This is a genomic window from Flavobacterium sp. KACC 22763, assembly GCF_028736155.1.
In the GTDB taxonomy this organism is placed as follows: domain Bacteria; phylum Bacteroidota; class Bacteroidia; order Flavobacteriales; family Flavobacteriaceae; genus Flavobacterium.
In genome coordinates this window covers 57672-115342 of record NZ_CP117879.1, presented here as the reverse complement: position 1 = coordinate 115342, position 57671 = coordinate 57672, and the positions used below count along the sequence as shown (strand labels likewise).

Here is a 57671-nt window from a genome sequence, read left to right as displayed (position 1 = left end):
CAAAACAAATGTCAAATCGCCAGAAATGAGCGTGAATAAACTCTCTATTTCAACCATAAAAAAAATGCCAGTTGTTTTAGGAGAAGTTGATGTTTTAAAATCTATTTTATTGCTCCCTGGCGTTACTAATGCAGGCGAAGGTGCTTCAGGATTTAATGTCCGCGGAGGCGGTGCAGATCAAAATCTGATTCTTCTAGACGAAGCGACTATCTTTAATTCTTCTCACGTTTTCGGATTCTTTTCTGTTTTTAATCCTGATGCTATTAAAGATTTAAAACTGTATAAAGGTGGAATTCCAGCACGCTATGGCGGAAGAGCCTCTTCTGTTTTAGAAATTTATCAAAAAGACGGAAGCAGTAAAGACTTTCACATGAATGGCGGTATCGGATTAATTTCAAGCCGTTTATTGGCTGAAGGCCCAATTGTAAAAGACAAAGGGTCTTTTCTCATTGGAGGACGAGCTTCTTATGCACATCTTTTTCTAAAATTTTCTGAAGATGATAAAGATAATGCTGCCTATTTTTATGATTTAAATACCAAATTAAGCTATAAACTCAACGACAACAACAGTTTGTATTTATCTGGTTATTTTGGTCGAGACGTTTTTAGACTCAACAAAAGCTTTACCAATACGTACGGGAATTCAACTTTAAACCTGAGATGGAATCATTTGTACTCTAATAAATTATTCTCCAATCTCTCTTTAATTTACAGCGATTATTATTACGGATTAGATCTTGATTTTGCGGGATTCAACTGGGATTCTGGAATCAAAAACTACAACATTAAATACGATTTTAAACATTATCTTTCAGATAAACTAAAACTGAATTATGGCGTAAACGGAATCTACTATGATTTTAATCCTGGAACCATAAAACCAACTGGCGAAGATTCAGGAATAAACCCTGATCAATTAGACAAAAAATATGCTTTTGAGCCTTCTGTTTATTTGGATGCAGAAAGTCAGCTTTCTAAAAAAATTACTGTTGCTTACGGATTGCGATACAGCTTATTTTATAGATTAGGCGCTTCGACCATTAATTATTATGACAATAATGAAGCCGTGATATTTAATTCTGATATGCAGATTTACGAAAAAGGAACACCAACCTCAACTCAGTATTTCAGTAAAAATAAAGTCATTCAGAGTTATGATAATTTTGAACCGCGTTTTTCTCTTTCTTATCAATTAAATGAAGATCAATCTATAAAAGCGAGTTACAATAGAATGGCGCAATATCTTCAATTAATTTCAAACACCTCTTCTCCTACTCCGCTTGATGTCTGGATGCCGAGTGACAATTATATCAAACCTCAGCTTGCAGATCAGGTAGCGCTCGGGTATTTTAGAAATTTTTCTAATGACGCCTATTCCTTAGAAGTAGAAACGTACTATAAAAAAATACAAAACAGATTAGATTACATAGACGGAGCCGATTTAATTGCCAACAATGCTATCGAACAGGTTATTTTAAATGGCCACATGCGTTCGTATGGTTTAGAACTCATGGTTAAGAAAAACAAAGGTCGATTTAATGGCTGGATTTCCTATACATTATCAAGATCTGAACAGCAGACTCCTGGAAGAACGCCAGACGAAACCGGAATTAACAATGGCAAATGGTACGCATCGGCTTATGACAAAACACACAATTTAGCCGTTACATCTGCTTATAATTTAAATGATAAATGGTCTTTTGGTGCTAACTTTATATTGCAGTCAGGACAGCCTGTAACATATCCGAATGGACAATATGAATATTTAGGAATTGTAGTTCCAAATTATGGTTTGCGAAATGAAAATCGTCTTCCTTCTTACAATCATTTGGATATTTCTGCAACTTTAACGCCAAGAAAAAACAAAGAGAGAAACTGGAAAGGCGAATGGGTTTTCAGTATCTACAATCTTTATAATCGTATGAACGCCGCATCAATCAACTTCAGGCAAAATGTTGATACTGGGGTAAATGAAGCCGTGCAATTATCTATTTTCGGAATTGTTCCTGCAGTAAGTTATAATTTCAAATTCTAAAAAATTAGTTCAAAAACTAAAGATATAATTATGAGAAAATTAGTTTTTTTTATCGTATTTTTTACATCACTTTTTTTCACAAGCTGTGAAGAAGTAGTAGATGTTGATTTGGACACCGCTCCTCCAAGACTGGTTATTGAAGCATCAATAAACTGGGAAAAAGGGACGACAGGAAATGAACAGATCATAAAGCTGACTACAACAACTGGTTATTTTGAAAATTCAATTCCAACCGTTTCTGGTGCAATTGTTTATATAAAAGATAGTCACAATGAACAGTTTAATTTTATTGAAATCAAAAAAACTGGGCAATACTCATGCGTTAATTTCAAACCTGTTGTAGGCGAGCAATATACGCTAACGGTCATAAGCAGAGGAAGCAGATACATCGCAAATGAAACTTTAAAATCAGTTGCGCCAATTACAAGAATTGAGCAAAAAAATGATGGTGGTTTTACAGGAAAAGACATTGAAATCAAAAGTTATTTTACAGATCCTGGCGACGAAGAAAATTATTACTTATTTAAGTATGTTTATTCGAGTAAAGTGACTTCTAATTATTATGTTTCTGAGGATAAATTTTACCAAGGAAATGAAATTTATAGCGTAACCGACGATGAAGATTTGAAAGCTGGAGATGAAATTCTTGTAACACATTACGGAATTTCTAAACAATATTACAATTATATGAATATTCTAGTAAGTATTGCCGGAACAAATGTTGGCGGACCATTTCAGTCCCCTCCAGCAACTGTAAAAGGAAATATTGTCAATGTAACTAATAAAGACAATTATCCTCTTGGCTATTTTTCCTTAAGTGAAACCAGCACAAAAAAGTACAAAATTGAATAATTATGAAACCAATAATCAAAACCTTAAACGAAAAAAAACTCATTGGGCATTTTTTAGAAATGTCTTTTATTGAAAATAAAACTTTTCAATTATGGAATGGTTTTATGCCAAATCGAAAAGAAATTAGAAATACAGTTAATGCCAATTTATATTCTTTAGAGGTTTACAAAGAAAATCATTTTGATGATTTTGACCCTAATGACAGTTTTCAAAAATGGGCCGCAGTAGAAGTCTCAGATTATTCAACTATTCCAGAGGGAATGGAAACTCTTATTATACCTCATGGTTTGTATGCCGTTTTTCTTCATTTAGGCCCTGCTTCAGAAGGACATAAAACCTATCATTATATTTTTGCAGACTGGCTTCCAAATTCTGATTACACGGTTGATGACAGGCCTCATTTTGCTGTAATGAATGAAAAATACAAAAAAGATGATCCAAGTTCTGAAGAAGAAATCTGGATTCCGATAAAAAACAGATAATAATTATGATACTAGAAACGCTAAAAACACTTTTTAATCGAGATTTAAACAAACTAAAAAGCGAAATTGAGTCTTATCAAAATGAAAGTTCAATTTGGACAATTGATAAAAGTATTTCCAATTCTGCTGGAAACCTTTGCCTTCATTTAATTGGAAATATAAATGCCTTCATTGGCGCAGAAATTGGCAAAACTGGATATGTTAGAAATCGTCCTTTAGAATTTTCTTTAAAAGATATCCCAAAAGCAGAATTGATTCATAAAGTTGAAGACACAATTTCAGTTGTAAACAATGCTCTAGATAATCTAACAGAAGCCGATTTAGAAGCGATTTATCCGCAGATTGTTTTCGAAAAAGAAATGACAACCGGGTTTTTCTTAATTCATCTTTCAACTCATTTAGCTTACCATTTAGGACAGATAAATTACCACCGAAGACTACTAGATTTCTGATTCTAGATTGTAAACATTACCTTTGCAAAACATTCAAAAAAACATACATGTCATCACATCATATAGTCCGAGACGATCAGGAACCTGCTTTAATCATTGCAAATGGCGCTGCCTGCGATCCTGAATTATTAGGGCAATTGCTAGAATGGTCTCCATTGGTTATCGTTTTAGATTCGGCTATTGAAAGAGTGATTGAATTAGGTATAAAAGTTGACGTTTTATTGGGTGATTTTGACCGCGGATTTGATCCTGAAATTTATAAGACTTCACAATTTCCAATTGAAATCGTTCATACCCCAGATCAAGATAAAACCGATCTTGAAAAAGCTTTTGATTATCTTATCGAAAGAAAAATTCCTGCCGTAAACGTCGTTTGGGCAACTGGAAAACGTGCCGATCATACCATTACAAACCTTACACAAATTGTTCGCTATAGAGATTTACTCAAAATTGTAATTCTTGACGACCATTCAAAAATATTCCTGCTGCCAACAAAATTCGAAAAATGGTATACAGCAAAAACACCTATTTCGTTAATTCCGATTGGTGTTGTAAACGGAATTTCTTCAACAAATTTAAAATACGAATTAAACAACGATACACTCACGATCGGTTACAGAACCGGAAGCAGTAATTCTGTCGAAAAAGACGGAATCGTAACCATTACACATCTTGAAGGCGATTTGCTTTTAATGGAATGTTTTGATTAGAAGCTATTTCCTGCTGTCCGCTATATCTTTTGTGGTGAACCCCACCACAAAAGGATGTCGCTCCCATCAGGGCTAGGCACTCATTTTCAAAACTACTCTTTCTTCAAAAAAGGAATGCCTATCTTTGCACTCGAAATCAATGAAAATGAAAACAAACGACAATTCACAAAAAGACAATTTACACCCAAGTAATCTTCATCGAAACCGATATGATTTTGAAAAACTGATATCAAATTGTCCAGAATTAAAAGCTTTTGTTTCCATCAATAAACACGGAATCGAAACGATTGATTTCAGTAATCCGCTTGCGGTAAAAACATTAAACAAGGCTTTACTTCAAACTTATTACAACATTCAAAACTGGGATATTCCTAAAGATTATCTTTGCCCACCAATTCCAGGACGCGCCGATTATATTCATTACATAGCCGATTTATTGGCTGAAAGCAATAACAATCAAATTCCAGAAACCAGTACTGTTTTAGGATTAGATATCGGAACAGGTTCAAATTTAATCTATCCGATATTAGGAAATTCAATATACAATTGGAGTTTCGTAGGAACAGATATCGACCAAAAATCTATTGAAAATTGCGCTAAAATTATTGAAGCCAATCCAGAATTAATTGATTCAATTAGCTTGCAACAGCAAACCGAACCTCGATTTATCTTTAAAAATATTATTACGTCAGAAGATCGTTTTGCATTCACGATGTGTAATCCGCCCTTTCATGCATCTGCTGAAGAAGCGAATAAAAGCACTTCTAGAAAAGTTTCAAATTTAAATCCGAAAGAAAAAAGAAATGCAAATCCAGTTTTAAACTTTGGAGGACAAAATGCAGAATTATGGTGCAACGGCGGCGAAATCGGATTCATCACACAAATGATTTACGAAAGTGCTAAATATCCTTCACAGGTTTTATGGTTTACAACTTTAGTTTCTAAAAAAGAGAATCTTTCTTCGATTTATAAAACTTTGAAAAAAGTAAATGCCCTTTCGGTTAAAACAATTGAAATGTCTCAAGGACAAAAAACGAGTCGTATTGTGGCTTGGAGCTTTTTGAATTATAATGAACAAAAATCTTGGACTTTAAAAAACTCAAATAATTATAATAAAGATTTAAATTCTCCCGAAAAAGATATAAAAGAAGGAAAGTCTTATTCACATTCTGAAATCAAAGATAAAATTGAACAATTGAAGAAGAAATAATTTAGCAGACATTGCTAAAATCTCTAATCTCATTCATCCTCTAAAAAACATATTCTACTGATTTCCAATACCAAAATCTTGATTTTACAGTTTACTTTTGCTACATTTATTGTAAATTATTTAAAATCAAGATCATGGCTGAATACATTGGTTATCTCGCATCTGTTTTTATTGTCGGAGGATTTTTGCTGAAAAACCTTCGAGCAATACGTTTCATTAATATGTTTGGCTGCATCTGTTTTGTCATTTACGGTATCTTTTTAAACGATTACAGAGATTTCAATCAATGGCTTTGGCCGGTAATAATTCCGAATGCTATATTAGCATTTGTTCAGATTTATTATCTGACTTCCAAAAACGACAAATCTTAAAATTATGATATTTTAAAATAAAATTCTGATACACTTTTCGCCCACTCTACTCGTAACTTTAAGCTGAAAATTGAATTTTATTACGATGTTAAAAATATATTCCCGCTTAGCTATTGTACTTTTTTTAGTGACAAGTTGCGCTTCAAAAAAAGCAAAATTTGAAGATTACGTTTTTAAAACCAAAAGTGAAGAAGTAAATTATCAAACTGCTTATGATAAAGCTCTCAAACTTTGGAACATTCCGTACACCGAAGAAGATGTAAAAACTAGTTTTGGAACCGCACATATTGTAATGGCTGGGCCAAAAGGCGGAAAAGATCTGGTTTTACTTCACGGAATGGATGCCAGCTCGACCATGTGGTATCCCAACATTCAAGCTTTCGCTAAAAGTCATCGTATTTATGCCATCGATTTTATAATGGAACCCAATAAGTCCAACTTAACCGCAAAACCCCTTTCATCAGATGATATTGTTGCTTTTTATAATGAAGTTTTTACTTACTATAAATTAAAGAAATTTGATATAATTGGGGCTTCACGCGGTGGATGGATTGCGACCCTATTAGCTGTTCAAAAACCAAATTCAATTGATAAAATTGTTCTATTAAGTCCAGCACAGACTTTCAAATTTCTTGATAAACCAAGAAAAACAACTTCGGCATTAATGCTGAAACTTTTTCCAAGCGAAAAGAAATTCAGCAAAACATTAAACACTTTTTCAACTCATCCAGAAAACATAAGCCGTATTTACAAAAGGCAATTCTATTTGGCCAATAAATATGCAAAATCCAATTCCAGCATGTTAAAAATGCTCCCATTCTCAGATAAAGAATTAGAATCTATTCAAAATCCTGTTTTAGTTTTAATTGGCGACAGAGACATTATTAATTCCGAAGAAAGTTTAGAAAGAGCCCAGAAACATTTATCAAAAAGCGAAACAAAAATCATTAAAGATGCTGGTCATTTTTTAACTATAGATCAGCCAAAAATTGTAAATGATGCCGTTATTAATTTTTTAGAATAAGAGTTTTTTCCTCACATTTTACAAATGTGCTTTGCATTTACATTCATTCAAAAATAAAAACTTAATGCAAATTAGTACAATTCGGAACAGACTTTAAACTACTTACTTATTCAAACTTTGTATCTTTACAAAACCAAATTTTCAGTATACGCAAATGAAATTTCAAGTTTCCTCAGAATATAGTCCAAAAGGAGATCAGCCCCAAGCCATACAAAAATTGGCACAAGGTGTAGTCGACGGAGATAAATATCAAACTTTATTGGGAGTTACAGGCTCAGGAAAAACTTTTACCGTTGCCAATGTAATTCAAGAAGTGCAAAGACCTACTTTGGTTTTAGCTCACAACAAAACTTTGGCTGCTCAATTATACTCTGAATTCAAACAGTTTTTTCCAAACAATGCTGTTGAATATTTCGTTTCTTACTACGACTATTATCAGCCAGAAGCTTTTATGCCTGTTACGGGAGTTTTCATTGAAAAAGATTTATCTATCAATGAAGAACTGGAAAAAATGCGTTTAAGCACTACTTCTTCTCTACTTTCTGGTCGTCGCGACGTTTTGGTTGTGGCATCAGTTTCTTGTTTGTATGGTATTGGAAACCCTGTTGAATTTCAGAAGAACGTAATTGAAATTAAACGAGATCAAGTTATTTCGAGAACTAAACTATTACACAGTTTGGTCCAGAGTTTATATGCCAGAACTGAGGCAGATTTTAACCCAGGAACTTTTAGAATTAAAGGAGATACAGTTGAAGTGTATCCAAGTTATGCCGATGATGCGTATCGAATTCATTTCTTTGGAGACGAAATCGAAGAAATCGAATCCTTTGATGCCAAAACGTCTCATGTAATAGAGAAATTTCAAAGATTAACCATTTATCCAGCCAATATGTTTGTGACTTCTCCAGAAGTTTTACAAGGCGCAATTTGGCAAATTCAACAGGATTTGGTTAAACAAGTTGACTATTTTAAAGAAATAGGAAAACATCTAGAAGCCAAACGTCTGGAAGAAAGAACCAATTTCGACTTAGAAATGATCCGTGAATTGGGTTATTGTTCTGGAATTGAAAATTACTCGCGTTACCTTGACGGGCGTGAAGCCGGAACAAGGCCTTTCTGCCTATTAGATTATTTCCCGAGTGATTATTTGATGGTTGTAGACGAAAGCCACGTAACGGTTTCGCAGGTTCATGCTATGTATGGAGGTGACCGCAGCCGTAAAGAAAATTTAGTCGAATATGGTTTCCGTTTGCCAGCCGCAATGGACAACCGTCCGTTGAAATTTGAAGAATTTGAAGCTTTACAAAATCAAGTAATTTACGTTTCTGCAACTCCTGCCGATTACGAATTGCAAAAATCTGACGGAATTTATGTTGAGCAGATTATTCGTCCAACCGGATTATTAGATCCTGAAATTGAAGTTCGTCCGAGTTTAAATCAGATTGACGATTTGATTGAAGAAATTCAAGTTCGCTGCGAATTAGACGAAAGAGTTTTAGTGACTACTTTGACCAAAAGAATGGCCGAAGAATTAGCTAAATATTTAACCAAAGTAAGCATTCGATGCCGTTATATCCATTCTGAAGTAGATACTTTAGAACGTATCGAAATCATGCAGGATTTACGAAAAGGTATTTTTGATGTTCTTATTGGTGTAAACTTACTTCGTGAAGGTTTGGATTTACCAGAAGTTTCACTTGTTGCTATTTTAGATGCCGATAAAGAAGGTTTCTTGAGAAATCATAGATCTTTGACACAAACCATTGGTCGTGCGGCTAGAAACTTAAATGGTAAAGCCATTATGTATGCCGATAAAATTACGGCAAGTATGCAGCGAACAATTGACGAAACCAATTATAGAAGAACCAAACAGATTAATTTCAACGTCGAAAATAATATCGTTCCTCAAGCATTAAACAAAAAAATCGAAAGTGCATTCACCAAAAATCCATTGGTTGAGTACGAATTAGGACATCCGATTCCTGTTGCAGCTGAGCCAGAAACGGCTTATTTATCTAAAACAGAATTAGAGAAAATGATTCGTGAAAAGCGTAAAACGATGGAAAAAGCTGCTAAAGAATTGGATTTCTTGCAAGCAGCTAAACTTCGTGATGAAATTAAAAAATTGCAGGAACAATTACCGTAAAAAACTTATTTTAAAAAAGTTAAAAATCATTCATTTTTTTAAAAATTAACCAATCTAATCGTTTTAAAATTCATTAGATTTATCAAAATTTTTAAAATCTGAAATGAAATATCATTTACTCTTTTTTCTCTTTTTACTTGTCAATTGCTTTTCAACAGCACAATCTAATACAAATGATTTTTGGAATGAAGAATTAGAAAATTCATCTGATATTATAAAACCTAATACTCTTTCAACGCATCCTTTTGGAATCTACATTTCGAGATTAAATCATAATTTCAATGTTCGTAATACCGAAAAATACTCATTTTCATTTGAAGTTTCGAGCGGAAATGTAGTATTGCCTTATGTAAAATCATATGAATTAACAGATCCGGTTGATCGTGAAAATTCCAAAAATCAGCCGTGGCATACTCGCGAATATTCATTCGATTTAAACAAGGTGCCGTCTAAAATTAAAGAATTTGAGGCTGATGGTGTTATTAGATCTTATCGATTTAACTTTACATTACCGCTTACCATTAATCACGAGCTTAATTTCAGCCTCCGAGCCAACTCGCTTGATCGAGGCAAATATCCTTTTTCGGTTTTCACTTCAGATGAATCGATCGAATGGTTTCATCGTAATATCGCTGGCGGAAAAGATCCATTTTCAAGATATTACTACGGAATCAACAAAGCAGGAATATCATACAAAGATGAAAATGGAAAAATTCTAAAAATGGATAACAATAATTTTACAATTTCTGGAGTTGATATAAATTACACCTTTTATCCTAAATTAGAAATGAATGAAAAACATCATATTTATCTAAATTTTGGAGCACAATTAGGCATTAATACTTCAAAATATAATCCCGCTGCCGATTTTGGGATTTCCTCTTCGATCATAAAAAAAATGATCATCAAAGATAAAAACATTCTAAGTTTTGGTTTAAGCGCCGGAGTTTTACGTCAGCATATTTTTGAATATGGAGACGGGGTAAACCTCAGCAATCAGGATTTTTTATGCAGTTTTGAAGGTTTGATTAATTACAAAGTAAAACTTAGAAACAGCAATCACATGTCTTATGGCGTCAATTACAATTTTCAAAATTCATATAATAAGAAAAGTGACATGGATTATATTGTCCTAACCGGCCAAAGAATCAATACACATTGGCAGAAAACAATTTCTCATTTATATGAAGATGTAGAAGGATGGAGCGCAATTTGTACTTATTCTACGAAGCGATTTTCTTATTTTGTGTATCTTCGAGAAGATTTAAATTTAGATAATGCACCAGATTTACAAACAGGCATCGGAATAAAAATGTCTATTAAAAAGAGTTAGAATTCTATTTAAAAAAACAAAAAACAAGCTTATTACACCATGAAACTTATCTTAAGAGAATACAATCTCAAACTAAAACACACTTTTACCATTTCGAGAGAATCTATAGATTTTCAGCCTTCGTTAATTGTTGAGTTGCAAAGCGATGGTTTTTCTGGTTTTGGAGAAGCCACTTCAAATCCGTATTACAACACAACTGTGCCAATGATGATGCAGGATTTGGAAAAAATCAGAAACATTATTGAGAATACTGAAAATGAAACTCCAGAAGTGTTTTGGGCAAAAATTCATCCATATTTAAAAGATGATATGTTTGCTTTGTGTGCCTTAGATCTAGCTTATAATGATTTGTATGCTCGTAAAAAAGGCAAAAAGCTTTACGAATTATGGAATTACACGACAGAAAGAAATCCAATGACCGATTATACCATCGGAATTGCTTCTATCGAGAAAATGGTTTCTAAAATGCAGGAACTTCCATGGCCTATTTATAAAATTAAATTAGGAACCAAAGAAGATATCGAAATTGTGAAAGAGCTTCGCAAACACACCAATGCTGTTTTCAGAATTGATGCCAACTGCGGATGGACGGTTGAAGAAACCATCAACAATGCTGTTGAATTAAAAAAACTAGGTGTAGAATTCTTAGAACAGCCAATGAAAGCTGATAATTGGGAAGGTCACAAAGAAGTTTTTAAACATTCTGTTCTTCCTGTAATTGCCGACGAAAGCTGTATAATTGAAGAAGATGTAGCAAAATGCCACAATCATTTTCATGGTGTTAATGTAAAACTGGTAAAATGCGGTGGTTTAACTCCTGGAAAACGCATGATCGAAGAAGCTAAAAAACTAGGATTAAGAACAATGGTGGGCTGTATGACTGAATCTACTGTTGGAATTTCTGCAATTGCCCATTTATTGCCTCAACTAGATTATGTAGATATGGACGGCGCACTTCTTTTGGCAGAAGATATTGCAACTGGAGTAACCATAAAAGATGGTGTTGTAAGTTATCCCAATTTGAACGGAACTGGAGTTACATTGCTATAAAATGAAAGTCGAAAAGTTTCCAGATCGAGTTATCGAAATTGACCAAGAACAATATTTGTATTTTGGTGGAACTGCGTATTTGGGACTTCCAACAAATGTAGCATTTCAGGAATTAGTGGTTCAGAATATTTTAAAATGGGGAACGACTTACGGAAGCTCAAGAACTGCGAATATTCAACTAACAGCTTATGATGCAGGCGAAAGATTTTTAGCGTCTCATATTGGTTCAGAAAGCACTGTTACGGTTTCTTCGGGAATGCTGGCCGGAAAACTGGTTTTGGAAAAATTAAAAGAGCAAACGGACTTTTTTTATCATTTAAATGAAATACATTCAGCCATTCAGATTAAAAATAGTCTGCCTGTTTTTATAAATAAAAAATTGAATGAACGTTTATTGGATTCAAAACCAGAAAAAATTACAATTTTGACTGATGGCGTTCCGTCATTTGAAACAAAACCTGCCGACTTATCATTTTTAGAGAAAATTTCAAAAAACAAAGAAATTACTTTACTAATTGATGAATCGCATTCGCTAGGAATTATCAGCGAAAATGGTTCCGGAATTTATGCGTCAATTGAATTTCCAATTAAAAGAAAAATTTTGGTTTCGTCCCTAGGAAAAGCTTTCGGATTAACAGGCGGAGTAATTGCGAGTGATTTTGATTTTATCAAAGAAATAAAAGAACTTGAAACCTTTACAAGCGCGGCAGGAATGAACCCCGCTTTTGTGCAAACGCTTTCTGATGCTAAAGAAATTTATAAAAAGCAACATCAAAAACTGCTAGATAATTTAAATTATATTGATTCAATTTTAATTAAAAATGGCAATGTCAAATTTGACAAAAACTACCCTTTGATTTATTTATTATCAAACGAATTAGTAGAGAAACTAAAACAAGAAAAAATCATTATTGCTAGTTTCAGATATACTAAAGAAGCAGAACCATTAAATCGAATTGTAGTTACAGCAAATCATTTAAAAGAAGATTTGGATAAATTGGTTGCAACTTTAAATGATTTCAATTCTAGATTTTAATCATTTTAAAAACTACCTTTGTAAAATAAATTAGGAGTTTTAGTTTCAGATTGGAATCATGGAACTTGAAACAGAAAAAACCTGAAACAAAAATTATGACAAATAACGATATACTTAAAAAACTTCGCGTGGCTTTAATGCTCCGTGATGACCAAATAGTTGAAATTTTAGAATTGGTAGATTTTAGAATTTCAAAATCAGAATTGGGCGCTTTTTTTAGAGCTGAAGACCATCCAAATTACATGGAATGTGGCGATCAGGTTTTGCGTAACTTTCTAAACGGATTAGTAATTCATTTAAGAGGAACTAAAGAAAATCCTAAAAACCCAAATGAGGTTTTGGCAAAGCATAAAGCTGAAATTCCAAAAAGAGAAACTTCTAAGGAAAGACCAGAATTTAAAGCCGCTCCAAAAGATTCTGAAAAATACAGAGGTGATAAAAAACCATCTAGCTCAGGATCATCAGCTGGAAAACCTAAAAAGAAATCATTCCCAAAAGGAAATGGAAAACCAGTTGTTGTAGAAAAAGTAGTTTTTAAAAACGGGAATAAGAAAAAATCGTAATTGAAGATTTAACCGCAAAGAACGCAGAGATTTTCGCAAAGTTCGCAAAGTTTTATTCATGAAGCTTTGCGAACTTTGTGTTTAAAAAAAGATTGTAATTTTCAAATTCTTCTTTAAAACATAGCCCGTGGTTTCAACCACGGGAGCGTTCAGAGATTCATTGTGTGACATACATTGTGTTCCCGCGGTTGAAACCGCGGGCTATATTGAAATAAAATCCGTAGAATTCTGTTGATTTAGCTTTGCGAACTTTGCGTTTATAAGCGTTTTCTAAAAGTAAAATCTTAGCGTGCCTTGCGGTTAAAAAATCTATATCTTATTCTCTTCTATTTTATCAAAAAAAGCATCTTTAAAAGTCGCCCCAATCGGAAGTTCTTTTCCATTAATAAAAACAGAAAAATTATCGGTAGATTCAACATGTTTTAAAGAAACAACATGCGATTTATGAATCTGAATAAATTCATTTTCTGGAAGAGATTCAATTACATTTTTCAAAGATGAATGCGTGATAATCTGCTGTTTTGAAGTATGTATGCAAACATAATTCTGAAGACTTTCTATATATAAAATATCCCTCAAAAATACTTTCTGAAATTTATTTTTCCCATCTGTTTTAACGAAAAGAAAATCAGGCAGATTGTTCTGATTTGAGATTTCCATTTTAGGCTCTGAATTCAGTTTTGAAACCGCCTGATAAAAACGTTCAAACGAAATGGGTTTCAATAAATAATCAACTGCATTAAGTTCAAAACCTTCTAAAGCAAAATCAGGATATGCTGTTGTAAAAATAACTTTTATATTTTTCGAAATGATTCTAGAAAGCTGCAATCCCGTCAACTGAGGCATTTGAATATCTAGAAAAATTACATCTACAGACTGCGTATTTAAAAATTCTAATGCTTTTAAAGAATCATTAAAAACTCCAGTTTTTTCTAGAAAATTTACTTTTCCGATATAATTCTCGAGTATTCGTGTTGCAGGCGGTTCATCGTCTACAATAATGCATTTAAAAGCCATAGATTAATTTTTTAGTGGTATTTTCAAGTAGGTTTTAAAGGTATTATTTTCTTCTGTTTTTTCAAGTATAAATTGATCTTTATACATGTATTCGAGTCTTTTCGTCAGGTTTTCATAACCAATTCCGGTTGACGAATAATTCTCTCCATCCACATTATAATTGAAAGTCGAAATCTCAAGAAATCCATCTTCTATTTTGATTACAATAAAAGCTTTTTCATTTTCATTATTCAGTTTCCCGTGTTTAAAAACATTCTCCACAAAATGAATTAAAGCTGACGAAAGGATTTTTTCATTTGAATATTCTCCTTCAACAGAAAAATCCAGATATAACTGATCTTCAAAACGTTTTTTTTGCAAATGAATATAGTTTTGAATAAACTGAATTTCTTTTGAAAGTATGGCTTCATCTTTATCTGTTTCGGTAATAACATATCGAAGCAAATCTGAAAGAACCAAAATATCATCAGCCATTTCATCTTCTTTTATAACTAACTGGCTATAAAAAGAATTCAGCGTATTAAACAAAAAATGAGGGCTAACCTGCGCTTTTAGCATTTGAAACTCAGCTTTTTTATTCTCTAAAAGCAATTCCTGATTGTACTTCAGCGCACTTTGAAACTGCCAGAACAAATAACTTAAAGCGCTAAAAATAACAGCCGGAAGGCCAAAAAATAAATTATCAAGAATGTAAAATCCCCATTCTAATTCGCGAACATCATAATTGTGTACTCCTGTAATATGAAAAACAATAACTTCCTGAGTTACATAACGAACACCCGCAAAAATCACTAATGAGATTGGTATGCTTAAAAAGTAAAAAAGTATTTTCTTTTTATTTAGAAACCAATCACAAAAAGTATAGAAATTTAATACGTAAACAATAAAGATGGAAAGAATATAAGTTGATGTAAGCCAAAAATAAAGTTTGGTATGCTTCTCGATTGCCACTTTATTGTTTATTCCGTAATCCCAAAGAAAATAGGTCAAAAACAATCCGAGAAAAAGAACAATATAGTAGTAAAAAGGAATTTTGAGTTTCATAGAAATTGGTTATAACATCAAAAATACAATTATGACTTTAAACGAAAACGGTATTTTATATGAAACCTCATTTTTTGTATGATGAACAGTCAAAAACTTTACATGAACATTTTGAAATCAAAATTTGGATAGTTGGTCAATTGAAATTCCGCATTCATCAAAAATGAAAATAAAGCTTTAAATCTGCCTATACATTTGCAATGAATTTAAAAACAAAATCATCATGCAAAAAATTATTTTATTACTAGCTCTTATTACACTTAACATCACTTCTGCTCAGCAAGCTAAGAAAAAACAAATTTTATTAATCGGAACTTTTCATTATGCAAACCCAGGTCATGATATTGCCAAGATAAATACTTTTAATGTAATGTCTGAGAAAAGCCAAAAAGAGCTCGAAATAATGAGTGATAAAATCAAGAAATTTGGTCCTGATAAAATTTTTGTAGAATGGAAATTTGCCAAACAAGCTGAATTAGATAAGTATTACAACAAAAACACTGATAGCATACTCAAAAAAGATTCAAATGAAATTGCTCAATTAGCATTACGCACTGCTAAAAAACTGAATCACAAAAAGATGTATGGAATTGACTATCGCACTCGTTTTCCTTATGATAGTTTAATGATGTCAATGGAAAAAGCGAATCAGAAGGATTTAATAAAAAAAACTACTGAGTCTACAGAAAGGTTTCAGAAGGAAAACAATGAAAGAATGGCAAAAAGCTCTCTTACCGATCTTATGCTTTACTATAATAAAAAGGCCGCTAATGAAGATAACATTCAATGGTATCTAGAAGTAGCAAACAGGGCTGGAAATCCAGACGATTTTACAGGAGCTTCTCTAGTTTCAAATTGGTATAAAAGAAACTTGTACATGTATTCTTTGGTTCAAAAATTAACCGAAAGCACCGATAAAAAAATAATGGTTTTGCTTGGAGCTGGACACGCTGCAATGCTAAGAGAATTTCTAGCACATGACCCAGAATTTGAAATTGTAGAATTGGCGACTGTTTTGAAATAATTTTTTAAACCGCAAAGCACACAATCCCGATAGCTATCGGGATAGGCAAAGTTCGCAAAGTCTTTTTAGCCACAGATTACACAGATTAACACAGATTTTAAAAAATCATTTTAATCCTAATAATCTGTGGCTATATATTTTGCAAGCTGCTAAAATTTTTGTCTCCCGCAGATTTTGCAGATTCATCAGATTTATCTTTTTCTTTATCATTAAAAATCTGCTCAATCTGCGAGAGAAAATTTTTAAAGCATATTATTTTATTGTGAAGAATCACTGCAGTGCGCCTTTAGAACACGCAAACTTTACAAAAACAAAAAAATCCCTCCGAAGCACGGAGGGATTTTCTATATAAATTGATTTCTTATTTTAATTAAGAAAGAGCAGCTTTAACTTGGTCAGCAGCTTCTTGGAACTGAACTGCAGATAAGATTGGCATACCAGAGTTGTCAATTAATTCTTTTGCAATTTCAGCATTTGTTCCTTGCAAACGAACGATAATTGGCACATTGATAGCGTCACCCATGTTTTTGTAAGCGTCAACAACACCTTGAGCAACACGGTCACAACGAACGATACCTCCGAAGATGTTAATCAAAATAGCTTTTACGTTTGGATCTTTCAAGATAATTCTGAAAGCTGTCTCAACACGTTTTGCATCAGCAGTTCCTCCTACGTCAAGGAAGTTAGCAGGCTCAAAACCAGCGTATTTAATTAAATCCATAGTTGCCATTGCAAGACCTGCTCCGTTTACCATACATCCTACAGTACCGTCAAGGTCAACATAGTTAAGACCAACTTCTTTAGCTTCAACTTCGATTGGATTCTCCTCACGGATATCTCTCATTTCAGCATATTTAGCTTGTCTGTATAAAGCGTTATCATCGATGTTAACTTTAGCGTCAACCGCTAAGATTTTGTTATCAGAAGTTTTAAGAACTGGGTTGATTTCAAACATAGAAGCATCAGAACCAATGTAAGCATTGTAAAGTGCATCGATGAATTTCACCATTTCTTTGAAAGCGTTTCCAGAAAGACCTAAATTGAAAGCAATTCTTCTAGCTTGGAAACCTTGTAATCCTACAGAAGGATCAATTTCTTCAGTAAAGATTAAGTGTGGAGTGTGCTCAGCAACTTCTTCGATATCCATTCCACCTTCAGTAGAATACATGATCATGTTGCGTCCTGTACCTCTATTCAATAAAACAGAAACATAAAATTCAGAAGTTTCGCTTTCACCTGGATAGTAAACATCTTCTGCAACTAATACCTTATTTACTTTTTTACCTTCAGGCGGAGTCTGAGGTGTAATCAACTGCATTCCGATGATTTGTTCTGCTAACTCTTCAACTTGTTGTAAGTTTTTTGCCAGCTTAACTCCACCACCTTTTCCACGACCACCTGCGTGAATTTGTGCTTTTATTACATGCCATCCTGTACCAGTTTCGGCAGTTAATTGTTTTGCAGCAGCTACAGCTTCAACCGCATTGTTAGCCACAATTCCGCGTTGTACGCGTACTCCGTAACTCGCTAAAATTTCTTTTCCTTGATATTCGTGTATGTTCATAATATAGAATTTGTCTGGTTCTGAATTTATTTCAGAATAAAAGTGCGACAAAAGTAACAAAATACAACTTAATAGTAAAATCTTTTTCAATTAAATAAATGTTATATATAGGTAGTAGGCGTTGATAATTTTTCAAAGCAAACAAATCGTTAACGGAACAATTTGTTAATGTTAACACAATTCACATAAAAAGTTTGATATTTAACAAAAAATTCATTGGTTTTATTGGCCTGCCGACGATTTTTCCTAATATATTTTAAGAGTAATTATATTTTTAGCAATTCGAGATACCTAATATAACAATATTAATAATTAAGAACCCTTTTTCTAATATTACAGCAAAAATGTAAGCAAAAGCACTATTTCAATACATTATATTTAACGAAATCTTTATTTTTGTAAAAAAAATATCAAGAATGAGAGTTAAAGAACAAGGGCTTTATCTGCCTGAATTTGAACACGACAATTGTGGTGCAGGATTTATTTGTAATTTGAATGGTATTAAGTCAAATGATATTATTCACAAAGCATTAGACATCTTAATTAAATTGGAACATCGTGGTGCCGTAAGTTCTGATGGAAGAACTGGTGACGGAGCCGGAATTTTATTCGACATTCCTCATGATTTTTTTAAGAAAGTTTGTGACTTTGAAATCCCAGAAGCGCGTGAGTATGCAGTAGGAATGGTTTTTTTACCAAAAAGCAAAAACCAGGTTTCTTTTTGTATTAATGCATTTGAAGCTACTATCAAAGATCAAAACTTAAAGGTTTTAGGTTGGAGAGATGTGCCAGTTGACGTTGAAAATTTAGGTGAAATCGCCGCAGAAAAAGAACCAACAATTAAACAAGTTTTCGTTTCTAAAAACGGACAAGATTTAACTGAACAAGAATTTAATGCAAAACTTTTTGCAGCTAGAAAAATTGCTGAACATGCCGTAAGAGGATCTAAAACCTCAGAAAGCCACATGTTTTATTTCACTAGCCTATCGACAACTACTATAATATATAAAGGTCTATTGATGCCAGAAGACATCAGCCGTTATTATATAGATTTGAAAGATCCGGACTTGGTGACTCGTTTAGCGCTTGTGCACCAACGTTTCTCTACAAATACATTCCCATCTTGGGACTTAGCTCAGCCGTTTAGATACATGTGTCATAATGGTGAGATCAACACACTTCGTGGAAACGTAAGCCGTATGCGTGCTCGTGAAGAGCTTATGCAGAGCAAAGTTTTTGGCGAAGACATTAAAAAATTATTCCCAATTATCTTAGAAGGAAAATCAGATTCTGCTTCTATGGATATGGTAATTGAACTTTTATTAATGACTGGCCGTTCTCTTCCAGAGGCAATGATGATGGTAGTTCCTGAAGCTTGGGAAAAACACCAGACAATGTCTCCAGAGAAAAGAGCTTTCTATGAGTACAATGCTTGTATCATGGAGCCTTGGGATGGTCCTGCTTCTATTCCGTTTACAGATGGTAACGTAATTGGAGCTTTACTAGACAGAAATGGTTTACGTCCATCTCGTTATACATTAACGAAAAGCGGATTCGTAATTATGTCATCTGAAATTGGTGTATTAGACATCGACCCAGAAGATGTAATCCAACACGGTCGTCTAGAGCCAGGAAAAATGTTCTTGGTTGATATGAATGAAGGTCGTATCATCGAAGACGAAGAAGTTAAAAAAGCAATCGTTACAAAACGTCCATACAAACAATGGGTTGACGAAAACTTATTGCCATTGGCTAGCGTTCCTTACACAAACAACCCTACTCCTGTTGAAAAATTAGATTTCTTAACAAGACAGCGTTTGTTTGGTTATACAATTGAAGATTTAAAAACGATCATCAACCCAATGGGAAGCGACGGAGCTGAAGCAATCAGTTCTATGGGTAACGATACACCTTTGGCAGTTCTTTCAGATCAGCCTCAGTTGTTGTACAATTACTTCAAACAATTGTTTGCTCAGGTTACAAACCCGCCGTTGGATGGTATTCGTGAAGAAATCATTACTGATATCAGTTTAGCGATTGGTGGAGATTTCAATATTTTCGAAATTGAATCGAAACAATGTAAAAAATTAAAAATCCAAAATCCGGTTATTTCTAATGAGGATTTGGACAAAATCAGAAATATTGATCACGCAGATTTCAAATCGGCTACAATTTCTACTTTATATAAAATAGAAAAAGGAGTTAACGGTTTAGAGCGTGCTCTTGAAAAATGTGTTCAGGCAACTTTTAAAGCGGTTAACGAAGGATGCAACATCATTATCTTATCAGATAGAGGTGTAAGCGAAGAATTAGCTCCAATCCCAATGTTATTGGCTTGTTCTTACATTCACCACTCATTAAACATTTTACAAGTTCGTTCTAAATTCGGAATCATTATCGAATCTGCTGAACCAAGAGAACCGCATCATTTTGCTTTATTGTTCGGATACGGTGCAAGTGCCATCAACCCTTACATGGTAAACGAAATCATTCACGATCAAGTTGAAAAAGGTTTCATTACAAAAGTAAAAGCTGATTATGCTGTTGTAAATTACAACAAAGCAATTGCAAAAGGAATCGTGAAAATCATGAACAAAATTGGTATCTCTACTTTACATTCGTACAGAGCTGCTCAGATTTTCGAGATTTTAGGTTTAAACAAAACATTTACATCTAAATACTTCCCTTACACTCCATCAAGAATTGAAGGAATTGGTTTAATGGAAGTGGAGAAAGAGGTTAAAAAACGTTTCCAAAAAGCTTTCCCAAATTCAAAAATTGCAAACTTGCTTTCTCTTGAAATTGGAGGTATTTACAGATGGAGACGTGGTGGTGAAAAACACATGTTTAACCCAACTACGATTTCTAAATTACAACAAGCGGTTCGTTTAAACAGCCCAGAAAGTTATAAAGAATACTCAAATGCCGTTAATGAGCAAAGCTCAAACTTAATGACGATTAGAGGTTTATTTGAATTCAATAATTTAGATCCTATTTCTATTGACGAAGTAGAACCTTGGACAGAAATTGTAAAGAAATTCAAAACTGGAGCAATGTCTTATGGTTCTATCAGCCAGGAAGCGCATGAGAACTTAGCAATTGCAATGAACAGAATTGGAGGAAAAAGTAACTCTGGAGAAGGTGGAGAAGATCCAAGACGTTTCCAAAAAGAAATTAACGGAGATTCTAGAAACTCTGCAATTAAACAAGTTGCATCAGGACGTTTTGGTGTTTCGATCAACTATTTGACAAACGCTAAAGAAATCCAAATCAAAATGGCTCAGGGAGCAAAACCTGGTGAAGGTGGACAGTTACCTGGAGAAAAAGTGGTGCCTTGGATTGCTGAAACGAGAAACTCTACGCCTTATGTAGGTTTGATTTCGCCTCCTCCTCACCACGATATTTACTCAATTGAGGATTTATCTCAGTTGATTTACGATTTGAAAAACGCAAACCGTGAAGCTCGTATTAACGTAAAATTAGTTTCTGAAGTTGGAGTTGGAACCATCGCTGCCGGTGTTGCTAAAGCGAAAGCTGACGTTATCTTGATTTCAGGTTATGACGGAGGAACTGGAGCTGCTCCATTAACTTCTTTACAGCACACAGGTATTCCGTGGGAACTTGGTTTAGCTGAAGCGCAGCAAACTTTGATCTTAAACGATTTAAGAAGCCGTGTAGTTTTAGAGTGTGACGGACAGTTGAAAACAGGTCGTGACGTAGCTATCGCAGCTTTATTAGGTGCAGAAGAATTCGGATTTGCAACGGCTCCGCTTGTAGCTTCTGGATGTATCATGATGAGAGCTTGTCACTTAAATACTTGCCCAGTTGGTATTGCAACTCAAGATCCTGAATTGAGAAAGAATTTCAAAGGAACTCCAGAGCACGTAATCAACTTCATGTATTTCATTGCTGAAGAGTTAAGAGAAATCATGGCACAGTTAGGTTTCAGAACTTTAAAAGAAATGGTAGGTCAATCACAAAAATTAAATGTGAACAAAGCTATCAAACATTATAAAGCAAATGGTTTAGACTTGTCAACAATTCTATACAAACCGGAAAAAGCGAAAACAGAGCCAAATCATAATACAACTACTCAAGATCACCAACTTGAAAACGTATTGGATTTTGATATCATCAAAGAAGCGATTCCGTCTATCTATAGAAAAGAGAAAACAAGAGTAACCTTTAAAATTAAAAATACAGACCGTTCTGTAGGTGCGATTTTGAGTAACGAAATCTCAAAAATCTACGGCGCACAAGGATTACCTGATGACACTATTTTAGTTGATTTTGAAGGTTCTGCTGGACAAAGTTTTGGTGCTTTTGCAACAAACGGATTGTCATTTAAAATTCACGGAAACTGTAATGATTATTTAGGAAAAGGTCTTTCTGGAGGAAAATTAATTGTAAAAGTACCTCCTACTGCGACTTTCAACCCTGAAGACAATATCATTATCGGAAACGTTGCCCTTTACGGAGCTATTACCGGAGAGGCTTATATTAATGGAATGGCCGGAGAGCGTTTCTGTGTAAGAAATTCTGGAGCAACAGCAGTTGTTGAAGGAATTGGAGATCACGGTTGCGAGTACATGACTGGTGGTACAGTAGTAGTTTTAGGAAAAACAGGAAGAAACTTCGCAGCTGGTATGAGCGGTGGTGTAGCTTATGTTTACGATCCAAAAAAGAAATTCGATTCTACAGTTTGTAACATGGAAATGGTTGCATTCGATCCAATGGAAGAAGAAGATCTTACGAAACTAAGAAAACTAATCAAAAACCATTCGTTGTACACAAGCAGTCCATTAGCAAAAAGAATTTTAGCAGACTGGGAAAACCAACAACAGCACTTCGTAAAAGTAATGCCAACTGATTACAAAAAAGCATTACAAAGAATTGCAGAAGAGAAAAAAATAGAAGAATTAATAGCGGGATAAAAATCAATTTCAAAAAATAAAATTCCAAATTCCAATGGCAATATCAATGAAAATGTCTTCCTGAGCGAAGTCGAAGGATTGGAATTTGGAACTTAAAGAAATTGAAATTTAATTTAAAAAGTCATGGGTAAAATAGGCGGATTTAAAGAATATAACAGAGCCGATGAAAGTAATTTAGCAGTAGCAGAACGTGTTTCGAACTACAACGAATTTACTATTCCGGTACCAAAAGATAAATTAAAAGAACAAGGATCAAGATGTATGGACTGTGGAATTCCTTTTTGCCACAGTGGTTGTCCGTTAGGAAATTTAATTCCTGACTTCAACGACATGGTGCATCAGGAAGAATGGCAAAGTGCATTAGAGATTTTACAATCTACTAATAACTTCCCTGAATTTACAGGACGCTTATGCCCTGCTCCATGTGAGAAATCATGTGTATTAGGAATCATCAAAGATCCGGTTTCTATCGAAAACATCGAGAAAAGCATCGTAGAAAGAGGTTTTGCTGAAGGATGGATTAAACCACAAGCGCCAAAAACTAGAACTGGAAAAACTGTTGCTGTTATTGGCTCAGGGCCTGCAGGTCTTGCAGCTGCTCAGCAATTAAACAGAGCGGGTCACACGGTTACTGTTTTTGAAAGAGACAACGCAATTGGAGGTTTATTACGTTACGGAATTCCAAATTTTAAATTAGAAAAAGGAATTATCGATCGTCGTGTAGCTATTCTAGAAGCAGAAGGAATCACTTTCAAAACTAATGTAAACGTTGGTGTTAACTTCAGTGTTGAAGAATTAAACGCATTCGATTCTATCGTTTTATGCGGAGGAGCAACTGAAAGAAGAAGCTTGCCAACTAAAGGAATCGAAAGCAAAGGTGTTGTTCAGGCAATGGATTTCTTGACACAACAAACTAAAGTTTTATACGGAGAATCTATTCCAGATCAGGTTAAAGCAACTGGTAAAGATGTAATCGTTATTGGTGGTGGAGATACTGGTTCTGACTGTATCGGAACTTCAAACAGACACGGAGCCAAATCGGTAACTAACTTTGAGATTTTACCAAAACCTCCAGTTGGAAGAAGCGAGTCTACTCCTTGGCCTTTCTGGCCGCTGCAGTTGAAAACATCTTCTTCTCACGAAGAAGGTTGCGACAGAAACTGGTTAATCAACACTAAAGAATTCATTTCTAACGATAAAGGCGAATTAACTGGATTAAAAACGGTTGAAGTGCAATGGAAAATGACTCCAGGTCAGCGTCCAGAATTAATCGAGAAAGAAGGTTCTGAAAAAATCTGGCCTTGCGATTTAGCTTTATTAGCTCTTGGATTTACAGGTCCTGAGAAAACATTAAGCGAGCAATTAGGAATCGAAACTGATATGAGAAGCAACTACAAAGCGCATAACTATCAGACAAACGTTCCTCACATTTTCACTGCTGGTGATATGAGAAGAGGACAATCATTAATCGTGTGGGCTATTTCAGAAGGTCGCGAAGCAGCAAGAGAAGTAGATTTGTTCTTAATGGGCTCTACTAACTTGCCTACTAAAGGAAAAGGAGATCTTCCTAGCCTATAAAACTATAAAAAACACAACACATACTATTGACAAACCCTTGAATTAATAATTCAGGGGTTTTGTTTTTTTTTAGCCACAGATTATCATGATTAAAAGGATTTTTTTCTTAGCCACGACCCGAGCGATAGCGAACTGGCGAAGCAATTGCACAAATTTTCACGAATTTTTATTTTCTAGCCGATTTCTATTTCAAAATATAGCCCGTGGTTTCAACCACGGGAAACGTTACGGATTGAGCGTAATCATATATTGCGTTCTCCGTGGTTGAAACCACGGGTTATGTTTTGAGCATTTTACGAAAAATTAAAAATTTGTGGAAATTTGTGCAATTCGTGGCGAAAAAAAAATCCTTTTAATCATGATAATCTGTGGCAAAAAACAACTTCAACAGCATTTAAGAATAAGTTAATTCCCAAATTCATAGCAAAAAAACTTAGTACCTTAGCAACTTAGAACCTTAGCATCTTAGAAAAAGGTTATAAAATTCGAAAAACAGCAACTTTTTGTTTAAAATAAAACAATTTGTTATATTTTGTTATTTTTCTGCAAATTATTTGCTGGTAATCAAAAGTGTAATAACTTTGCTCAAAATAATTTGAAAAATGCAAGCAAAAGATTTACTGCAGTTAGCAGACCAATTTGGAAGTCCATTGTATGTTTACGATGCTGAAAAAATCCAATCTCAGTACAACAGATTAACTAAAGCTTTCTCTAAGGTAGAAAACTTAAGAGTTAATTATGCCATGAAGGCATTGTCTAACATTGCGATTCTTCAGTTATTAAAGAACATGGGGTCTGGCTTAGACACTGTATCAATTCAGGAAGTTCAATTAGGACTTCATGCTGGCTATGAACCCGAAAGAATTTTCTTTACACCAAACGGCGTTTCTCTAGAAGAAATTGAAGAAGTTGCTGCAATGGGTGTACAAATCAATATCGACAATTTATCTATTCTGGAGCAATTCGGAACAAAACATCCACATATTCCGGTATGTATCCGTATCAATCCACACGTAATGGCGGGCGGAAACGCTAACATTTCTGTTGGACATATCGATAGTAAATTCGGAATTTCTGTTCACCAGATTCCGCATATCTTGCGAATTGTCGAAAATACAAAAATGAGCATCGTAGGTATTCACATGCACACAGGATCGGATATTTTAGATATCGAAGTATTCTTGTATGCGGCTGAAATCCTGTTTGATACCGCTAAACATTTCAAAGATTTACAATTCTTAGATTTCGGAAGCGGATTCAAAGTACCTTACAAAAAAGACGATATCGAAACAGACATCGAAGAATTAGGTAAAAAATTATCTAAAAGATTCAACGCTTTCTGTGCTGAATATGGCAGAGATTTAACTTTGATTTTTGAACCAGGAAAATTCTTGGTGAGTGAGGCAGGTCATTTCTTAGTAAAAGTAAACGTAGTAAAACAAACGACTTCAACAGTTTTCGCTGGAATCGACAGTGGTTTCAACCACTTAATTCGTCCAATGTTTTACGGATCTTCACACCATATTGACAACATCTCAAATCCAAAAGGAAAAGAGCGTTTTTACTCTGTTGTAGGATACATTTGCGAAACAGATACTTTTGCAAACAACCGTAGAATTCCAGAAATTACAGAAGGTGACATTTTATCTTTCAGAAATGCTGGAGCATACTGTTTCTCAATGTCTTCGAACTACAACTCAAGATACAAACCAGCCGAAGTTCTTTGGATGAACGGCCAGGGAATCTTGATTCGCCAAGCTGAAACATTTGAAGATTTACTTAAAAATCAAATTCCGTTACCACAAGAAATTGCTGCTACGGTTTAACAATAGAAAAAAAGAGAATATCATTTTAATCCCGTTTCTTAATTGAGGCGGGATTTTTTTATTTCAGATTTTTGAGCTTAGATTTTAGATTCGTAAACCTCTGTCAGGCTAAGCGAAGTCGGAGTCTACACAAAGTAACCACAATATTTGTCATTTCGACGTAAGGAGAAATCTTCGCAAGTAGCCCTACAAAGTACTTCTTTTGTCATTTCAGATTAAAAATACACCCTAAGTAATCTCCTAGTTTGTCATTTCGACGAAGGAGAAATCTTCGCAAGTAACTCCACAAAACATATCAAAAACCCAACATAAAAGAAAGAAAAATCTTAAATTATTTTTATCTTTAGCATCAAAAAAAAATGCTACACCAAGAAGGCTATCATACCTATTACATATACATACTAACAAACAAATACAAAACCGTTTTCTATACAGGAGTGACAAATAATTTAAAAATCCGTTTGAGTCAGCACAAAGAAAACAATACAACTGGAAACAAAACCTTTACATCAAAATACAATGCTATTTATTTGCTGTACTACGAAAAATTTACATGGATTCAAGAAGCCATTGCTCGCGAAAAAGAAGTAAAAGACTGGCGCAGAGAAAAGAAAATCGAATTAATAAAAACTATTAATCCTTATTTGGATTTTTTGAATTATATATTTGAATAACATTTCCAATCTTTGTAGAGCTACTTGCGAAGATTTCTCCTTACGTCGAAATGACAAGATTGTGTATAAACTTTACGTAATTAAAAAAAAATATTTAATACCTAAACAAATGAACTTTGAAGTACTTAACATACGTAAAATAGACTCTTCAACAGGAAATTTCAAATTACATGAAGACTACATTCTTTCCTATGATCATTTTGACGGTTGGACAGAAAGATCGTTAGACTTAGGAATTTATATAGATATTATTTTTGATTGCAAGGTTGATATCGTTTTTCGTAAAAAAAATTTTGAACGATTTGAAAAGCAATTCGAATGCGAAATACCTTTAGAAATTAAAAACATAATTTCAGAAATATTAAATCTAGAGCATCTAGAATTAAAGCATTATTATTCTGATATATTTATGGAGGATCAAGGCTGGGAAGATTATGTTATTAATCACTTGGGCAAATCGCACAATATTAGAATAGGAAATTTGTTCAAAAAACCGCATCCTGAAAATCCATCCGAAAAATTATTCTTCGATTTAATTGAGCTTTTTGAAAAATGGAGAGAAGAAATTTATCAACAATGTTTAAAGGAATTAACACCATCAATTGAAATTACCTTTAACGAAAAGCCAAATCGAAAAAGATAAAAAAAAATCAAAAAAATTAAATACCTTTGAAATTATGAGCACAACATCAAAACCAAAACATATCGGCAGAAACATAAGCCGAATCAGAGAGCTTAAAGGTATGAAACAGGAAGCACTTGCTATTGCAATTGGTTTAAGCCAGCAAACTGTTTCTAACATTGAAGCAAGTGAAACTGTTGATGAAGATAAACTTGTTGAAATTGCAAAAGCTTTAGGCGTAACTAAAGAAGTGATTGAAAATTTTTCTGAAGAATCAGTTTTTAATTTCTTTAATAACTTTTATGACAATAGTGCAAATAACGGAGCACAAGGAAGTGGAAACACTAACAATTCTTGCACTTTCAATCCACTTGATAAAGTTGTCGAACTTTACGAACGTTTGGTTCAGGCTGAAAAAGACAAAGTTGAATATTTAGAAAAATTACTAAAAGGGAAATAATTTCTTAGAAATATAAATTTTAAAAGAGCACAAATAACATTTTATTTTGTGCTTTTTTTTAACCCAAAAACAAAATGTCATATCATCTCCTTGCCCTTTTTATCGTCCTACTAAATTGCTCCATTTTTTATTTTCTAAAATCTGAAAATGGGTTAAAAAAAATACTTTTGTATGCATTAGCTTATTTTGTAATTGCCATAGTTTTTACCAAAATTTATACTTTACTAAACATCGAAGGAATGCCAAACGGTTTTGCCTTTTTTGCACTTTTAATGTTTAGCTGGTCAATCGTCATAATGCATTTTTTAAAAACCTTAAATAACAGAAGAGTAAATATTGCAAAACAATTACAGATAGAAAACAATAAACTTATTAATTCTTCTGCTTATCTCACACTCATTACAATCTCTATAACTGCTTTTCAATTATATTTAATTTTATCAAGAACGATTAATGTTTTTAGAAGCTAGCCAAAATTTTAAAATCTATCTCAACAAATAAAATATTATGAAAATCATAATAAGGATATTATTTTTTATTGGAGTTTTTCTTTTTTTGGGTAGTTATTTTATTACGCCATATACTATTAACGATGGAAAATACATCGTGATTGACGCAGATGCTTTAGAATTCCTGAAAATGTTATATATCGTCACCAGTGTTATTTTTGGCTATTCATTTTTTGCATTTCTTAGAGTTTTTAAAAACAAAATCTATTTATTTTTTTCCTTAGTTTTTCTTGCCTTTAGTCTAATATTTTTAGCCAAAATGTTTTTATATTTTGATACCTTTTTAGACTGATAGATTTTACTAAATGGATATAAAACCCACGTTTAAAACTCAAATAAAAATTCTATTTTAGCATACCAAATCAATCCCAAAAATTCAATGAAACCTACAATCCTACTATCAACACTATTACTATTATTTGCAACCAATTCATTCAGCCAAACCTTAGCCGATTTAAAACTAAAACCAAAAGAAATTCCGAAAGGCGGTTATATGGTAAGCGATGGCAATATTTGCATAACGCCACAAGCCTGTAGTTTTTACAACGATATTGAAACCTACAGCAACATTGTTGGAACTATAAAAAGTAAAGCCATTCAGAGTTTTAAAAGTAAAGCAGATCGTGGTTCTATTATGTATTTTGAATTTGATCATGTTTTTAAAGGCGATCGTTTTCTTCAAGGTTTACTTTGGGGAAAAGCAGGCGAACCAACAGATGAGCATCCAGAAGAATATGTTGTAAAAGGAAAATTTCTAATCATTTGGAGTTTAAAGGCCGATAGTCCGCTAAAAGAAAAATCGGAAACCAAAATAGAAACGCTTTTGCCATAAAACAAACTTGAATAACCCTGCAAAATATGAGCAAAACATACAGACAAGGAGCAATTGGAGCTTTACTCGATGAATACGAAAGAGCCATTTTAGATTTAAGTAAAACGATCTCTTCTTTTAATGAAACAGCACTTGCGGCAACAATCAATGATGTATCGGTTCAATCGATACTATCGCATGTAGTTCGTTCTGGATATGCTTATGCTTTGTATATTCAAAAATTGTTGGGAGAGCAAAATAGCATTCCAGATCTTGTATTTAGAAAGACTGCTTCAGAATATCAAAATGACTTAACTGCATTTTTTATTTTCACTGAAAATGTGCTTAGAAACTTTAGCGATAATCAATTGGAAGAATGCGACAATGAGAAGAAAATAACCACTTCTTGGGGACAAATTTATGATATTGAACAAATGATGGAACATGCAATTGTGCATATCTTACGTCATAGAAGGCAAATCGAAAAATTCAAAATTGAGCTTGAAACCAAATAATCAAAAAAGTTTGTTAATCTTAATCCATGAAGTTCACAGACTTCATCTGGCATTCATCATTTAGTAGTATCTTCGCGTATAAAAAAATCATCCTAAAAATATCAAAATGAAACCGCAAGTACGAATCCTGATCTATTCAATTCTTTTCTTCTTATACCTTACTTCTACGCAGCTCTTGCTTGAATTAAACGAAAAGTTTAAAGGAGATGCATTTGTAACTTTAGGAGCTGGTTTTGGTATTTTAAATCTTATTTATGCTTTTACAGCTTTAAAATGGAAACCATTGCTTAATGTACTTTGCGCTGTCGGAATTGCGGCTTTAGCTATGTTTCTGGCTTTACAGTTCACCAATTTACATCTGTTTGTCAATTACGATCCTTATCAGGTTAAAACTGCTATTTTTGCTAATGCTGTTTTCTCAATTATCTTTTGGGAAATTGTATATCAAGTTAAGATTAGGAAATCTAAATAGATGTATTTTCAATTGCCTCCAGCTTTAGCTGGAGATTCATAAAAGTCTCAAAAGGGCTTTAGCCAAATCGTTTTTTTTGGCTAAAGCCTTTTTTATATCAATATTCTACCTCCAGCTAAAGCTGGAGGCAATTCATAAAATGATTTAAAAGGATAATACTCAATAATTGGTAAAGTTATATATTTTCGTACGTAATTTTTTATATTAGCATTTTAAAATCATCTATGCCTAATATGAAAATTAGAACTCTACTCCTTTTATCATTGCTAACTATTTCTTGTAAAAAAGAAACAAAAACTGAATCAGAAATTCCTAAAATTGCTTCAAAAGATTCTCGAGAAGTGACTGAAAAGAAAGAACCAGAAACGCAAAAAAAAGATACGATTGTATTATCTACAAAACATAAAACCAATAGAATGTTATGTGATCTTGACGGAGATAATCTAGACGAAACGGTAGAAATCTTTAGAAGCACAAACAACCAAAAAAGCGGTTTTAGAATCACTTACGGAAATGGAAAAAGAACTGATTATTTAGGTTTTGGAAATGATATTTTAGGTCGTGGTTTTGATGAAATTGATTGGGCTGGTATATTAGAAAAAGCACCCAAAAATGAAGTTTATTTTGATAATGTAAATGAAGACGGCGATATTATCGGTGAAGAACAAGTTGCGGAAGAAGACAAAATAAAATTGCCAAATGACGGAATCTTTATTCATGCAGAAGAAAGCTGCGGAGGTGGCGTTATCTATCTGAAAAATGGAAAATACGAATGGATTCAGCAGGAATAAACTCTTAATAGTAACTCCAAAAATTTATGGAATATGAAAAGTACAGCAGAAATTGCCAATCGTTTTAGAGAAGTTATTTTAAACGGAACTTGGATTGCAAACACCAATTTTAAAGATCAGCTCGAAAATCTAGATTGGAAAATTGCTGTTTGTCCGATTCAGGGTTTAAATACGATTACGGCTCTGGCTCAGCATATTCATTACTACATAAACGGAATCAATCAGGTTTTTAAAGGTGGAACATTGGATATAAAAGACACATTTAGTTTTGACTTTCCTCCTATTCATTCGCAGGAACAATGGAATATTTTTCTAAATCAATTTTGGCATGATGCCGAAGCATTTGCCTCTTTTGTAGAACAAATGCCCGACGAAAACCTCAACGAAGTATTTGTAGAGGCAAAATACGGAACCTACAAAAGAAACATAGAAGCTATGATTGAACATAGTTATTACCATTTAGGACAAATTGTATTGATTAAAAAACAAATAACAAACTAAAAATCAAACAGTAGCATAATAATGAAAAGCTATATTTTAATACTAACAAGTCTTTTTTGTTTAGCAAGTTGCAAAGATTCTAATAAAATAGAAAGAGAAGGTGAACCAACAATTTACAATGTAGAAAGTGAAGATCCAGAAATGAATGCTGCAATTTTGGAAGCAAATGAAACTCTAGATAAATTCAATAAAGGATTGTCTAATTTTAATGCCGATAGCCATTCTTTAAAAGTTAAGTTTTCTAATTCAAAAGGCATAGAACATATGTGGATTGGGGAAATTAAGTATATCGACGGAAATTATTCTGGAATTTTAAACAGTGATCCCGAATACATTACAGAATATAAAGCAGGCGACAAAATCGATATTGAAACTTCTAAAATTAGTGATTGGATGTATCTTATAAACGGCAAACTATATGGAGGTTACACCATTCGTGTTTTAAGAGACCGAATGAGTGAAGAAGAACGAAAAGTATTTGACGAAGAAAGCGGTATGCTGATAGATTAATTTTTCTTTAAATAAAAAAAATAACTCAACTATTAAATTGTATAAATGCATTTCATGAAAAAAATTACAATCCTATTATTAGCTATCGTTCTTTTTTCAAGTTGCAAATCAGATAATAAAGAAGAAATTACAACTTCTGCGTCAACTGAGAAATCAACAGAAGAGCCCTTTGTTTTAACTGTTGAAAAAATCGATTCAACTCAATTTCCTAAATCAATAAAATATGAAGGTCATATTAAAAATGCTGTTCGTTGGAAAGATAAATCAGGAGATAATATCATAATTACTACTGAAACAGGTTACCACATCAATAAAAAGTTTGTACACGAAACAGATGGCTCTGATGCCGAATTATTTGCCTACCATTATATCATTTCAGGAAATCAAGCTAAGCAAACTTGGAAAGTATACGATTATATTTCAGATTGTCCTGTCGATCTTGTTGCTTCGTTTATTAAAGACACATTTCAAGTTACAGATTTGAACAACAACGGAATTGCTGAAGTCTGGCTTATGTATAAAACCGTTTGCCACGGAGATGTAAGTCCGTCTGAGATGAAAATTATTATGTACGAAGGAAACACAAAATATGCAATGCGCGGCGAGAATAAGGTTCAAATAGGAGTCGCAGATAATGGCGAAAAGCAATTTGAAGGTGGCGAATTCAAGTTTGATGAAAACTTTAAAAAAGGTCAAAAAGTCTTTAAGGAGTTTGCTCAGAAATTATGGAAGGATAACTTGATCGAAACATGGGAAAATTAGAATGAGTAAACTTAACGTTAGTTTTTTATTCTTGAAATAGAAAATACTTAAATTTATTCATCAATTCTAAAAAACTAAAAATGAACAAATTACTTTTTTGCATCGCATTTTTACTTGCATTATCTACATCTGCACAAACTTCTAAAGAGCTTATCGGAAAATGGCAACTGGTAAAATGGACCAAAAACGGAAAAGAAAAAAGCATTGAAAAGCGTTTTAAAACCGATCAGGTTTTTCAGGTTTTTAAAGAAAATGGTGATTTTGAAAGTGTTATTGGAGATGAATTACACAAAGCAAAATGGAAATTATCAAACGATAATTCTCAATTGACCATTATTTCTGTTATTCTTCCTGTTGTATTTACTATAAATTCTTTTGACAGTCAAAAACGTGTTATAACCAATCCTGAAGTGGGTACTTTTGAATATAAAAAAGTGGCCGAATAAATTAGATTTGTTTTTCTATTTCTTCTGAAAAACAAAAGTTCTAATCTAGCCCCGATGGAAGCGGTATCTCCCGATTTAGAAAAACAAGGCTATTTCAGCCGTAGTTTTTGTTTATCGGGAATTTAGCGGACAGCGGGAGTAAACGTACTTATGAAAACAGCTTTTTCTGCTCCTTAAATAAATTAGAAAAAGGCATAGTTGTTGAAAGTTAAATAAAATATATTTGCAACTTCAAAAAACACACTATGCAAAAAATTACTCTTCTCGTTTCTATATTGTTTTTAACCTTTTCTTCTTGCGGGGTAAAAACAACACAATCAATGCTTAGCGACGGAAATTACGATGGTGCAATTGATCGCGCTGTCGAGGCACTTCGCACCAAAAAAGATTCTAAAGGAAAACAAGATTATGTTTATTTACTAGAAGAAGCTTTTGCAAAAGCCAAAGATCGTGATTTGCGTAATCTAGAAATGCTGAATAAAGAAAATAACCCAGCAAATGCAGAACGCATTTATAATACTTATGTTCAGCTTAATAACCGTCAGGAAAAAATCAGGCCGATTTTGCCTTTGCCTCTATTGAAATTGGGACGAAATGCAAATTTCCCATTTGATAATTATTCGAATGAGATTGTAAATAGTAAAAATGCGCTTTCTAAATATTTATATGAAAACGCTTCGTCTCTTTTGAAATCGAATAACAAATTGGATTTCAGAAAAGCATACGACGATTTTGCTTATTTGGAAAGTATTAATCCTGGATATAAAAACGCCAAAAAACTGATGGACGATGCTCAGTTTAAAGGAACTGATTTTGTAGATGTTTACGCCAAAAATGAAACCGAAATGGTAATCCCGAAAATGCTTCAAGACGATTTGTTAGATTTTAAAACTTACGGATTGAATGATAAATGGACGGTTTATCATAGCGCAAGACAAAAAAATGTCACTTATGATTATAGTCTGATTTTGAGTTTTAGACAAATCGCTATTTCGCCAGAACAGATTAAAGAGAAAGAATTTGTTAAGGAAAAACAAGTTAAAGATGGCGTAAAAACACTTTTAGACAGCCGCGGAAGACCTGTAAAAGATAGTTTAGGCAAAGAAATTAAAGTAGATAATTATAAAACACTTCGTGCAACGGTTTACGAATTCAGACAGTTTAAATCTTGTCTGGTTACAGCAAAAGTTGACTATATAGATTTAAAAAGCAATCAGCTAGTGCAGACTTTCCCGATAAGCAGCGAATATGTTTTTGAAAACATTTACTCAACTTACAAAGGAAACAGAGGTGCTTGCGATGATAACTATCTTGGGTATTTTGACAAACGTGCCGTTGCTTTTCCGAACAATGAACAAATGGTTTACGATACAGGCGAAGACCTGAAGGCCAAACTGAAAGATATCATTGTAAAGAATAAATTTAGACGGTAATTATGTAACACGATTATAGAAGAAAAGACGCATTTTTGATGCGTCTTTTTTTTTGTTTACAATATTCTCATTAAAAAAAAATCGCATTTTTATATTGCGCAACCAAAAAGTTGCGTATATTTGCAACTGATTAGTTGCGAAATAAATATTCCAAAAACATGAAAAGAGATATTTTTCAAGCTATTGCCGATCCGACGAGAAGAGCAATATTAGTTTTGATTTCTTCAAGTGCATTAACCCCAAATGCTATTGCAGAGCAGTTTCAAACTACAAGACAGGCGGTTTCTAAACACATTAAAATACTGAATGAATGTGATTTATTGGAAGAAAAGAAATTGGGCAGAGAAATTTACTATCAGCTCAAAATTGATAAAATGAAAGAAATTGATCAATGGCTGGAGCAATTTAAAGCAATTTGGGAACAGCGTTTTAGCCAATTGGATCAAGTATTACTTAACTTAAAATCTAAAGAAAATGAAAACTGATTTATTAATGAATTTTTCTGTAGACAAGGAAAATAAAACAGTGAATGTAAAACGCGAATTTGACGCGTCATTGCCAGACGTTTGGTCTGCTTGGACAGAAGCCGAAATTCTAGATTTGTGGTGGGCACCGGCTCCGTTTAAATCTAAAACCAAAATCATGGAGTTTAAAGAAGGCGGACGAAGATTGTATGCTATGGTTGGCCCTGACGGTACAGAGCGCTGGAGTTATTTTGAATATTCTTCGATTTCTCCTAAAACAAATTTTAAGCATTCTGCCACTTTTTCTGATGCTGATGGAAAACCAAATTCAGAATTTGGCAGTTCATATTGGGATATTACTTTTTCTGAACAAGGCAATTCGACAATTGTTGATATCACAATTAGACGTGACAGTTTTGAAGAGCTACAAAAAATTATCGAGATGGGCTTTAAAGAAGGATTTACTTCTGCAATGCAAGCTTTGGATAAAATCTTAGCAGAAAAATAAATGTATTTTTAATTGAATTAATTATTATAAAAACGTTAGATCTGATTTAACACATAGAAACATTCCCGATAGCTATCGGGATAGAAAACTTAAAAAAGGCGTTTCACTAATCTAAACATACATAGTTAAGCTATGTGTGGAAACTAGTTTCTTTTACTTCCTTTCTTACAATAAAAATCTATGTTTCTATGTGTTTTAAATTTCGTCCGACTGCTTATTAACTAAAAATCTAAAGAAAATGAAATCAAATCTTTTAATGAATTTTACCGTTGATAAAGAAAATAAGACTGTCAATGTAAAACGCGAATTTAACGCCTCTTTATCTCAAGTTTGGTCTGCTTGGACAGAAGCTCAAATTTTGGATTTATGGTGGGCGCCAGCTCCGTGGAAAGCCAAAACAAAAAGCATGGAGTTTAAAGAAGGCGGACGAAGATTATATGCCATGCTTGGACCAGAAGGCGAAGAGCATTGGGCTATTGCTGATTTTACTTCAATTAGTCCGAAAAGCAATTTTAAATACTTAGATGCTTTTAGCGACAGCGAAGGAAACCTAAACAAAGAATTCCCACGTTCTGACTGGGACGTGACTTTCACTGAAAAAGACGGTTCTACTTTTGTGGATGTTGTTATTAAACATGAAAAACTATCCGATTTGGAAATGATTATTCAAATGGGCTTCAAAGAAGGCTTCACCATTGCAATGGAAGGTCTGGATGCTATTTTTGCAGAAAAAAAATAAGAATTAAAAAAAATCTTACTATTTGTTAAATCCTGCTTTTTTGCAGGATTTTTTTGTATTTTCGATTGGAAAATTAATTTTATGATCTAAAAAACTAAAAAAAAAAACACAAATGATGAAATTCTTCACTTTCCTGTTTTTGTTCATTTCAGCGGCCGTTTTTTCTCAAAACAGATACGAGCTTTCTGATGAAGGACAAGACAAACTCTATCTTTCTGATTCTATTTCAAATCTTGCCAAAGCTGGAAAAATCACAGACCATCCGATTGTAGTGGTTGACGGAATTCCGCATCGCTTTGAAGATCTAGAAAAAGAAAAACTTGTTCTTTCTAAAATTGAAATCAAAAAAATTATTGCTCTTGAAAAAAAAGCTGGAATCAGTATTTATGGCAATTATGGCGAAGCTGGCGTTTTAATTGTTACTACAAATAGAAGCAGTTATTACAAGCCTGAACAAGAAGTGAAAACTGGCATTCAAGACACAAAATTTGAATAAATAATGAAATTCCCCTTCAGCCCAGAAGATCTCAGAAATGAAATTTTTGAATCTGTAGATAAAACTAAAAAAAATGGAGATCTGAGAATTAGACAGTTAATTCAAGTATTGAAAAACGTAAATAACGAAATAATTATTGAAGGAGTTTTGAAAGTTTTTGGAAATGAGAATCGTAGCGACACCATTTACAGCGACCAAAAATATGCAGGACTAATTCTCCAAGAAATTAATCCCAAAACAGATAAAAATGTCGGTTCAATTCTAGATTTCACTTTAAAAAATTGGAATAAAAGTGTTGTTGAACTTCCTTTTTGGATGCAGAAAAATTATGGGAATCAAATTTTAAAAAAAGGATTTACAGAATATAAAACCAAAAATTTATCTGATATTGAAATTGATAATTTAAAAACAATGGAATGGTGTTTAAAAATAGAATCATAAAGATTTTTTACAATTAAATAGTTTTGAAATCTCTTAATTAAAACTAATTTTATAAAAACATTTTACATCATTTTATAATGAACAATTTTTTTGCTCTCGCATTTTTGCTTTTTTCTTCCACATTACTATTCAGCCAAAAAAAACAAACCAAAACTAACGAAATTTCTAAACCATTCGTTTTAGGCGTTATCGATGAAATTCAATCAAAAGAATTAAGCGAAAAAAGAGTTTTAAACATTTATCTTCCCGAAGGCTACAATCCAGCAGAAGACACAAAATATCCTGTCATTTACTTATTGGACGGTTCTGCTGATGAAGATTTTATTCATATTTCAGGATTGGTTCAGTTTAATAGTTTTGAATGGATCAATCAGGTTCCAAAATCAATTGTTGTGGGTATTGCAACTGTTGACAGAAAAAGAGATTTTACTTTTTCAACTTCTATAGAAAAAGATAAAACTCGATTTCCAACAACAGGACATTCTGATCAGTTTATAGCTTTTATTGAAAAAGAATTACAACCTTTTATTGAAAAGAAATACAAGACAAATGATTCTAAAACCATCATCGGGCAGTCTCTTGGCGGATTATTAGGAACTGAAATCTTACTTAAAAAACCAAACCTTTTTAACAAATATGTTATTGTAAGTCCGAGTATATGGTGGAACAATGGTTCTATACTTGATTTGGATTCTGTAATGCTGAAAGAAAATTTTAATCAGCAAACTGAAATTTATATTGCTGTTGGCAAAGAAGGGTTGACTCCAACAGAAATTCCGCGTGTTATGGAAGTTGACGCCAATTTACTTGTAGAAAAACTAAAGGAATCAAAAAGCAAAAATGTAAAAGTCTATTTTGATTACTTCCCAGAGGAAAATCACGGATCGATTCTGCACACAGCTGTTTCTAATTCGTTTAAATTCTTTTACCAAAAAAATAAAGAATAAAAAAAGAGCAGAAATCTATTTTAAATTTCTGCTCTTTTTCTTTTTATGTATTAGAATATGTATGCACACTTTGGGCTGCAGACGGCATATAATTTACCCCAAACCAACAAAGAAGCAATACAACAAATGCCAGCGCTAAAGATATTAAAACTGGTTTTACGCTGTTTGGATAACGATAACGCATGTGTATATAAATTAAATAACCAAGCCAAGTCAGCATTGCCCATGTTTCTTTAGGATCCCAAGTCCAATAATGTCCCCATGCCTCTTTTGCCCATAATGCTCCAAACAATAAACCTAATGAAAGAAAGCCAAACCCAACATACACTAAATTATTAGCCAATTGCAATATCGAGTCTTTGTAATTTCCCTTATAATACTCAAACAAACCATAACAGGCCACAATTGATGATGCTGCAAGCAAAGCGTACGAAAATATATAAACTAAAACGTGAGGAACAAACCATACACTCTGTAATGCAGGCATTAAAGCCTTATTATAAGTATCTGGATTGCAGTAATTAATAATTAAAAACATAGCAGCCATTGCCAAACTGTAATTCAATAACCATTTGTATTTCCATCTTAAATAGGTAATTATTCCAATTACAGGCAGAAAAAGCGCATACCATAGTCTTGTTTCTCCAAGTGTACGCATGGGCGGGCGGTCTAAATTCTGCCATAAATTAAATGTAAATATGACCACAGATAAAGTTCCTAACACTGCAAAAAACAAGATTAGAATGGGTTTATGACAAGTACTTTTTAGCACTTGAAAAAGTATACAAAACAACCAGAATACAATTGCTACTATGGCGTAATTAGAAAAATAGATCCAGTAATTCATTTAAAATCTTTATTTAGATATCAACATTCATTTTAAGGAATAACTTTGCGATTAAACTACAGTTCCTCTTCCTTTAAATATCAAATAGACAGCACCAATTATCATCATTAAAATTCCGGAATAAACAACTGGAAGCCAAGGATCTCGAACCAATTCGATCACACTTAGCTTAGACCATTTTCCATATTTTTCATCATAACTCAACTGATATACTTTCCATCCGTCAACTTTATACGGTTTATTAACTTCAATTACCGTTTTGTCGTTCTTTCCGCCTTTTACAAACACATTTACGTGAGAACTATATTTTTTTGCTTCGGGCTGCAACATCACAATTGCTTCCTTGTCATTCAGCTGTAAGTAAGAATATTGGGTTGCAAAACTACCACAGCTGATCCAAGCGGTAGTATCTATAACGGCCGATTTCACTTCGATCAAAGCAGATGGCGCTGCTCCTTCTTCGTTTACATGAAAATAGCCGTTGCCTGTAAATTTGCTGTTTTCGATATAATCAACAACTTTAATTTTATAGCCTTTATAGTCATAACTATCACCTTTTGCAATCATTCTAAGAGCGTTAACTCCTTTGGTTTCGATACTATTGTTTTTTATGTCTGCAAATGCCAGTTTTGGCGCAAAAGTTTCCATATCAAAACTGGTAAGTTCAAAAGCTAAAGGCATTGGTATCATAACTCCTTTTTCAGTTTCTGCTCCCCATACCAATTGATTTTCGTATAACTTCATCGTATAGCGTTTTAAATCTCCGCTTCCTAAAATCCCTGCCGTCATGGCAATAAAAAGACCTAAATGATTCAATACAAACCCCCAGTTTTTCCATTGCCAGGGCGTCATTCTGTTAAGTGTTGCAAGTCCCAGTGTAGTAAGAAAATACAATTGAGCAATTAAAAACGGCCAGCTGTTCAATACAAATGAAAAACCAAATGCGTCTGGTTTTACTCCTTCAACAAAATTTTGCTGCGGAAGCGTTCCCATGATTACAGCCTGAATTAAAACCAAACCTATAGCACTAACCGATGCAGGAACAGATCTTAACCATTTTACCCATGGATGTGATCTGCTGGTAAAATGAAGCAAAAGAAGCATTCCAATAAAAACCCCTCCAATTATATAATTTACAGGAGCACCTATAGCTTTTATATTGGTTCTTGTTGAAACCTGCAATAAGTAGCCTGTAAACAATAATCCTATGGCAATGATGAAAGATTCTTTATAATTCCAAGGGTAATTCCAAAGCTTCTTTTTAACAGGTTTGTGTTTTTCTAAATTAAATATTTCCATTCTTGTTTCGAATTTGAAAAATATAATCTGAAAAGGGGTTCTCACAAATTCTGAATCATTTGTTCGAACCCTTTTCAATATTATTTACAGCGTTTAGCCGTGCTTATTTTTTCTTTGCTTCTTCAAGCCATTTTGGTAAAACTGTTTTTTTGAATTCAGCCTTATTAGCTTTTTCTTTTGTCATATCCAGACCTATAAATTTCTGCGCTTTTTCTTTAGTTGAAATGTCAGGGTATTGTATTGGCCCAGTTTGCCCTAATGATGCTAATATTTTACTTAAACCAATTCTTGCTTCAGCTGCTTTGTTTAAGCCATTTGTAATAACTCTTGCAGTTTCAAGTGGTGCGTGGAATGATCCTCCGTGAGATGCGGCTGTAAAATCCCAACGCCATTGTGCCTGACGAATTAATTTAAGCACATCTTTCATTTGTGCGTCAGTTGCTCCTTTATCCCATGCTAATTTTGCTTCTAAATGCGCTTTTACCAATTGATCTTCAAGCTCAATACGTATTTGATGGATTTTATCTTGACGCTCGTTAACATTTGCAACTAATTTTTTCTCTTCTTCACGGTGACAAACCTGACAAGAATTAGCTACATTATTAAGAGGAGATTGTATTTTATGATCGGTAAACTTTTGCCCTCCTTCACTTTTGTATGGCATATGACAATCTGCACAAGAAACACCTCTTTGTCCGTGAATTCCCATTTGATGAATTTCATAATCTGGGTGCTGTGCCTTAAGAATTGGTGCTTTACTTAATGCATGTGTAAAATCAGAGAACTCAATATCGTCGTAGTATTTCTCCATATTCTCTACCGTCATACCATTTTTCCAAGGAAATTTCACTCTTGCCGCTCCTTCAACTGATTTCTTATCAAAGTAATATTCTGCGTGGCATTGTGCGCAAACAAGTGAACGCATTTCATTATGAGTTGCCTTTGTAATATCTTTTCCCTGTTCTTTATATGCCTCTATTAAAGCAGGGCGTGTAATTTTAAGATTCATTGTTTTAGAATCGTGACAATCAGCACAACCAATAGGGTTTACAATTTCAGGTCCTAAAGCCGCCCATGTCTGTTTATAAAATTCATCGATCCCTAATTTATCCATCATGCGAGGTACATCTGGAGATTTACATACCCAACAGCTTGATGGCTGAGGACCATCCTGAGGCCCTTTTGGAGCTCCTGTTCTTAAGGTATTGTAGATATCTTCTAGAGCATAAAAGTGTCCTCTTCCTTGATTATAATCTTTAGAGAAAGCATAACCAGCCCATAGAACAACCATTCTAGGATCATCATGAAGCATATCTCTCATTTTTCCTCCTCCGTATTTACTAGCAAAAGTAGTATCAGCCGTTTCATAATAAGTTTGAAACTCACGAGGATAATTGGCTCCCCACACTTCATTTTTTGATTCAAATTCTCCTACAGGAGCTAATGTCTTATTTACAAATAAAGCTTCTGTACGCCTCTCCATTACACTGTTAACTAATAAACCCAGCATAAACACAGCAAGCATTGTAACTCCAAACATAACCCATCCTAACCATGGTTTGCTTTTAATAATTTCTTTTAGTGGTGCCATAATTATATCTTTTTAATTATCCCTTTTTTTATTTTATTTGGTTTGATTTGTGTTTTCTTTTTTTGCAGCGGCAATACTATCAGTCTGCTTTTGAAGCCATGCTGGAACAGGTGATTCTAACAGAGGAACCTGAGCATTGGGAACAGATGATAAACTATTAACCTTTCCATGCGGTACTTCTCTATGACAATCCCAGCATAATTTTCCTTCTCCATGTTGTTTAGTTTCAAGTGTAACTCCAAGCGTGCTGACATTTGAGTTAAGATCACCATGACAACGCTGACAATTTTTTTGAACCACATCTGTTCCTGCTTCTTTAATATGAATTACCTGAGGCTCTGCTCGCCATGTAAAAACAGTAGCATGATAGATTCCATCTTTTGCTTTAAAGAAGTATTTGTTTAGTGCATTATTGTGCGGTACATGACAATCATTACAAGTTGTAACCCGTGCATGCGAACTATGCTGCCATGTAGCATAAAAAGGAGTCATTACATGGCAGTTAACGCACGTTTTTGGATCATCTGAAAGATAGGACACCGCATTTGAAACATACAATAAGTAAGCAAACAAGCCCATTCCTATTCCAGTTGCCATTATAACAAAGGGTACCCATTTACGAGGTGGCAATAAATAATTTAAAATCTTTATCATAACATTCCCTTATTTTTATTTCAAACTTATAAGAAAATTTTGCGCTTTGATATGATATTTATCAGATTATAAATTTTACGCTACTTTTTTTATCAATTTCTAAATAAAACATTCATTTTAAACATCAGAATGAATCATTGAATTTTAAGAAAACTAAAATGCTTGGTTAAAAAATGAAATCTATTTTTTTTTTAACCTAGCCACCCTTCTCTATCCAAACTTCTGTATTGAATCGCTTCAGCAATATGAGAAGAAACAATATTTTCAGAATGATCTAAATCGGCGATGGTTCTCGAAACTTTCAGAATTCTATCATAAGCTCTTGCGGAGAGATTCAGTCTTTCCATGGCTGTTTTTAGCAATTCTTTTGAAGGCTCATCCAAAACACAATATTCTCGAATCAGTTTACTGCTCATTTGAGCATTATAATGAACATTTTCTACAGCTTCAAATCGCTTGGTTTGAATTTCTCTTGCTGCTGTAACTCGTTTACGAATTTCTACACTGCTTTCTGATTTTCGCTCATCTGATAATTTCTCAAACGGAACGGGCGTAACTTCTATATGAATATCTATTCGGTCTAATAGTGGTCCCGAAATTTTACTCATATAACGCTGCATTTCGTGTGGCGAAGAAGTATTTGGCATACTAGGATCGTTAAAAAATCCGCTCGGACTTGGATTCATACTTGCCACCAACATAAAAGACGAAGGATAAGTTATGGTAAATTTTGCACGCGAAATAGTCACTTCACGATCTTCTAACGGCTGACGCATGACTTCTAAAACATCACGTTTAAATTCTGGCAATTCATCCAAAAATAAAACACCGTTGTGCGCCATCGAGATTTCTCCCGGCTGAGGATAACTTCCGCCGCCAACCAGAGCAACATTAGAAATAGTATGATGCGGACTTCTAAAAGGCCTTTGATTCATCAATCCGACTTCTTTTAATTTTCCTGCAACGCTATGAATTTTAGTGGTTTCCAATGCTTCACGCAAAGTCATGGGCGGTAAAATGCTCGGAACACGTTTTGCCAGCATGGTTTTTCCTGCTCCAGGTGGACCAATCAAAATAATATTATGTCCGCCAGCAGCTGCGATTTCCATACAGCGTTTAATGCTTTCTTGTCCGCGAACATCTGAAAAATCATGTTCTGGAAAATCTAATGTTTTATAAAATTCTGCGCGTGTATCAATAACTGTGGGTTCTAACGTTCCTTTTCCTTTAAAAAAATCAACTATTTCTTGAAGATTAGAAACTCCATACACATCTAAACCTGCTACAATAGCCGCTTCTTTTACATTTTGGACTGGGAGAAAAAATCCTTTATAACCTTCTTCTTTGGCTTTGATTGCAATGGGCAATGCTCCGCGAATAGGCTGTAAGCTTCCATCGAGAGAAAGTTCTCCCATAATAATATAACGTTCAATTTCAGGAGCTTTGATCTGATCTGAACCAACCAGAATTCCCATTGCCAATGTCAAATCGTATGAAGATCCTTCTTTTCGAAGATCGGCAGGCGCCATATTTACTGTAATTTTCTTTCCTGGAAAATTAAACCCGTTATTTTTTAAAGCAGCGGCAATTCTAAAACTGCTTTCTTTTATAGCATTATCTGGAAGTCCAACTAAATGATAACCAATCCCTTTATCCATATGAACCTCAACTGTAATGGTTGTGGCCTCAACTCCAAATACGGCACTTCCGTAAACTTTTACTAACATAAATTATCCTTTCATTAATTGTTTTTAAAACTAATGAAAAAATAATTAAATGTAAATATTTTATTACAAAATAATTTAATTCTAAAAAGGCAACCCGATTTGATTTTTAATCTCCTCAACAATTCCACTCAAATCCAAACAATTCTGATGCGACCAAAGTGTACTTTCAATTTCATTATTCAGAATACAATTTTGACATTCGATTATTTCATGAGAATATCCTTTTCCTAAAGCTGGTAAAGTAAAAGTGGCTTCTTTTTCTTCATTTATAAATAGAGAATAACCATCGGCAACAAACCACGGAGCATTTAATTCTATTCGACCTTTTGTTCCTGAAATGATCGCTTTCATATCAGATTCAGAAACTATTGAAGCATGCAAAACAGATTGAGCTGTTTCGTATTGCAAAATCATCGAAGTCTGCAAATCGATATCATTTTTATGCTTGATTGCTTTTGCAGTAATCTCTTTTGGTTTTCCTAATAATATATAAGACAGAAATAAAGGATAAACCCCAATATCAAACAAAGCTCCGCCACCCAATTCTTTATCAAAAAGTCTTTTGTTTTCTATTTCACTTCCGTGAAAGGCAAAATCAGCTTTTATATAATTGATATCTCCTATTATTCCATTGCCAATTTTCTGAAGAACATCTTGAAGTGAAGGGATAAATCTTGTCCAAAAAGCTTCCATAAAGAATACATTATTTTTTTTAGACGCTTCTATCATTCTTTGTGCATCTTGATAAGATAAAGACATTGGCTTTTCGCAAAGCACATGTTTACCGCTTTCTAATGCTTTTATAGATAATTCGGCATGCGAATTATGAGGAGTTGCGATGTAAACAACCTCAACTTCCGAATCTTCAAAAAGCAAATCATAAGAATTGTATATTCTTGAAGCATTAAATTTTCCTCCAAATTCCTCGGCTTTAGCTAAATCTCTTGAAGCAACTGCTGTCAGCTCAGCGTTTTCAACCAATAATAAGTCTGACGCAAATTGGCTTGCAATGTTTCCCAATCCTACTATTCCCCATTTAATTCTTCTATTTCCCATTCTTATATTATAATCATCAAAATTGTTAAAAAGATTAAAAAATATCCTTTACAACATGTATAGAGCATTTTTTAAACAACAAATATCTATTATCCTACAAAAAATAGCAATCAATTACCCCAAAAATTATCAAGAATGACAGTAAGTGAAAAAAAAATGTTGTCAAATTGTAAATTTTAAGTTTGTTTTAAGAATTTCACGCAAAATCATAGGGGTTAAATTTTAAATTTAACAAAAATTAAACACCAATCCCTATTTTTTTATGGGGTATTGAATCATTTTATACTTTTATAAAAAATTTAAAACTAAATAACTATGCGAAAAATTATTTTAAGTGTGATTCTTATCACGATTTTGGTCCTAACCTTTATTTCGAACTTTATCATTGCAGACAACCCAATTCCTGCAGAAGCTGTAAAGTTTGATACAGGAGATACTGCTTGGATGATCGTTGCAACTGCTTTTGTATTGTTAATGACACCTGGATTAGGATTCTTCTACGGAGGTATGGTAGGTAAGAAGAACGTAATTAGTACTATGCTTCAAAGTTTTATGGCAATGGTAATTGTTACAATTTTATGGGTTGTTGTTGCTTTTGGATTGGCTTTTGGTCCTACAATTGGAGGAATCATCGGAAATCCATCTTCTAATTTATTCTTTGAAGGTGTTGGAACTAGCACTGCTTGGAGCCTTGCCCCAACGATTCCTTTTATGTTATTCGCATTATTTCAAGCAAAATTCGCCATCATTACACCTGCTTTAATTACAGGTGCTTTTGCAGAACGTATTCGTTTCTGGGCTTATTTGTTATTCATGGTTTTATTCATAATCCTTATATATGCTCCATTATGCCACATGACTTGGCATCCTGATGGATATTTCTTTAAAATGGGAGTTCTTGATTTTGCTGGAGGAACTGTAGTTCACATGAGCGCTGGATGGGCGGCATTGGCTGGAGCTATCTTCTTAGGAAAAAGAAAAGTTCAAAAAGTTAATCCTGCTAGAATTACTTATGTATTATTAGGAACTGGTTTACTTTGGTTCGGATGGTTTGGTTTCAACGCTGGATCTGCATTAGGAGCAAATGGTCTTGCTACTCAAGCTTTAGGAACAACTACTGTTGCTGCGGCAGCTGCTGCAATGGCTTGGGTTTTCCTTGATAAAATCTTAGGACATAAATTATCTGCTCTTGGAGCTTGTATCGGAGCTGTTGTAGGTCTTGTTGCTATTACGCCTGCTGCTGGTTTTGTAAGTATTCCTCACGCCATCTTTATTGGTTTATTCTCTGCAATTGTAAGTAACATTGTAGTGAGCAAATTCCCTAAAGGAAAAATTGATGATGCTCTTGATGTATTTGCTTGTCACGGTGTTGGCGGTATGGTAGGTATGCTTTTAACAGGTGTTTTCGCTTCAAAAGCTATCAACCCTGCTGTTGGAGATAATCAAGGTTTAATCTTCGGAACTCCAACTTTATTCATCAACCAATTAACTGCTCTTGTTGTGGTTTCGATCTTTGCTTTTGTTGCTTCTTATGCATTGTTTTTCATTGTAAACAAAATTACTCCGCTAAGAGTTACAGAAGAAAAAGAAGAACTAGGATTAGACATCTCTCAACACGGAGAATTCTTATAAGAATAAATTCCCTTTCTCACATTACTTGATAAATAAAAAAGCACTCTAAATTTGACTTAGAGTGCTTTTTGCTTTTGAATTAATCCCTTTTATATTTTAGATTTTAGAATGCAGATTTTAGATTTTCTTATCTTGCTTCTGCAATCTTTCTTCTATTCTCTTATTTAAAATTCGAAATTCCTTCGTCCAGCCATTGCAAATATTCTTCTGTACTCACGTAACTGATTGTTGGCTTTGTGCTGTTTAAATTATTCCCTTCTAAATCTGTAATTACATACAAAGGCTGTGTGTTGGTTTTATATTTAGAAATCATAAAATCGGTCCATTTATCTCCAACAGTGATGATTTTATCTCCTGCTTCAGTTGTAAACTGTTCTTCTTTCGGCAATTCACGTTTATCATCAACATAAAGCGAAATCAAAACCACATCATTTTTAAGAATTGGTAAAACTGAAGGATCAGACCAAACGTTATTTTCCATTTTTCTACAGTTCACGCAAGCATAACCAGTAAAATCAAGCATAATTGGCTTATTGATTTCTTTTGCATAGGCTAGACCATCTTCATAATCATGGAAAACCATAATTCCGTGTGGCCCTAATTCCGCTCCTTCTGGCATGCCTTTTATAGATTCTGCAGAAACTGCTCCGTTTCCTGAACCTCCTACTCCAAACGGACTTTCGCTATATTGCGGAGGTGGTGGAAATGCACTGATTAATTTTAAAGGCGCTCCCCAAAGTCCAGGAATTAAATACATGGTAAATACAAATGTCAATAATCCTAAATACAATCTCCCTACAGAAATATGATTGGTCGGACTATCGTGAGGCAATGTAATTTTTCCGAATAAATATAAAGTCAAAGCTCCGAAAATGGCAATCCAAATAGCAATAAATACTTCTCTTTCTAAGAAATGCAATTGCAAAACTAAATCTGCATTTGACAAGAATTTGAAAGCCAAAGCCAATTCTAAAAATCCTAAAACTACTTTTACAGTATTTAACCATCCTCCAGATTTTGGTAAAGAGTTTAACCATCCTGGGAACATTGCAAATAACATAAACGGAAGCGCTAATGCCATAGAGAATCCTAACATTCCAATAATTGGAGCAATTCCTCCATTTGAAGCCGCTTCAACCAATAAGGTTCCAACAATTGGTCCTGTACAAGAGAATGACACAATTGCTAAAGCTAAAGCCATGAACAATATTCCGATTAAACCGCCTTTATCTGCTTGCTGATCTGCCTTATTTGCCCATGAATTTGGAAGCATAATTTCGAAAGCTCCCAAAAATGAGGTAGCAAAAATGACCAAAATCACAAAGAAAATCAGATTAAACCAAACATCGGTTGATAAAGCATTTAGAGCATCTGCACCAAATATTTTAGTTACAATAAGACCTAAAATTACATAAATTGCAATGATCGAAAATCCGTAAATAATTGCGTTTCTAATTCCTTTTGCACGGCTTTTACTTTGTTTGGTAAAGAAACTTACCGTCATAGGGATCATTGGGAAAACACAAGGAGTCAACAATGCCGCAAATCCTGATAAAAAGGCAATAAAAAAGATTGACCACAAACTTCTTGCAGGAGCTGGCGACGGGATTTCTTCTTTAGCCGCTTCTACTGTTTTCTCTACTTTTGGCTGTGCAGCTTCTTCCTTTTTAACGGTATCAACCGCTAAACCAACAACTTTTGTTTCGTCTAATTTTGCCTCTGCTACGACTGGAACCTCATCCATTTTAAAAGTTGAAGGAACTGCAATCGAGAATTTCTTGCTCGAATTGATGCAAACTTCTTTACAAACCTGAAAATCAAAATCTACATCTACCGTTTTTAAATTTGGGTTAATGATTTTTATTTCTTGTTCAATATGAGCTTTACCTTCAAAGAAAGTTTCATCTACGCCAAAAACGTCATTAAAAGCTGTTCTTGTTTTTCCTTCTTTTGCTTTTCCTATTAATTCGTAATTTCCTTTTTGGTTTTTAAATGAAATTTCCAAAGCAAGCGGACCGCCGTCTGGCGTAAACTGAGAATACATATGCCAGTCTTTTTCGATTGTTCCATCAAAAATTAGAATAACCTTATCTCCTTTTTTCTCCATTTTAGAAGTCCATTTTACCGGTTCTAATATTTGAGCGTTACTTGCTAATGCAAAAAAGAAAAAGAGTAAAAAAGCGGTTATTTTATTCCAGATACTTTTCGAAGTTATCGACTGATGGGCTTGTGTAAAGTTCATTATAGTAATTCTATTTTAAGTATTTTATTTGTGGCTTTCTCTATTTTAAAACGTTCGTCCTGTCTCATTCCAACTACCCAGACTATTTGATCGTTTGAGCATAAAATCCATGTTTTCTCCTTTTCGATCAAGGATAGTTTTTCGTCTTTAAAAAGCTTGCTTACTTTTTTTGACTTTCCGTGCATTCCAAACGGCTGAAAAACATCTCCTTCTTTCCATTTACGCAAAATCAAAGGATAGCGGATTTTATCAGAATCGACAAATATAACTTTATTTGAGCCGAATGTTGTGTGACCTACGTTACAAAGACTCATTTTTAAGGGAAAATTAACTTCTGTATCGTTTTCAGTAATTCCATATTCGTCTTTTTCTGATGTTTCAAAAAACGGACTTAAAATGAGTGTTTCTCTGTTTTTTAATAATCTAAATTCCTCTGAAAGAACTTGTTTACCAGATTGGCTTTCTATTAAATCATAAATATCATTCCAGGCAGAAAAACCAAATTCTTTCAGCCATTGGTACAAATACGATTTATAATTAGGCAGTTTTTTTAGTTGATTTAAATCAAAATGAATATCATCTCCAACTTCTGTTGCTACTTGCTGATAAACGATAATCGATGCATCTTCAACCATCTCTTTTGATTCTTGAAGAAAGGATTGCGTTTTCTGAAAAGCATCCAAGAAATTCGGGTTGATTTCCTTTAAAACCGGAACCAAATTATGGCGGATTTTATTTCTGAGATATTTCGTAGAAGCATTACTGCTGTCTTCTCTCCATTCTATCTTATTTTCCTCAGCATATTTCAAGATTTCTTCTCTTGAAAAAGGAAGCAACGGGCGAATAATTTTATCATTCTGTTCGGGAATTCCAGTTAAACCTTCTAGTCCCGTTCCTCGAGTTAGATTGATAATGAAAGTTTCCAGATTATCATCGGCGTGATGCGCTGTTAGAATATAATCGAAGTTTTTTTCTTCTAATAATTCATAGAACCAGCTGTAGCGAAGTTCCCTTGCCGCAACTTGCGTAGAAAGCTTATAATCTCTAGCGAAAGCTTCTGTATCAAAATGAGTCGTAAAAATTGGAATATTATTTTGATTGCAGTAATTCTGAATAAATTCCTGATCTCCAAAACTTTCTAGTCCGCGAAGTTGGAAATTGCAATGCAGAATCGCAATTTCATAAGGCAATTGATTCATTAAATGCAACAAAACCATACTGTCTAATCCGCCGCTTACAGCCACAAAAAGTTTTTTTTCGGCTAAAAAGGGAAATCTTGAAACGATATGATTTTGAAATTTTAAAAACATCTGATAAAAGTAAAAAATTAAATTCGATCTATTTTTAAATGAAATGTTAAGCGACTTTTTTTTCGCCACGAATTACACAAATTTACACGAATTCTTCTTTGCTAAATCTTATAAAAAATAGCCACAGATTAAAAGAATTAAAATGATTAAAAAATCTGTGTAAATCTTTTTAATCTGTGGCAACTAAAAAATAATTCGTGAAAATTCGTGCAATTCGTGGCAACATTTTTTACTGCAAAACTTCGTGCATTGCTTTTGCCTTCAACAAACATTCTTCATATTCTTTTTCTGGAATTGAAAGTGATGTTATAGCACTTCCAACCGAAAAAGAAACATATTTATTTTCCTGATTATATAAAATGCTTCTGATTACGACATTAAAATCAAAATCGCCTTCAGGCGTAAAATATCCAACCGCACCGCTATATAATCCTCTTTTGGTTTCTTCTATTTTTTCAACAATTTCCATTACTGAAATCTTTGGCGCGCCAGTCATACTTCCCATCGGGAAAGTCGTTTTCAAAACATCTACTGCCGAATATTGCGGATCTAATTTTGAAGTAATCGTAGAAATCATCTGATGCACTTGCAGAAAAGAATAAATTCCACAAAGCTCTTCAACCTCGACCGAACCTTTCTGCGCTGTATGCGATAAATCATTACGAACCAAATCGGTTATCATGATATTTTCAGCTCGTTCTTTGGCGTCAGAGGCTAAAATATTTTTTGACTTTTCGTCTTCAGCTAAATCAGCAAAACGTTTTGAAGTTCCCTTAATTGGCTGCGAAATAATCTTATCTCCTACTTTTTTCAAATAGCGTTCAGGAGAAGCGGAAAGCAGATATTGTTTGTAATTTTTAAAGAAAACCGAAAAAGGCGCTTGCGAAATTTCATTTAGTTTCAAAAACTTTTCTAACGGATTTATAATTGCATTTTCAGCATAAAATTCCATACAGAAATTGGCTTCGTACATATCTCCAATATGAATATGATGAAGCATTTGATTCACTTTTTCAACATACAATTCTTTCGAAATGCGTTGCTGCACTTCGACTCCGCTCAGTGTGACAAATGTTTCAGTTTGAACTTTTACGATTTCTTCATAGTCTTCTTGAAGTTCATCATCGCAAAGCATTAAATACTGAATTTCGAGTTCATTTCCTTTTAGTGTAAAAACCTTTTTAGGCTGAAAGAAAAACAAATCGGGAAAATGTAAACCATCAAAATTATTAGACTGAAGATTTTCAATATCATTCTTTAAATCATAAGAAAGATATCCAAAAAGCCAGTCTTTTGTGTTTTGCTGATATTGTTTTAGATCTTCAAAAGCATTGTAATAGTCTGTTTTTAAAGAGGTAAAAGCATCAACTGCCAATATGCAGTCAAAACTTGAATACTGCTGCGGATAAGAATTACTGTCTAGAAAAACGACTTCGCGAAATTGCTGCGCCCAACTTAAAAGCTGTTCCTTAAACAGTTTAGGATTGGCAATATTTTTACGGATGGAAACTCTCAAAAATGGTAATTTTAAAGGTCAAAATTACGACAAAATTATTTCATTAGAAGAAAACAAAAAAATATTCAAAATGATTTGGATTACATTGCAAAACTGTTAAAAAGACATTCATTTTATAAGAAAAAATTCGTTATATTTGATATACAATTAGATTAATCCAAAAACAGTATTGATTTGATTATAGAATCCTTAAAAAAGAACCTTAAAAAAAATATTTTATGATTCTCTTTTAGGCTTTTAGATTGCATTTCTTCCAATAACTTAATTAATTTTTTAACCTTAAAAAAATCCTAAGTATTATGAAAATTGCCACAATTATTGTCCGCGTTTTAATTGGCCTTTTGCTACTGTTCGCCTCTATCAGTTATTTTTTTCATCTAATGCCTGAGCCTGAAACTACAGGGAATTTTAAAGCATTTAATGTAGGTTTAATGGCCTCGACGTATTTAATGCCACTGGCAAAATCTATCGAGTTATTGTGTGGTATTGCATTTGTATCTGGGCGTTATGTAACTTTAGCAAACATCTTGATCTTACCGATTACGGTAAATATTTTGTTTATCAATTATTTCCTTACTCCAGATGGTCTGCCAATTGCAGCTCTTCTTTTTCTAGGAAACCTATTCTTGATTTACAGATACTGGGATAATTACAAAAGTGTTTTTACTGCATAAGTATTTTTCAATTCGAAATAAAAAAGTCCGTCAATGTTACATCTGACGGACTTTTATTTTTAATTCACCTTGTCATGTTTTACCCAAACCAAATCGGTTACTTTATATCCGATTTCCTGAGCTTTGATAAGAAAATCTGCTTTTACACTTTCCGGAATTGTTTTTTCTCTAGAAAGTATCCACATATATTTTAAGCTTTCTCCAGCCACAAGTGCATATTTGTAATCAGAATCGATTGCTACGACATTGTAACCAGAATAAAAAGGACCAAAAAATGAGACTTTCAGCATACCAATGTTGTCTTTTTTGACAAATCTAGCTTTCCCGACACTTTGTTCCCATTTGTCTTTTTTGACATTATAGCCCTTATTATCGACTTTTATTGTTTTGTCTTCATTTAAAGAATACTCGGCAGTTACGTTATTCAGGTCTCTTTCCCATTTGTAATCTAATCTGGCAATTTCATACCATTTTCCGAGATATTTTTTGCTGTCAAAGTTTGCAACAGCTTGTGCATTTTTGGGAATTCCGCCTCCGCATGAGTACAGCGCGATTCCAATTCCTGCTCCGATCAAAACCGGAACTACATATTTAGTTTTCATAATCCTATCTTTTTAATTATCATAAAGATAGCACCTGAAATCTACATCTAATTTACAAAATTATTTCTCAGGTTTACATTTTTTTGGGGGAAATATTTTGCCCTAATTTTCAATAAAATATTTTAGTCCCTACGGGACAAATAAATGATGGTTAATTAATTTTCTACCGATATTTAATCTCTCCGAGATATATCAACACCTTTTAAGACAGCCATCACACGTACCAAATCTTTAAAAACATAAACGCAACTCACTTAGGAGTTAGTATCAGTAATCATAACCTAAATTAATCTCTACAAGACACACCCAGAATCTTTAAAAACATAAACACAACTCCGTTAGGAGTTTAATATCGGTAAAACAAAAACAACCCAATAAAGATGTCTCGTAGGGACTATACAAACCACTTATTAAAAAAAATGAAGCAATAAAAAAACCGTCAATTCTGATTTAGAATTGACGGTTTAAATATGATTTAACGCAAAAATTATACGTGTAAAGCTCTATTTTCAGTAGCTGCTAATGCTGCTTCTTTTACTGCTTCCGCGAAAGTTGGATGCGCATGGCTCATTCTTGAAATATCTTCAGCAGAAGCTTTAAATTCCATAGCTGTAACTGCTTCAGCAATTAAGTCAGCTGTACGAGCACCAATCATGTGAACTCCTAAAACCTCATCTGTTTTTTCATCAGCAAGGATTTTCACGAATCCGTCTAAGTCAGCACTTGCTCTTGCACGTCCTAAAGCTTTAAATGGGAAACTTCCAGATTTGTATTTTACTCCAGCAGCTTTCAATTGCTCTTCAGTTTGACCAACTGCAGCAACTTCTGGCCAAGTGTAAACTACACCAGGAATTAAGTTGTAATCGATATGTGGTTTTTGACCTGCTAAGATTTCAGCAACCATTACTCCTTCTTCCTCTGCTTTGTGCGCTAACATTGCTCCACGAACAACATCACCAATTGCATAGATATTTGGAGTACTAGTTTGTAAATGATCGTTTACTTCAACTTGTCCTCTATCTGAAATTTTAACTCCAGCTTTGTCAGCGTTTAATCCATCTGTGTAAGGACGACGACCAACAGAAACTAATGAATAATCTCCTTCAAGAGTAATCGTTTCTCCTTTTGCGTTTTCAGCCTGAACTACAACAGCATCACCGTTTCTTTCAACCGATTTCACTTTGTGAGAAACGTAAAATTTCATTCCTTGTTTTTTCAATACTTTAGTCAATTCTTTAGAAAGCGCTCCGTCCATTCCAGGAATGATTCTGTCCATGAATTCAACTACAGAAACCTGAGCTCCTAAACGAAGATAAACTTGTCCAAGCTCGATTCCGATAACTCCACCTCCGATAATAACTAGGTGTTTTGGAACTTCTTTTAAAGCCAAAGCTTCAGTAGAAGTGATGATTCTTTCTTTATCAATTTTGATAAATGGCAAAGAAGATGGTTTTGATCCTGTAGCAATTACAGTATATTTTGCTTCGATAGTTTCAGAAGTTCCGTCAGCTTTTGCAACAGCAATGTGAGTTGCGTCTACGAATGAACCTAAACCATTGAAAACAGTAATTTTATTTTTATCCATTAGGTAGTTGATTCCACCTACAGTTTGATCTACAACAGCTTGTTTGCGTGCGATCATTTTCTCTAAATTGATTTTTACATCGCCAGAAACTTCGATTCCGTGATCTGCAAAATGAGCGATTTCTGAATAATGATGAGAAGAAGATAATAATGCTTTTGAAGGAATACAACCTACGTTAAGGCAAGTTCCGCCTAATGAATTATATTTTTCTACAATTGCAGTTTTGAAACCTAATTGTGCGCAACGAATTGCTGATACATATCCTCCAGGACCTGAACCTATAATGACTACGTCAAATGAACTCATAGTATTTTGTTTTTATTTTAGCGGTTACAAAATTAAGCAATAAAGTTCTGTTTGAGGTTTAATTTTCAATGTTTTTTGTGTGAAATATTAGCCTGTTTTAATCTTGAAGAAGTTAAGATCGTATAAGGATCGCTAAGTTTTGTTTTTAGTCTCGCAAAGACCCAGAGTCGCAAAGTTTTTTTTTACAAATAATATTGAATGAATAGCGTCCAGCTTTAGCTGGAATGTCACAACAACAAGGCTTTAGCCAAACTGACAAAGATTTGGCTAAAGCCCATTTGCAACTAAGACCTAATACCTCCAGCTAAAGCTGGAGGCAATTCAATTAAAACTTTGCGCCTTCTCGTCTTTGCGAGATTAAAAAACTTAGAACCTCAGTAGCTTACTTAAGGTTTTCTATCAGGATTTCTCGAAGTATGAAATACGGAATAGAATAAATAATTATTTCAGAGCCAATAATCTCATAAATGATAACAAAAGGAAATTTAACCAAAGTCATTTCTCTATAACCTGGCTGTTTTTTAATTTCAAATAACTCTGGATTTGTTTTTAAAACCTTGAGATAAGATTTTAAATAAGTTAGAAATTGCTTCCCCAAACCTTTACTTCTACTTTCGTAGAATTCAATAGATTCATCAATTTCTTTTTCTGCTAATGGTAAAATTTTGATTTTAAAAACCATATTTAGCATTCAAACGTTTCTCGACCTCTTCCCAACTATTTACCTCTATTTCTCCAGATAAATATTTTTCTCTTTCTTCAGCGACTTTATTGTAATGCGAATCTGGAACGATTGACTCTTTTTCGTCCTGCTTAATGGCATCAAAAACACTTTCTAAAATTTCTAATTTAGAATCATCGTTGATGAATTTGCCAAAATCTTTTATAAGCTTACGTCTTAATTCTTTCGTTTCCATTTTGTTTGTATTTAAACTCAAATTTAAGTTTTTTTTTACAAATAATATTGAATGAATAGCGTCCAGCTTTAGCTGGATGGTGTAAGAATGTCACAACAACAAGGCTTTAGCCAAACTGACAAAGATTTGGCTAAAGCCCATTTGCGACTAAAACCTGATACCTCCAGCTAAAGCTGGAGGCAATTCAATTAAAACTTTGCGACTCTGCGTCTTTGCGAGATTAAAAAACTTAGAACCTCAGCATCTCAGAACCTTAGCATCTTAAAAAGAAATCACCGTAGAGTTCTTCACTTCACTAATCATAAACATACTTTGCGTACTTCCGATATGTTGCAGTGAAGTCAGTTTTGTGACTAAAAACTCTCTATACGCTTCCATATCTTTTACCAGAACTTTTAGAATATAATCGTAATCACCGCTTACATGATGGCATTCTAGAACTTCATTGAGTTTGATGACTTCACTTTCAAATTTGGTTAAGAATTCTTTAGTATGTTGAATGAGTTTTAAATGGCAAAAAACCACAAATCCTTTTTCGATTTTGGATTTATCGACTAAGGCTACATAGTTTTTTATTATGCCTTCGCGCTCTAGTTTTTTAATTCGTTCATAAACTGCCGTAACCGAAAGATCAAGTTTTAAGGATAATTCTTTGGTTGTTTTTTTACTATCGGTTTGAAGTAAAACCAGAAGTTTTTTATCTATAGCGTCTAAAGTCATTTTTAGTTGATGGTTTTTGGTTGATGGTTATTAAAAAGAAAGAAAATCTAGTGAATTGCACTTTCAGAATCAAATTTAGATTAAAAATCATTATAAATACATTTATATAGTTTTAAAATCTAAATATTCAATTCGTGGTTGATTAATTTTCTTATTAGGTATTATTTTGACAAGAATTTCTTTTTGAAAATGAGTGCCCTAGCCCTGATAGAAGTGGAAATCCTTTTGTGCCGGGGTTCGGCACAAAAGATTGAAACGGATAGCAGGAAACAGCTCCTAATAATTTTGTTTCAGGTTTCAAGTTTCAGGCTGTTGGAACTTGAAACCTGAAACTTGAAACAAAAAAACTAACTATAATGAAAAACTTCAACCCAGCAGATAAAATTCAGGATTTGCAATATTTTGGGGAATTTGGCGGTGTAAATCCGTCGATTTCCGATTCTTCTACTTATACTTTTCTTTCGGCGAAAACCATGTTTGATACTTTTGAAGGCAACGTGGAAGGCTGTTATTTATATTCGCGTCATTCATCTCCAAGCAATTTATATTTAGATCAAGCTTTGGCGGCGATGGAAGGAACGGAAACAGCAAACGTTTCGGCTTCGGGAATGGGAGCGATTACGCCTACTCTTTTGCAATTG

The 57671-nt window shown here is 33.6% G+C and carries 56 protein-coding genes (2 of these 56 cut by a window edge); 39 read left to right on the top strand and 17 right to left on the bottom strand.

Going from position 1 to position 57671, the window contains the following annotated elements; translation table 11 throughout:
* From PQ463_RS00465 to PQ463_RS00405, 13 genes are all read left to right on the top strand, one after another.
* On the top strand, nucleotides 1–2035 hold the 3' portion of the coding sequence (locus tag PQ463_RS00465; protein WP_274255799.1) for a TonB-dependent receptor. 350 nt of this gene lie to the left of the window's left edge; the window shows 2035 of its 2385 coding nt (coding positions 351–2385); its start codon lies beyond the left edge, outside the window; its stop codon occupies nucleotides 2033–2035.
* Between the two features lie 30 nt (nucleotides 2036–2065).
* Nucleotides 2066–2887, top strand: coding sequence for a DUF4249 domain-containing protein (locus tag PQ463_RS00460; protein WP_274255798.1), 822 nt, complete (start codon nucleotides 2066–2068; stop codon nucleotides 2885–2887).
* A 2-nt stretch (nucleotides 2888–2889) separates the two neighbouring features.
* A complete protein-coding gene (locus tag PQ463_RS00455) occupies nucleotides 2890–3369 on the top strand; it encodes a GyrI-like domain-containing protein (protein WP_274255797.1) in 480 nt (159 codons plus the stop codon).
* A gap of 5 nt (nucleotides 3370–3374) precedes the next feature.
* A complete protein-coding gene (locus PQ463_RS00450; protein ID WP_274255796.1) occupies nucleotides 3375–3821 on the top strand; it encodes a DinB family protein in 447 nt (148 codons plus the stop codon).
* 47 nt (nucleotides 3822–3868) lie between these two features.
* Nucleotides 3869–4531: a thiamine diphosphokinase gene (locus PQ463_RS00445; RefSeq protein ID WP_274255795.1), complete on the top strand. Its 663-nt coding sequence runs from the start codon at nucleotides 3869–3871 to the stop codon at nucleotides 4529–4531.
* A 145-nt stretch (nucleotides 4532–4676) separates the two neighbouring features.
* Nucleotides 4677–5741: a 23S rRNA (adenine(1618)-N(6))-methyltransferase RlmF gene (rlmF, locus tag PQ463_RS00440; protein ID WP_274255794.1), complete on the top strand. Its 1065-nt coding sequence runs from the start codon at nucleotides 4677–4679 to the stop codon at nucleotides 5739–5741.
* A 134-nt stretch (nucleotides 5742–5875) separates the two neighbouring features.
* Nucleotides 5876–6112 (top strand): uroporphyrinogen decarboxylase, encoded by a 237-nt coding sequence (locus PQ463_RS00435; RefSeq protein WP_111365373.1) that lies wholly within the window; start codon nucleotides 5876–5878, stop codon nucleotides 6110–6112.
* Between the two features lie 85 nt (nucleotides 6113–6197).
* Entirely contained in the window at nucleotides 6198–7136 is a 939-nt protein-coding gene (locus tag PQ463_RS00430; protein WP_274255793.1) for an alpha/beta fold hydrolase, read from the top strand.
* A 154-nt stretch (nucleotides 7137–7290) separates the two neighbouring features.
* Nucleotides 7291–9282 carry an excinuclease ABC subunit UvrB gene (uvrB, locus tag PQ463_RS00425; protein WP_274255792.1) on the top strand — a complete coding sequence of 664 codons (1992 nt, stop codon included), beginning with the start codon at nucleotides 7291–7293 and terminating at the stop codon, nucleotides 9280–9282.
* Between the two features lie 103 nt (nucleotides 9283–9385).
* Complete coding sequence (locus PQ463_RS00420; RefSeq protein WP_274255791.1) at nucleotides 9386–10615, top strand: hypothetical protein; 1230 nt, start codon at nucleotides 9386–9388, stop codon at nucleotides 10613–10615.
* A 39-nt stretch (nucleotides 10616–10654) separates the two neighbouring features.
* Nucleotides 10655–11665: a dipeptide epimerase gene (locus tag PQ463_RS00415; protein ID WP_274255790.1), complete on the top strand. Its 1011-nt coding sequence runs from the start codon at nucleotides 10655–10657 to the stop codon at nucleotides 11663–11665.
* Between the two features lies 1 nt (nucleotide 11666).
* Nucleotides 11667–12701, top strand: a complete 1035-nt coding sequence (locus tag PQ463_RS00410) for an aminotransferase class I/II-fold pyridoxal phosphate-dependent enzyme (RefSeq protein ID WP_274255789.1) — start codon at nucleotides 11667–11669, stop codon at nucleotides 12699–12701.
* Between the two features lie 95 nt (nucleotides 12702–12796).
* Nucleotides 12797–13264, top strand: a complete 468-nt coding sequence (locus PQ463_RS00405) for a DUF1456 family protein (protein WP_274255788.1) — start codon at nucleotides 12797–12799, stop codon at nucleotides 13262–13264.
* 309 nt (nucleotides 13265–13573) lie between these two features.
* On the opposite strand, the gene PQ463_RS00400 is transcribed toward PQ463_RS00405, so the two are convergent.
* A complete protein-coding gene (locus PQ463_RS00400) occupies nucleotides 13574–14281 on the bottom strand; it encodes a LytR/AlgR family response regulator transcription factor (RefSeq protein WP_274255787.1) in 708 nt (235 codons plus the stop codon).
* A 3-nt stretch (nucleotides 14282–14284) separates the two neighbouring features.
* Nucleotides 14285–15325: a sensor histidine kinase gene (locus PQ463_RS00395; protein ID WP_274255786.1), complete on the bottom strand. Its 1041-nt coding sequence runs from the start codon at nucleotides 15323–15325 to the stop codon at nucleotides 14285–14287.
* A gap of 223 nt (nucleotides 15326–15548) precedes the next feature.
* On the opposite strand from PQ463_RS00395, the gene PQ463_RS00390 reads away from it, so the two are divergent.
* Nucleotides 15549–16349 carry a DUF5694 domain-containing protein gene (locus PQ463_RS00390; protein ID WP_274255785.1) on the top strand — a complete coding sequence of 267 codons (801 nt, stop codon included), beginning with the start codon at nucleotides 15549–15551 and terminating at the stop codon, nucleotides 16347–16349.
* 370 nt (nucleotides 16350–16719) lie between these two features.
* On the opposite strand, the gene sucC is transcribed toward PQ463_RS00390, so the two are convergent.
* Nucleotides 16720–17913 carry an ADP-forming succinate--CoA ligase subunit beta gene (sucC, locus tag PQ463_RS00385; RefSeq protein ID WP_111377869.1) on the bottom strand — a complete coding sequence of 398 codons (1194 nt, stop codon included), beginning with the start codon at nucleotides 17911–17913 and terminating at the stop codon, nucleotides 16720–16722.
* Between the two features lie 416 nt (nucleotides 17914–18329).
* Here sucC and gltB point away from each other — a divergent pair, with 416 nt between their 5' ends.
* The 22 genes from gltB to PQ463_RS00275 all read left to right on the top strand — a co-directional run bounded on the left by gltB (nucleotide 18330) and on the right by PQ463_RS00275 (nucleotide 38352).
* Nucleotides 18330–22847: a glutamate synthase large subunit gene (gene gltB / locus PQ463_RS00380; protein WP_274255783.1), complete on the top strand. Its 4518-nt coding sequence runs from the start codon at nucleotides 18330–18332 to the stop codon at nucleotides 22845–22847.
* A 123-nt stretch (nucleotides 22848–22970) separates the two neighbouring features.
* Complete coding sequence (locus PQ463_RS00375) at nucleotides 22971–24425, top strand: glutamate synthase subunit beta (RefSeq protein ID WP_274255782.1); 1455 nt, start codon at nucleotides 22971–22973, stop codon at nucleotides 24423–24425.
* Between the two features lie 602 nt (nucleotides 24426–25027).
* Nucleotides 25028–26251 (top strand): diaminopimelate decarboxylase, encoded by a 1224-nt coding sequence (lysA, locus tag PQ463_RS00370; RefSeq protein WP_202000105.1) that lies wholly within the window; start codon nucleotides 25028–25030, stop codon nucleotides 26249–26251.
* Nucleotides 26252–26610: 359 nt separating this feature from the next.
* Nucleotides 26611–26925, top strand: a complete 315-nt coding sequence (locus PQ463_RS00365) for a GIY-YIG nuclease family protein (protein ID WP_274255781.1) — start codon at nucleotides 26611–26613, stop codon at nucleotides 26923–26925.
* A 109-nt stretch (nucleotides 26926–27034) separates the two neighbouring features.
* Nucleotides 27035–27568: a hypothetical protein gene (locus tag PQ463_RS00360; protein WP_274255780.1), complete on the top strand. Its 534-nt coding sequence runs from the start codon at nucleotides 27035–27037 to the stop codon at nucleotides 27566–27568.
* Nucleotides 27569–27602: 34 nt separating this feature from the next.
* On the top strand, nucleotides 27603–28007 hold the full coding sequence (locus PQ463_RS00355; protein WP_008462113.1) for a helix-turn-helix domain-containing protein: 405 nt from the start codon (nucleotides 27603–27605) through the stop codon (nucleotides 28005–28007).
* A gap of 167 nt (nucleotides 28008–28174) precedes the next feature.
* On the top strand, nucleotides 28175–28477 hold the full coding sequence (locus PQ463_RS00350) for a hypothetical protein (RefSeq protein WP_274255779.1): 303 nt from the start codon (nucleotides 28175–28177) through the stop codon (nucleotides 28475–28477).
* 418 nt (nucleotides 28478–28895) lie between these two features.
* Nucleotides 28896–29348, top strand: coding sequence for a hypothetical protein (locus PQ463_RS00345; protein ID WP_274255778.1), 453 nt, complete (start codon nucleotides 28896–28898; stop codon nucleotides 29346–29348).
* A gap of 26 nt (nucleotides 29349–29374) precedes the next feature.
* Nucleotides 29375–29842, top strand: a complete 468-nt coding sequence (locus PQ463_RS00340; RefSeq protein WP_274255777.1) for a DinB family protein — start codon at nucleotides 29375–29377, stop codon at nucleotides 29840–29842.
* A 106-nt stretch (nucleotides 29843–29948) separates the two neighbouring features.
* On the top strand, nucleotides 29949–30314 hold the full coding sequence (locus PQ463_RS00335) for a hypothetical protein (protein ID WP_274255776.1): 366 nt from the start codon (nucleotides 29949–29951) through the stop codon (nucleotides 30312–30314).
* A 233-nt stretch (nucleotides 30315–30547) separates the two neighbouring features.
* Nucleotides 30548–31105, top strand: a complete 558-nt coding sequence (locus PQ463_RS00330; RefSeq protein ID WP_274255775.1) for a hypothetical protein — start codon at nucleotides 30548–30550, stop codon at nucleotides 31103–31105.
* A 33-nt stretch (nucleotides 31106–31138) separates the two neighbouring features.
* Nucleotides 31139–31606, top strand: a complete 468-nt coding sequence (locus PQ463_RS00325) for a DinB family protein (protein WP_274255774.1) — start codon at nucleotides 31139–31141, stop codon at nucleotides 31604–31606.
* A gap of 21 nt (nucleotides 31607–31627) precedes the next feature.
* Nucleotides 31628–32116: a YegJ family protein gene (locus PQ463_RS00320; protein WP_274255773.1), complete on the top strand. Its 489-nt coding sequence runs from the start codon at nucleotides 31628–31630 to the stop codon at nucleotides 32114–32116.
* A 54-nt stretch (nucleotides 32117–32170) separates the two neighbouring features.
* Nucleotides 32171–32878 (top strand): M949_RS01915 family surface polysaccharide biosynthesis protein, encoded by a 708-nt coding sequence (locus tag PQ463_RS00315; RefSeq protein ID WP_274255772.1) that lies wholly within the window; start codon nucleotides 32171–32173, stop codon nucleotides 32876–32878.
* A gap of 80 nt (nucleotides 32879–32958) precedes the next feature.
* Nucleotides 32959–33324: a hypothetical protein gene (locus tag PQ463_RS00310; RefSeq protein ID WP_111377855.1), complete on the top strand. Its 366-nt coding sequence runs from the start codon at nucleotides 32959–32961 to the stop codon at nucleotides 33322–33324.
* Nucleotides 33325–33569: 245 nt separating this feature from the next.
* Nucleotides 33570–34757, top strand: a complete 1188-nt coding sequence (locus tag PQ463_RS00305; protein WP_274255771.1) for a hypothetical protein — start codon at nucleotides 33570–33572, stop codon at nucleotides 34755–34757.
* Between the two features lie 158 nt (nucleotides 34758–34915).
* Nucleotides 34916–35242, top strand: coding sequence for an ArsR/SmtB family transcription factor (locus PQ463_RS00300; RefSeq protein WP_111423862.1), 327 nt, complete (start codon nucleotides 34916–34918; stop codon nucleotides 35240–35242).
* Nucleotides 35232–35729 carry an SRPBCC family protein gene (locus PQ463_RS00295; RefSeq protein ID WP_274255770.1) on the top strand — a complete coding sequence of 166 codons (498 nt, stop codon included), beginning with the start codon at nucleotides 35232–35234 and terminating at the stop codon, nucleotides 35727–35729. Before PQ463_RS00300 ends, PQ463_RS00295 begins: the two co-directional genes overlap by 11 nt.
* A 238-nt stretch (nucleotides 35730–35967) precedes the next feature.
* Complete coding sequence (locus PQ463_RS00290; protein WP_274255769.1) at nucleotides 35968–36468, top strand: SRPBCC family protein; 501 nt, start codon at nucleotides 35968–35970, stop codon at nucleotides 36466–36468.
* A 112-nt stretch (nucleotides 36469–36580) separates the two neighbouring features.
* A complete protein-coding gene (locus PQ463_RS00285) occupies nucleotides 36581–36964 on the top strand; it encodes a hypothetical protein (protein ID WP_274255768.1) in 384 nt (127 codons plus the stop codon).
* A 3-nt stretch (nucleotides 36965–36967) separates the two neighbouring features.
* A complete protein-coding gene (locus PQ463_RS00280; protein ID WP_274255767.1) occupies nucleotides 36968–37405 on the top strand; it encodes a hypothetical protein in 438 nt (145 codons plus the stop codon).
* A 77-nt stretch (nucleotides 37406–37482) separates the two neighbouring features.
* Entirely contained in the window at nucleotides 37483–38352 is an 870-nt protein-coding gene (locus PQ463_RS00275) for an alpha/beta hydrolase (protein ID WP_274255766.1), read from the top strand.
* A gap of 43 nt (nucleotides 38353–38395) precedes the next feature.
* On the opposite strand, the gene PQ463_RS00270 is transcribed toward PQ463_RS00275, so the two are convergent.
* From PQ463_RS00270 to PQ463_RS00245, 6 genes are all read right to left on the bottom strand, one after another.
* Nucleotides 38396–39199 carry a cytochrome c biogenesis protein gene (locus PQ463_RS00270; RefSeq protein WP_274255765.1) on the bottom strand — a complete coding sequence of 268 codons (804 nt, stop codon included), beginning with the start codon at nucleotides 39197–39199 and terminating at the stop codon, nucleotides 38396–38398.
* A gap of 51 nt (nucleotides 39200–39250) precedes the next feature.
* Nucleotides 39251–40498, bottom strand: coding sequence for a cytochrome c biogenesis ResB family protein (locus PQ463_RS00265; RefSeq protein ID WP_274255763.1), 1248 nt, complete (start codon nucleotides 40496–40498; stop codon nucleotides 39251–39253).
* 103 nt (nucleotides 40499–40601) lie between these two features.
* Nucleotides 40602–42068: an ammonia-forming cytochrome c nitrite reductase gene (gene nrfA, locus PQ463_RS00260; protein WP_443135202.1), complete on the bottom strand. Its 1467-nt coding sequence runs from the start codon at nucleotides 42066–42068 to the stop codon at nucleotides 40602–40604.
* 54 nt (nucleotides 42069–42122) lie between these two features.
* Complete coding sequence (gene nrfH, locus PQ463_RS00255; protein WP_274255762.1) at nucleotides 42123–42743, bottom strand: cytochrome c nitrite reductase small subunit; 621 nt, start codon at nucleotides 42741–42743, stop codon at nucleotides 42123–42125.
* A gap of 191 nt (nucleotides 42744–42934) precedes the next feature.
* Entirely contained in the window at nucleotides 42935–44470 is a 1536-nt protein-coding gene (locus PQ463_RS00250; protein WP_274255761.1) for a YifB family Mg chelatase-like AAA ATPase, read from the bottom strand.
* 81 nt (nucleotides 44471–44551) lie between these two features.
* The gene (locus PQ463_RS00245) at nucleotides 44552–45526 is read right to left on the bottom strand and encodes a Gfo/Idh/MocA family protein (protein ID WP_274255760.1); all 975 of its coding nucleotides are present in this window, start codon (nucleotides 45524–45526) and stop codon (nucleotides 44552–44554) included.
* Nucleotides 45527–45841: 315 nt separating this feature from the next.
* On the opposite strand from PQ463_RS00245, the gene PQ463_RS00240 reads away from it, so the two are divergent.
* The gene (locus PQ463_RS00240; RefSeq protein WP_111377790.1) at nucleotides 45842–47158 is read left to right on the top strand and encodes an ammonium transporter; all 1317 of its coding nucleotides are present in this window, start codon (nucleotides 45842–45844) and stop codon (nucleotides 47156–47158) included.
* A 160-nt stretch (nucleotides 47159–47318) separates the two neighbouring features.
* On the opposite strand, the gene PQ463_RS00235 is transcribed toward PQ463_RS00240, so the two are convergent.
* The 3 genes from PQ463_RS00235 to PQ463_RS00225 all read right to left on the bottom strand — a co-directional run bounded on the left by PQ463_RS00235 (nucleotide 47319) and on the right by PQ463_RS00225 (nucleotide 52226).
* Nucleotides 47319–49400, bottom strand: a complete 2082-nt coding sequence (locus PQ463_RS00235; protein WP_274255759.1) for a protein-disulfide reductase DsbD family protein — start codon at nucleotides 49398–49400, stop codon at nucleotides 47319–47321.
* Nucleotides 49400–50710 carry a tRNA lysidine(34) synthetase TilS gene (tilS, locus tag PQ463_RS00230; RefSeq protein WP_274255758.1) on the bottom strand — a complete coding sequence of 437 codons (1311 nt, stop codon included), beginning with the start codon at nucleotides 50708–50710 and terminating at the stop codon, nucleotides 49400–49402. The genes PQ463_RS00235 and tilS overlap by 1 nt, the downstream gene beginning before the upstream one ends.
* Nucleotides 50711–50939: 229 nt before the next feature.
* Nucleotides 50940–52226 (bottom strand): anthranilate synthase component I family protein, encoded by a 1287-nt coding sequence (locus tag PQ463_RS00225; protein ID WP_274255757.1) that lies wholly within the window; start codon nucleotides 52224–52226, stop codon nucleotides 50940–50942.
* A gap of 299 nt (nucleotides 52227–52525) precedes the next feature.
* Here PQ463_RS00225 and PQ463_RS00220 point away from each other — a divergent pair, with 299 nt between their 5' ends.
* A complete protein-coding gene (locus PQ463_RS00220) occupies nucleotides 52526–52900 on the top strand; it encodes a DoxX family membrane protein (protein WP_111365426.1) in 375 nt (124 codons plus the stop codon).
* A gap of 59 nt (nucleotides 52901–52959) precedes the next feature.
* Here PQ463_RS00220 and PQ463_RS00215 read toward each other — a convergent pair whose 3' ends face one another.
* The 5 genes from PQ463_RS00215 to PQ463_RS00195 form a co-directional block, all read right to left on the bottom strand.
* Complete coding sequence (locus PQ463_RS00215) at nucleotides 52960–53502, bottom strand: lipocalin family protein (protein ID WP_274255756.1); 543 nt, start codon at nucleotides 53500–53502, stop codon at nucleotides 52960–52962.
* A 487-nt stretch (nucleotides 53503–53989) separates the two neighbouring features.
* Complete coding sequence (gene lpdA / locus PQ463_RS00210; RefSeq protein ID WP_111377785.1) at nucleotides 53990–55393, bottom strand: dihydrolipoyl dehydrogenase; 1404 nt, start codon at nucleotides 55391–55393, stop codon at nucleotides 53990–53992.
* Between the two features lie 382 nt (nucleotides 55394–55775).
* Nucleotides 55776–56075 carry a type II toxin-antitoxin system RelE/ParE family toxin gene (locus PQ463_RS00205; RefSeq protein ID WP_274255755.1) on the bottom strand — a complete coding sequence of 100 codons (300 nt, stop codon included), beginning with the start codon at nucleotides 56073–56075 and terminating at the stop codon, nucleotides 55776–55778.
* A complete protein-coding gene (locus tag PQ463_RS00200; protein ID WP_274255754.1) occupies nucleotides 56065–56310 on the bottom strand; it encodes a hypothetical protein in 246 nt (81 codons plus the stop codon). The genes PQ463_RS00205 and PQ463_RS00200 overlap by 11 nt, the downstream gene beginning before the upstream one ends.
* 261 nt (nucleotides 56311–56571) lie before the next feature.
* The gene (locus PQ463_RS00195) at nucleotides 56572–57030 is read right to left on the bottom strand and encodes an Lrp/AsnC family transcriptional regulator (RefSeq protein ID WP_008462051.1); all 459 of its coding nucleotides are present in this window, start codon (nucleotides 57028–57030) and stop codon (nucleotides 56572–56574) included.
* Nucleotides 57031–57386: 356 nt separating this feature from the next.
* Between PQ463_RS00195 and PQ463_RS00190 the strand changes: the two genes are divergently transcribed.
* Nucleotides 57387–57671, top strand: partial view of an aminotransferase class I/II-fold pyridoxal phosphate-dependent enzyme gene (locus PQ463_RS00190; protein WP_274255753.1) — the 5' end (the start) only. 939 nt of this gene lie beyond the right edge of the window; only the first 285 of its 1224 coding nucleotides appear in the window; it begins with the start codon at nucleotides 57387–57389; its stop codon lies beyond the right edge, outside the window.

Excerpts from the sequence above, each read along its gene's own strand:
- PQ463_RS00250 (WP_274255761.1), bottom strand. The coding sequence starts at position 44,470 with ATGTTAGTAAAAGTTTACGGAAGTGCCGTATTTGGAGTTGAGGCCACA.
- PQ463_RS00390 (WP_274255785.1), top strand. The coding sequence starts at position 15,549 with ATGCAAAAAATTATTTTATTACTAGCTCTTATTACACTTAACATCACT.
- gltB (WP_274255783.1), top strand. The coding sequence starts at position 18,330 with ATGAGAGTTAAAGAACAAGGGCTTTATCTGCCTGAATTTGAACACGAC.
- PQ463_RS00205 (WP_274255755.1), bottom strand. The coding sequence starts at position 56,075 with ATGGTTTTTAAAATCAAAATTTTACCATTAGCAGAAAAAGAAATTGAT.
- PQ463_RS00410 (WP_274255789.1), top strand. The coding sequence starts at position 11,667 with ATGAAAGTCGAAAAGTTTCCAGATCGAGTTATCGAAATTGACCAAGAA.
- PQ463_RS00420 (WP_274255791.1), top strand. The coding sequence starts at position 9,386 with ATGAAATATCATTTACTCTTTTTTCTCTTTTTACTTGTCAATTGCTTT.
- nrfH (WP_274255762.1), bottom strand. The coding sequence starts at position 42,743 with ATGATAAAGATTTTAAATTATTTATTGCCACCTCGTAAATGGGTACCC.
- PQ463_RS00445 (WP_274255795.1), top strand. The coding sequence starts at position 3,869 with ATGTCATCACATCATATAGTCCGAGACGATCAGGAACCTGCTTTAATC.
- uvrB (WP_274255792.1), top strand. The coding sequence starts at position 7,291 with ATGAAATTTCAAGTTTCCTCAGAATATAGTCCAAAAGGAGATCAGCCC.
- PQ463_RS00405 (WP_274255788.1), top strand. The coding sequence starts at position 12,797 with ATGACAAATAACGATATACTTAAAAAACTTCGCGTGGCTTTAATGCTC.
- lysA (WP_202000105.1), top strand. The coding sequence starts at position 25,028 with ATGCAAGCAAAAGATTTACTGCAGTTAGCAGACCAATTTGGAAGTCCA.
- PQ463_RS00300 (WP_111423862.1), top strand. The coding sequence starts at position 34,916 with ATGAAAAGAGATATTTTTCAAGCTATTGCCGATCCGACGAGAAGAGCA.
- PQ463_RS00200 (WP_274255754.1), bottom strand. The coding sequence starts at position 56,310 with ATGGAAACGAAAGAATTAAGACGTAAGCTTATAAAAGATTTTGGCAAA.
- tilS (WP_274255758.1), bottom strand. The coding sequence starts at position 50,710 with ATGTTTTTAAAATTTCAAAATCATATCGTTTCAAGATTTCCCTTTTTA.
- rlmF (WP_274255794.1), top strand. The coding sequence starts at position 4,677 with ATGAAAACAAACGACAATTCACAAAAAGACAATTTACACCCAAGTAAT.
- PQ463_RS00270 (WP_274255765.1), bottom strand. The coding sequence starts at position 39,199 with ATGAATTACTGGATCTATTTTTCTAATTACGCCATAGTAGCAATTGTA.
- PQ463_RS00245 (WP_274255760.1), bottom strand. The coding sequence starts at position 45,526 with ATGGGAAATAGAAGAATTAAATGGGGAATAGTAGGATTGGGAAACATT.
- lpdA (WP_111377785.1), bottom strand. The coding sequence starts at position 55,393 with ATGAGTTCATTTGACGTAGTCATTATAGGTTCAGGTCCTGGAGGATAT.
- PQ463_RS00330 (WP_274255775.1), top strand. The coding sequence starts at position 30,548 with ATGAAAATTAGAACTCTACTCCTTTTATCATTGCTAACTATTTCTTGT.
- PQ463_RS00320 (WP_274255773.1), top strand. The coding sequence starts at position 31,628 with ATGAAAAGCTATATTTTAATACTAACAAGTCTTTTTTGTTTAGCAAGT.
- PQ463_RS00240 (WP_111377790.1), top strand. The coding sequence starts at position 45,842 with ATGCGAAAAATTATTTTAAGTGTGATTCTTATCACGATTTTGGTCCTA.
- PQ463_RS00455 (WP_274255797.1), top strand. The coding sequence starts at position 2,890 with ATGAAACCAATAATCAAAACCTTAAACGAAAAAAAACTCATTGGGCAT.
- PQ463_RS00395 (WP_274255786.1), bottom strand. The coding sequence starts at position 15,325 with ATGAAACTCAAAATTCCTTTTTACTACTATATTGTTCTTTTTCTCGGA.
- PQ463_RS00360 (WP_274255780.1), top strand. The coding sequence starts at position 27,035 with ATGAACTTTGAAGTACTTAACATACGTAAAATAGACTCTTCAACAGGA.
- PQ463_RS00215 (WP_274255756.1), bottom strand. The coding sequence starts at position 53,502 with ATGAAAACTAAATATGTAGTTCCGGTTTTGATCGGAGCAGGAATTGGA.
- PQ463_RS00435 (WP_111365373.1), top strand. The coding sequence starts at position 5,876 with ATGGCTGAATACATTGGTTATCTCGCATCTGTTTTTATTGTCGGAGGA.
- PQ463_RS00290 (WP_274255769.1), top strand. The coding sequence starts at position 35,968 with ATGAAATCAAATCTTTTAATGAATTTTACCGTTGATAAAGAAAATAAG.
- PQ463_RS00305 (WP_274255771.1), top strand. The coding sequence starts at position 33,570 with ATGCAAAAAATTACTCTTCTCGTTTCTATATTGTTTTTAACCTTTTCT.
- PQ463_RS00295 (WP_274255770.1), top strand. The coding sequence starts at position 35,232 with ATGAAAACTGATTTATTAATGAATTTTTCTGTAGACAAGGAAAATAAA.
- PQ463_RS00335 (WP_274255776.1), top strand. The coding sequence starts at position 29,949 with ATGAAACCGCAAGTACGAATCCTGATCTATTCAATTCTTTTCTTCTTA.
- PQ463_RS00340 (WP_274255777.1), top strand. The coding sequence starts at position 29,375 with ATGAGCAAAACATACAGACAAGGAGCAATTGGAGCTTTACTCGATGAA.
- PQ463_RS00400 (WP_274255787.1), bottom strand. The coding sequence starts at position 14,281 with ATGGCTTTTAAATGCATTATTGTAGACGATGAACCGCCTGCAACACGA.
- PQ463_RS00365 (WP_274255781.1), top strand. The coding sequence starts at position 26,611 with ATGCTACACCAAGAAGGCTATCATACCTATTACATATACATACTAACA.
- PQ463_RS00275 (WP_274255766.1), top strand. The coding sequence starts at position 37,483 with ATGAACAATTTTTTTGCTCTCGCATTTTTGCTTTTTTCTTCCACATTA.
- PQ463_RS00280 (WP_274255767.1), top strand. The coding sequence starts at position 36,968 with ATGAAATTCCCCTTCAGCCCAGAAGATCTCAGAAATGAAATTTTTGAA.
- PQ463_RS00310 (WP_111377855.1), top strand. The coding sequence starts at position 32,959 with ATGAACAAATTACTTTTTTGCATCGCATTTTTACTTGCATTATCTACA.
- PQ463_RS00375 (WP_274255782.1), top strand. The coding sequence starts at position 22,971 with ATGGGTAAAATAGGCGGATTTAAAGAATATAACAGAGCCGATGAAAGT.
- PQ463_RS00345 (WP_274255778.1), top strand. The coding sequence starts at position 28,896 with ATGAAACCTACAATCCTACTATCAACACTATTACTATTATTTGCAACC.
- PQ463_RS00325 (WP_274255774.1), top strand. The coding sequence starts at position 31,139 with ATGAAAAGTACAGCAGAAATTGCCAATCGTTTTAGAGAAGTTATTTTA.
- PQ463_RS00315 (WP_274255772.1), top strand. The coding sequence starts at position 32,171 with ATGAAAAAAATTACAATCCTATTATTAGCTATCGTTCTTTTTTCAAGT.
- PQ463_RS00265 (WP_274255763.1), bottom strand. The coding sequence starts at position 40,498 with ATGGAAATATTTAATTTAGAAAAACACAAACCTGTTAAAAAGAAGCTT.
- PQ463_RS00235 (WP_274255759.1), bottom strand. The coding sequence starts at position 49,400 with ATGAACTTTACACAAGCCCATCAGTCGATAACTTCGAAAAGTATCTGG.
- PQ463_RS00415 (WP_274255790.1), top strand. The coding sequence starts at position 10,655 with ATGAAACTTATCTTAAGAGAATACAATCTCAAACTAAAACACACTTTT.
- PQ463_RS00430 (WP_274255793.1), top strand. The coding sequence starts at position 6,198 with ATGTTAAAAATATATTCCCGCTTAGCTATTGTACTTTTTTTAGTGACA.
- PQ463_RS00285 (WP_274255768.1), top strand. The coding sequence starts at position 36,581 with ATGATGAAATTCTTCACTTTCCTGTTTTTGTTCATTTCAGCGGCCGTT.
- PQ463_RS00450 (WP_274255796.1), top strand. The coding sequence starts at position 3,375 with ATGATACTAGAAACGCTAAAAACACTTTTTAATCGAGATTTAAACAAA.
- PQ463_RS00355 (WP_008462113.1), top strand. The coding sequence starts at position 27,603 with ATGAGCACAACATCAAAACCAAAACATATCGGCAGAAACATAAGCCGA.
- sucC (WP_111377869.1), bottom strand. The coding sequence starts at position 17,913 with ATGAACATACACGAATATCAAGGAAAAGAAATTTTAGCGAGTTACGGA.
- PQ463_RS00220 (WP_111365426.1), top strand. The coding sequence starts at position 52,526 with ATGAAAATTGCCACAATTATTGTCCGCGTTTTAATTGGCCTTTTGCTA.
- PQ463_RS00195 (WP_008462051.1), bottom strand. The coding sequence starts at position 57,030 with ATGACTTTAGACGCTATAGATAAAAAACTTCTGGTTTTACTTCAAACC.
- PQ463_RS00460 (WP_274255798.1), top strand. The coding sequence starts at position 2,066 with ATGAGAAAATTAGTTTTTTTTATCGTATTTTTTACATCACTTTTTTTC.